Annotated in this window: 57 protein-coding genes, 1 pseudogene and 1 riboswitch (2 of these 59 cut by a window edge); of the genes and pseudogenes, 21 read left to right on the forward strand and 37 right to left on the reverse strand. The window is 71.1% G+C overall.

The features are described from left to right. A protein-coding gene (locus tag ABZ459_RS32240) for an ATP-binding protein (protein WP_357978439.1) crosses the window boundary here: on the reverse strand, positions 1-94 show its start. The gene continues 1649 nt to the left of window position 1, outside the view; the window shows 94 of its 1743 coding nt (coding positions 1-94); it begins with the start codon at positions 92-94; the stop codon falls past the left edge of the window. Positions 95-227: 133 nt separating this feature from the next. On the opposite strand from ABZ459_RS32240, the gene ABZ459_RS32245 reads away from it, so the two are divergent. Further along, positions 228-1604 carry a serine hydrolase gene (locus ABZ459_RS32245; protein ID WP_357978442.1) on the forward strand — a complete coding sequence of 459 codons (1377 nt, stop codon included), beginning with the start codon at positions 228-230 and terminating at the stop codon, positions 1602-1604. Here the strand turns inward: ABZ459_RS32245 and ABZ459_RS32250 are convergent. The 9 genes from ABZ459_RS32250 to ABZ459_RS32290 are packed head-to-tail and all read right to left on the reverse strand — an operon-like array spanning position 1599 to position 13013. Next, the gene (locus tag ABZ459_RS32250; protein ID WP_357978445.1) at positions 1599-3137 is read right to left on the reverse strand and encodes a glycogen debranching protein; all 1539 of its coding nucleotides are present in this window, start codon (positions 3135-3137) and stop codon (positions 1599-1601) included. The genes ABZ459_RS32245 and ABZ459_RS32250 overlap by 6 nt on opposite strands. Beyond that, on the reverse strand, positions 3138-3959 hold the full coding sequence (locus ABZ459_RS32255) for a carbohydrate ABC transporter permease (protein ID WP_357978448.1): 822 nt from the start codon (positions 3957-3959) through the stop codon (positions 3138-3140). It abuts the gene before it with no gap. Positions 3960-3969: 10 nt separating this feature from the next. After that, positions 3970-4899 carry a sugar ABC transporter permease gene (locus ABZ459_RS32260; protein ID WP_357978451.1) on the reverse strand — a complete coding sequence of 310 codons (930 nt, stop codon included), beginning with the start codon at positions 4897-4899 and terminating at the stop codon, positions 3970-3972. A gap of 3 nt (positions 4900-4902) precedes the next feature. Beyond that, complete coding sequence (locus ABZ459_RS32265) at positions 4903-6192, reverse strand: sugar ABC transporter substrate-binding protein (protein ID WP_357978454.1); 1290 nt, start codon at positions 6190-6192, stop codon at positions 4903-4905. Positions 6193-6227: 35 nt separating this feature from the next. Further along, a complete protein-coding gene (locus tag ABZ459_RS32270) occupies positions 6228-6983 on the reverse strand; it encodes an SDR family NAD(P)-dependent oxidoreductase (protein WP_357978457.1) in 756 nt (251 codons plus the stop codon). After that, entirely contained in the window at positions 6980-8161 is a 1182-nt protein-coding gene (locus tag ABZ459_RS32275; RefSeq protein WP_357978460.1) for an NAD(+)/NADH kinase, read from the reverse strand. Before ABZ459_RS32275 ends, ABZ459_RS32270 begins: the two co-directional genes overlap by 4 nt. A 24-nt stretch (positions 8162-8185) precedes the next feature. After that, the gene (gcvPB, locus tag ABZ459_RS32280) at positions 8186-9742 is read right to left on the reverse strand and encodes an aminomethyl-transferring glycine dehydrogenase subunit GcvPB (protein ID WP_357978463.1); all 1557 of its coding nucleotides are present in this window, start codon (positions 9740-9742) and stop codon (positions 8186-8188) included. After that, on the reverse strand, positions 9739-11070 hold the full coding sequence (gene gcvPA / locus ABZ459_RS32285; RefSeq protein ID WP_357978466.1) for an aminomethyl-transferring glycine dehydrogenase subunit GcvPA: 1332 nt from the start codon (positions 11068-11070) through the stop codon (positions 9739-9741). Before gcvPA ends, gcvPB begins: the two co-directional genes overlap by 4 nt. Next, positions 11067-13013 carry a beta-galactosidase gene (locus tag ABZ459_RS32290; protein ID WP_357978469.1) on the reverse strand — a complete coding sequence of 649 codons (1947 nt, stop codon included), beginning with the start codon at positions 13011-13013 and terminating at the stop codon, positions 11067-11069. The genes gcvPA and ABZ459_RS32290 overlap by 4 nt, the downstream gene beginning before the upstream one ends. A 112-nt stretch (positions 13014-13125) precedes the next feature. Here ABZ459_RS32290 and ABZ459_RS32295 point away from each other — a divergent pair, with 112 nt between their 5' ends. From ABZ459_RS32295 to ABZ459_RS32310, 4 genes are all read left to right on the forward strand, one after another. Then, on the forward strand, positions 13126-13764 hold the full coding sequence (locus ABZ459_RS32295; protein ID WP_357978472.1) for a GntR family transcriptional regulator: 639 nt from the start codon (positions 13126-13128) through the stop codon (positions 13762-13764). 65 nt (positions 13765-13829) lie between these two features. Continuing rightward, positions 13830-14801 carry a pirin family protein gene (locus ABZ459_RS32300; RefSeq protein WP_357978475.1) on the forward strand — a complete coding sequence of 324 codons (972 nt, stop codon included), beginning with the start codon at positions 13830-13832 and terminating at the stop codon, positions 14799-14801. Positions 14802-14866: 65 nt separating this feature from the next. Further along, complete coding sequence (locus ABZ459_RS32305; RefSeq protein WP_357978478.1) at positions 14867-15415, forward strand: MarR family transcriptional regulator; 549 nt, start codon at positions 14867-14869, stop codon at positions 15413-15415. After that, a complete protein-coding gene (locus tag ABZ459_RS32310) occupies positions 15412-15777 on the forward strand; it encodes a hypothetical protein (protein ID WP_357978481.1) in 366 nt (121 codons plus the stop codon). The genes ABZ459_RS32305 and ABZ459_RS32310 overlap by 4 nt, the downstream gene beginning before the upstream one ends. Here the strand turns inward: ABZ459_RS32310 and ABZ459_RS32315 are convergent. From ABZ459_RS32315 to ngcE, 6 genes are all read right to left on the reverse strand, one after another. After that, on the reverse strand, positions 15770-16096 hold the full coding sequence (locus ABZ459_RS32315; RefSeq protein ID WP_357978484.1) for a nuclear transport factor 2 family protein: 327 nt from the start codon (positions 16094-16096) through the stop codon (positions 15770-15772). The genes ABZ459_RS32310 and ABZ459_RS32315 overlap by 8 nt on opposite strands. Next, positions 16093-17199: a low temperature requirement protein A gene (locus ABZ459_RS32320; protein ID WP_357978487.1), complete on the reverse strand. Its 1107-nt coding sequence runs from the start codon at positions 17197-17199 to the stop codon at positions 16093-16095. The genes ABZ459_RS32315 and ABZ459_RS32320 overlap by 4 nt, the downstream gene beginning before the upstream one ends. Positions 17200-17247: 48 nt before the next feature. Beyond that, complete coding sequence (locus ABZ459_RS32325; RefSeq protein ID WP_357978490.1) at positions 17248-17793, reverse strand: superoxide dismutase family protein; 546 nt, start codon at positions 17791-17793, stop codon at positions 17248-17250. An 81-nt stretch (positions 17794-17874) separates the two neighbouring features. Further along, the gene (locus tag ABZ459_RS32330; RefSeq protein WP_357978492.1) at positions 17875-18729 is read right to left on the reverse strand and encodes a carbohydrate ABC transporter permease; all 855 of its coding nucleotides are present in this window, start codon (positions 18727-18729) and stop codon (positions 17875-17877) included. Beyond that, complete coding sequence (locus ABZ459_RS32335) at positions 18729-19646, reverse strand: sugar ABC transporter permease (RefSeq protein WP_352326100.1); 918 nt, start codon at positions 19644-19646, stop codon at positions 18729-18731. The genes ABZ459_RS32330 and ABZ459_RS32335 overlap by 1 nt, the downstream gene beginning before the upstream one ends. Before the next feature lie 4 nt (positions 19647-19650). Next, positions 19651-21096 carry an N-acetylglucosamine/diacetylchitobiose ABC transporter substrate-binding protein gene (ngcE, locus tag ABZ459_RS32340; protein WP_357978495.1) on the reverse strand — a complete coding sequence of 482 codons (1446 nt, stop codon included), beginning with the start codon at positions 21094-21096 and terminating at the stop codon, positions 19651-19653. A 155-nt stretch (positions 21097-21251) separates the two neighbouring features. Here ngcE and ABZ459_RS32345 point away from each other — a divergent pair, with 155 nt between their 5' ends. After that, positions 21252-22517 (forward strand): alkyl sulfatase dimerization domain-containing protein, encoded by a 1266-nt coding sequence (locus ABZ459_RS32345; protein WP_357978498.1) that lies wholly within the window; start codon positions 21252-21254, stop codon positions 22515-22517. 236 nt (positions 22518-22753) lie between these two features. Here ABZ459_RS32345 and ABZ459_RS32350 read toward each other — a convergent pair whose 3' ends face one another. The 3 genes from ABZ459_RS32350 to ABZ459_RS32360 form a co-directional block, all read right to left on the reverse strand. Next, positions 22754-23212: a hypothetical protein gene (locus ABZ459_RS32350; protein ID WP_357978501.1), complete on the reverse strand. Its 459-nt coding sequence runs from the start codon at positions 23210-23212 to the stop codon at positions 22754-22756. A gap of 198 nt (positions 23213-23410) precedes the next feature. After that, complete coding sequence (locus ABZ459_RS32355) at positions 23411-24316, reverse strand: hypothetical protein (RefSeq protein WP_357978504.1); 906 nt, start codon at positions 24314-24316, stop codon at positions 23411-23413. 86 nt (positions 24317-24402) lie between these two features. Next, the gene (locus ABZ459_RS32360; protein ID WP_357978507.1) at positions 24403-24945 is read right to left on the reverse strand and encodes an RNA polymerase sigma factor; all 543 of its coding nucleotides are present in this window, start codon (positions 24943-24945) and stop codon (positions 24403-24405) included. Between the two features lie 92 nt (positions 24946-25037). Here ABZ459_RS32360 and ABZ459_RS32365 point away from each other — a divergent pair, with 92 nt between their 5' ends. Beyond that, entirely contained in the window at positions 25038-25481 is a 444-nt protein-coding gene (locus ABZ459_RS32365) for an NUDIX domain-containing protein (RefSeq protein ID WP_357978510.1), read from the forward strand. A gap of 757 nt (positions 25482-26238) precedes the next feature. Here the strand turns inward: ABZ459_RS32365 and ABZ459_RS32370 are convergent. The 4 genes from ABZ459_RS32370 to ABZ459_RS32385 form a co-directional block, all read right to left on the reverse strand. Continuing rightward, positions 26239-26547 carry a hypothetical protein gene (locus tag ABZ459_RS32370; RefSeq protein WP_357978513.1) on the reverse strand — a complete coding sequence of 103 codons (309 nt, stop codon included), beginning with the start codon at positions 26545-26547 and terminating at the stop codon, positions 26239-26241. A gap of 102 nt (positions 26548-26649) precedes the next feature. Continuing rightward, positions 26650-27486, reverse strand: coding sequence for a hypothetical protein (locus ABZ459_RS32375; RefSeq protein ID WP_357978516.1), 837 nt, complete (start codon positions 27484-27486; stop codon positions 26650-26652). Between the two features lie 307 nt (positions 27487-27793). Further along, on the reverse strand, positions 27794-29008 hold the full coding sequence (locus ABZ459_RS32380; protein ID WP_357978519.1) for an aminotransferase class III-fold pyridoxal phosphate-dependent enzyme: 1215 nt from the start codon (positions 29006-29008) through the stop codon (positions 27794-27796). Further along, the gene (locus tag ABZ459_RS32385; RefSeq protein WP_357978522.1) at positions 29005-29922 is read right to left on the reverse strand and encodes a carbohydrate kinase family protein; all 918 of its coding nucleotides are present in this window, start codon (positions 29920-29922) and stop codon (positions 29005-29007) included. The genes ABZ459_RS32380 and ABZ459_RS32385 overlap by 4 nt, the downstream gene beginning before the upstream one ends. 71 nt (positions 29923-29993) lie before the next feature. Between ABZ459_RS32385 and ABZ459_RS32390 the strand changes: the two genes are divergently transcribed. Together ABZ459_RS32390 and ABZ459_RS32395 are read left to right on the forward strand one after the other, a co-directional pair. Further along, positions 29994-30578 (forward strand): TetR/AcrR family transcriptional regulator, encoded by a 585-nt coding sequence (locus ABZ459_RS32390; protein WP_357978525.1) that lies wholly within the window; start codon positions 29994-29996, stop codon positions 30576-30578. A 49-nt stretch (positions 30579-30627) separates the two neighbouring features. Beyond that, complete coding sequence (locus ABZ459_RS32395) at positions 30628-31266, forward strand: class II aldolase/adducin family protein (protein WP_357978528.1); 639 nt, start codon at positions 30628-30630, stop codon at positions 31264-31266. Between the two features lie 23 nt (positions 31267-31289). Here the strand turns inward: ABZ459_RS32395 and ABZ459_RS32400 are convergent, their stop codons facing one another. Then, positions 31290-32858, reverse strand: a complete 1569-nt coding sequence (locus ABZ459_RS32400) for a DUF885 domain-containing protein (RefSeq protein WP_357978531.1) — start codon at positions 32856-32858, stop codon at positions 31290-31292. Positions 32859-32881: 23 nt separating this feature from the next. Between ABZ459_RS32400 and ABZ459_RS32405 the strand changes: the two genes are divergently transcribed. After that, complete coding sequence (locus ABZ459_RS32405) at positions 32882-34099, forward strand: DUF4032 domain-containing protein (RefSeq protein ID WP_357978534.1); 1218 nt, start codon at positions 32882-32884, stop codon at positions 34097-34099. Here ABZ459_RS32405 and ABZ459_RS32410 read toward each other — a convergent pair. Then, positions 34093-34695 carry an NAD(P)H-binding protein gene (locus ABZ459_RS32410; protein WP_357978537.1) on the reverse strand — a complete coding sequence of 201 codons (603 nt, stop codon included), beginning with the start codon at positions 34693-34695 and terminating at the stop codon, positions 34093-34095. The two genes, ABZ459_RS32405 and ABZ459_RS32410, sit on opposite strands and share 7 nt — an antisense overlap. A 54-nt stretch (positions 34696-34749) precedes the next feature. Between ABZ459_RS32410 and ABZ459_RS32415 the strand changes: the two genes are divergently transcribed. The 5 genes from ABZ459_RS32415 (at position 34750) to ABZ459_RS32435 (ending at position 37245) form a co-directional block, all read left to right on the forward strand. Further along, positions 34750-35100, forward strand: coding sequence for a helix-turn-helix domain-containing protein (locus ABZ459_RS32415; RefSeq protein ID WP_357978540.1), 351 nt, complete (start codon positions 34750-34752; stop codon positions 35098-35100). Between the two features lie 137 nt (positions 35101-35237). Beyond that, positions 35238-35612 (forward strand): roadblock/LC7 domain-containing protein, encoded by a 375-nt coding sequence (locus ABZ459_RS32420; RefSeq protein WP_352352017.1) that lies wholly within the window; start codon positions 35238-35240, stop codon positions 35610-35612. Positions 35613-35615: 3 nt separating this feature from the next. Next, positions 35616-36443 carry a DUF4388 domain-containing protein gene (locus ABZ459_RS32425; RefSeq protein WP_357978543.1) on the forward strand — a complete coding sequence of 276 codons (828 nt, stop codon included), beginning with the start codon at positions 35616-35618 and terminating at the stop codon, positions 36441-36443. Positions 36444-36475: 32 nt separating this feature from the next. Next, positions 36476-36847 (forward strand): roadblock/LC7 domain-containing protein, encoded by a 372-nt coding sequence (locus ABZ459_RS32430; protein WP_352323334.1) that lies wholly within the window; start codon positions 36476-36478, stop codon positions 36845-36847. A gap of 26 nt (positions 36848-36873) precedes the next feature. After that, positions 36874-37245, forward strand: a complete 372-nt coding sequence (locus ABZ459_RS32435) for a hypothetical protein (RefSeq protein WP_352352019.1) — start codon at positions 36874-36876, stop codon at positions 37243-37245. A gap of 32 nt (positions 37246-37277) precedes the next feature. Here ABZ459_RS32435 and ABZ459_RS32440 read toward each other — a convergent pair whose 3' ends face one another. The 4 genes and pseudogenes from ABZ459_RS32440 to ABZ459_RS32455 form a co-directional block, all read right to left on the reverse strand. Then, positions 37278-38153, reverse strand: a complete 876-nt coding sequence (locus ABZ459_RS32440) for an alpha/beta hydrolase (protein WP_357978547.1) — start codon at positions 38151-38153, stop codon at positions 37278-37280. Positions 38154-38438: 285 nt separating this feature from the next. Beyond that, positions 38439-38807 (reverse strand): annotated as a pseudogene (locus ABZ459_RS32445) (hypothetical protein); the annotation flags it as partial. A gap of 283 nt (positions 38808-39090) precedes the next feature. Next, a riboswitch (cyclic di-AMP (ydaO/yuaA leader) is annotated at positions 39091-39225 on the reverse strand. Positions 39226-39390: 165 nt separating this feature from the next. Continuing rightward, the gene (locus ABZ459_RS32450) at positions 39391-39591 is read right to left on the reverse strand and encodes a DUF5302 domain-containing protein (protein WP_352323331.1); all 201 of its coding nucleotides are present in this window, start codon (positions 39589-39591) and stop codon (positions 39391-39393) included. Between the two features lie 47 nt (positions 39592-39638). Then, positions 39639-41093, reverse strand: coding sequence for an MDR family MFS transporter (locus ABZ459_RS32455; protein ID WP_357978550.1), 1455 nt, complete (start codon positions 41091-41093; stop codon positions 39639-39641). Between the two features lie 56 nt (positions 41094-41149). Here ABZ459_RS32455 and ABZ459_RS32460 point away from each other — a divergent pair, with 56 nt between their 5' ends. The 4 genes from ABZ459_RS32460 (at position 41150) to ABZ459_RS32475 (ending at position 43839) form a co-directional block, all read left to right on the forward strand. Further along, positions 41150-41647: a PadR family transcriptional regulator gene (locus ABZ459_RS32460; RefSeq protein ID WP_357978553.1), complete on the forward strand. Its 498-nt coding sequence runs from the start codon at positions 41150-41152 to the stop codon at positions 41645-41647. Positions 41648-41731: 84 nt separating this feature from the next. Continuing rightward, positions 41732-42718 carry a rod shape-determining protein gene (locus ABZ459_RS32465; protein ID WP_357978556.1) on the forward strand — a complete coding sequence of 329 codons (987 nt, stop codon included), beginning with the start codon at positions 41732-41734 and terminating at the stop codon, positions 42716-42718. After that, entirely contained in the window at positions 42715-43284 is a 570-nt protein-coding gene (locus ABZ459_RS32470) for a YetF domain-containing protein (RefSeq protein ID WP_357978559.1), read from the forward strand. The genes ABZ459_RS32465 and ABZ459_RS32470 overlap by 4 nt, the downstream gene beginning before the upstream one ends. Before the next feature lie 90 nt (positions 43285-43374). Further along, a complete protein-coding gene (locus tag ABZ459_RS32475) occupies positions 43375-43839 on the forward strand; it encodes a hypothetical protein (protein ID WP_357978562.1) in 465 nt (154 codons plus the stop codon). Positions 43840-43945: 106 nt separating this feature from the next. Here ABZ459_RS32475 and ABZ459_RS32480 read toward each other — a convergent pair whose 3' ends face one another. The 4 genes from ABZ459_RS32480 to ABZ459_RS32495 form a co-directional block, all read right to left on the reverse strand. Next, complete coding sequence (locus tag ABZ459_RS32480) at positions 43946-45160, reverse strand: ABC transporter permease (RefSeq protein ID WP_357978565.1); 1215 nt, start codon at positions 45158-45160, stop codon at positions 43946-43948. Further along, positions 45160-46062, reverse strand: coding sequence for an ABC transporter ATP-binding protein (locus ABZ459_RS32485; protein WP_357978568.1), 903 nt, complete (start codon positions 46060-46062; stop codon positions 45160-45162). Before ABZ459_RS32485 ends, ABZ459_RS32480 begins: the two co-directional genes overlap by 1 nt. A gap of 254 nt (positions 46063-46316) precedes the next feature. Next, the gene (locus tag ABZ459_RS32490) at positions 46317-47447 is read right to left on the reverse strand and encodes a peptidoglycan-binding protein (protein ID WP_357978570.1); all 1131 of its coding nucleotides are present in this window, start codon (positions 47445-47447) and stop codon (positions 46317-46319) included. Then, positions 47447-47962 carry a hypothetical protein gene (locus tag ABZ459_RS32495; RefSeq protein WP_357978573.1) on the reverse strand — a complete coding sequence of 172 codons (516 nt, stop codon included), beginning with the start codon at positions 47960-47962 and terminating at the stop codon, positions 47447-47449. The genes ABZ459_RS32490 and ABZ459_RS32495 overlap by 1 nt, the downstream gene beginning before the upstream one ends. Positions 47963-48097: 135 nt before the next feature. Here ABZ459_RS32495 and ABZ459_RS32500 point away from each other — a divergent pair, with 135 nt between their 5' ends. Beyond that, the gene (locus ABZ459_RS32500; protein WP_357978575.1) at positions 48098-48754 is read left to right on the forward strand and encodes a response regulator transcription factor; all 657 of its coding nucleotides are present in this window, start codon (positions 48098-48100) and stop codon (positions 48752-48754) included. Then, positions 48751-49941 (forward strand): HAMP domain-containing sensor histidine kinase, encoded by a 1191-nt coding sequence (locus tag ABZ459_RS32505; protein WP_357978578.1) that lies wholly within the window; start codon positions 48751-48753, stop codon positions 49939-49941. Before ABZ459_RS32500 ends, ABZ459_RS32505 begins: the two co-directional genes overlap by 4 nt. Before the next feature lie 5 nt (positions 49942-49946). On the opposite strand, the gene ABZ459_RS32510 is transcribed toward ABZ459_RS32505, so the two are convergent. The 4 genes in view from ABZ459_RS32510 to ABZ459_RS32525 are tightly spaced (at most 10 nt apart) and all read right to left on the reverse strand, a layout consistent with a single transcriptional unit that may run on beyond the window. Continuing rightward, positions 49947-50903, reverse strand: coding sequence for a hypothetical protein (locus tag ABZ459_RS32510; RefSeq protein WP_357978581.1), 957 nt, complete (start codon positions 50901-50903; stop codon positions 49947-49949). Beyond that, positions 50900-53320, reverse strand: a complete 2421-nt coding sequence (locus ABZ459_RS32515; protein WP_357978584.1) for an SMC family ATPase — start codon at positions 53318-53320, stop codon at positions 50900-50902. The genes ABZ459_RS32510 and ABZ459_RS32515 overlap by 4 nt, the downstream gene beginning before the upstream one ends. Further along, positions 53320-54459, reverse strand: a complete 1140-nt coding sequence (locus ABZ459_RS32520) for an exonuclease SbcCD subunit D (RefSeq protein ID WP_357978587.1) — start codon at positions 54457-54459, stop codon at positions 53320-53322. Before ABZ459_RS32520 ends, ABZ459_RS32515 begins: the two co-directional genes overlap by 1 nt. Positions 54460-54469: 10 nt before the next feature. After that, a protein-coding gene (locus ABZ459_RS32525; protein ID WP_357978590.1) for an ATP-binding protein crosses the window boundary here: on the reverse strand, positions 54470-55199 show its 3' portion. It continues 980 nt past the right edge of the window; 730 of the gene's 1710 nt are visible here — the last part of the coding sequence; its start codon lies off the right edge, out of view; it ends in the stop codon at positions 54470-54472.

The following is a 55199-nucleotide window of genomic DNA, read 5'->3' on the forward strand; positions in this document are numbered from 1 at the left end:
GCGGCGCGGGCAGGCCGGACCCCAGCATCGCGCCCGCGAGGGCGCCCCCGGCGCCGATGGTCGCCAGCGACCCGGCGAGCAGCCTGGAACTCATGAACCACCATCGTCAGGGGGAACCGAAAGGGCGTCTATGAGGTTAACCGCACATTCGGTACGGACAGCCCCACCTGCGAGAACGGCGGCCCATATGGTGGGCGCGGGCCCGGCCGCGGCTGTTGGCTGGGCACATGTCTCACTACAGGTTCCCCGCGCTGGCCACGGCCCTCATGGCCGTGGCGGTGACGGCCTGCGCGACGCAGCCCGTGCCCGCCCTGGCCACCATCACCGGGTCCGCCACCGGGTCCGCCACCGGGTCCGCCACCGCCACGCCGACGGCGAGCGCCGCGGTCGAGATCCCCGACACCCCCGTCGGCGGGCAGCTCCGCTGGTTGCTGGAGGCGGTCACCCGGCTGCCCGTCGGCGACGCCGAGCTGGCCGGGCACTTCGCGCCGAGCTTCCTCGAACACATCCCGCCGGCGCAGCTCAACCAGGCGCTGGCCGGGTTCGAGGACATGCGGCTGGACCGGCTGGACCAGGCCCAGGAACGGTCGTTGTCGGCGACCGTCACGGCGGCCGGCAAGGCGTTCACCCTCGCGCTCGGGGTGGACGGCACCGGGAAGGTCGACTACATCCAGTTCACGGGCGTCGCCCCGGCCAGTTGGTCGGAGCTGGACCAGCGGCTGCGCCAGGTGGCGCCGCGGGCCGGCTTCCTGGCCGCCGAGCTGACCGGCGACGGCCGCTGCCGCCCGGTCCACGCGGTGGCCGGCGAGAAGACGTTCCCGCTCGGCTCGATGTTCAAGCTGTACGTGCTGGGCGCGGTGGCCGAGCGGATCAGGAGCGGCGCGTTCGGCTGGGACACCGAGCTCACGATCAGGCCCGAGCTGAAGAGCCTGCCGAGCGGCGAGCTCCAGGACCGCCCGGACAACAGCAAGGTGACGGTGCTGGAGGCGGCCCGGCTGATGATCTCCATCAGCGACAACACCGCCACCGACCTGCTGATCCACAAGGCCGGGCGCAAGGCGGTCGAGCGGGTCGTGCGCTCGTGGGGCGGCGACCGGCGCAACGTGCCGTTCCTGACGACCCGGGAGCTGTTCGTGCTCAAGGCCGCCGACTATCCCCGGCACGCCGAGCGGTACCTGTCGCTCAACACGTCCGCGCGCCGGGCCTACCTCGCCGGGGTCGTGGACAAGGTGCCGCTGTCGAAGGTGCGGCCGTGGGCCGAGCCGCGCGAGCTGGACCGGCTGGAGTGGTTCGCCACGCCCGCCCAGGTCTGCCGCGCCTACGGCGGGCTGGCCCGGCTGAAGGACGCCCGCGTCGGCGAGGTGTTGTCGATCACCGATGCGGGGCTGCGGCTGGACAAGGCGCAGTGGCCCGTGGTGTGGCACAAGGGCGGCTCGGAGCCGGGCCTGCTGGCCATGAGCTTCCTCGCCCGTACGGCCGCCGGCCGGACGTACGTGGTGTCCACCACGGCCGTGAACCCGGACGCCCCCTTCCAGCAGGGCCCGGTGGGCCAGGAACTGCTGGTGCTGACGCGGGGGGCGTTCGCGCTCGTCAAGTCCTCATAGGGCGGCGTGGGCGAGGTCGACGAACAGGGCCGAGGACCAGCCGAAGCCGGTCGTGGCGCGGCCCGCCCGCCGTCCCGTGAGGGGGTTCCAGTACTCGTAGAGGCCGCCGCCGTCGCGCACCATGGCCAGGGTGCGGGCGGCGAGCTCGGCGGCGACGTCCGGGTGGCCCGAGCGGCGCAGGCCGTCGATCAGCAGGTAGTTGACGTTCAGCCAGACCGGGCCGCGCCACATGGCGTCGGGGTCGAAGCGGGGGTCGTCGAAGGCCACCGTGGGGACCGGCCGCTCGGCCCAGAAGGCGGGCGAGGTCAGGTCCTGGACCAGCCGGTCGGCGATCTCGTCCGGGAGGCGGCCGGTGAGCAGCGGCATGAGGTCGAGCGGCGTCCGCACGTCGGCGTCGGCCGCGCCGGCGACCTTGGTGACGAAGCGGCGGCCGTTCCAGCGGCGTTCGACCATGCGGTCCACGAGCGCCTGGGCCCTGGACCGCCACTCGCCGGCGTCCTTGCCGAGCGCCGCGGCGATGTCGCCCAGGCGGTCGTACTGGAGGGCCAGGTAGGAGTTGAGGTCCGGGGGCTCGGCGCGCGGGCCGCCGTCCCAGATGGGGCTGTCGTCCAGGCCCGACGAGTACGGGTGCAGGTACTCGGCCAGGCCGTCGCCGTCCGGGTCGGAGTGGGCGAACCACCACTGCTGCGACCGGACCAGCGGCTCGTAGACCTCGGCCAGGAAGCCCGGGTCGGGGTCCACCTCGTGGATCTTCCACACCGCCCAGGCGGTGAGCGGCGGCTTGGTGACGGGCACGACGTGCCGGATCGGCTCGCCGCCGACGTGCTGGGCCAACCGGGCCAGGTCGGAGCGGGGCAGGTCGGTGGTCTCGGCGAGCACGCCGTGGTCGTGCACCACATCGGGGATCAGGCCGTCGGGACGCTGGTTGTCCAGCAGGATGCGGATCTGCTCCCTGGCCAGGGCGGGGTCGGCGTGCCGCAGGGCGATGGCGTGGAAGTAGGAGTCCCAGTTCCACAGGCCGACGTAGCCGTACTTGGAGGGGATGAGGGATTCCCTGCCCTGGATGCGTACCAGGTTGACGGCCAGCGTCCACCAGGCCTGCTCGGCGCGTTCGCGCAGCTCGGCGGGGACGGCGGGCATCCGGGCGAACCAGGCGGCCCAGCGTTCGGCGGCCTCGGCCAGCACCTTCGCGCCGTCGGTGACGGTCCGCTCGCCGGCGAGGGTGACGCAGCCGTCGATGGCGGCCTCGCCGCCGTCCCAGACGGCCCTGGCGCCCTCGCCGACCGCGACGAGGGTGTCGGGGTCGGCGAAGGCCAGGGTCACGTCACCGTCGAACTCCACCCGGTGGGGCAGGGCCCGGCGCACGCGCAGTTCCCGGGAACCGGCGTAGAACCGCAGACCGGCGCGGACGATCGTGTCGTCGAGCCGGGTCTCGTAGAGCGCCTCGGCGACGCGCAGCGAGCCGTCGTCGGCCGCCATGACGAGCAGCCGCGAGCCGCGCTCGGTGAAGGGGCGTTCGCGCAGGTCCAGCACTTACTTTCCTCCCAGGCCGGAGGCGGCCATCGAGTTGATGATCTTCCGCTGGCCGATCAGGAACGCGATCAGCGTCGGCACCACGGCGATCGCCGAGGCCGCCAGGATCTGCCCGTAGTCGGTCGCGCCGTGCTGCTGGGCGAACTGGCTGAGCAGCAGCGGGACGGTGAACAGCTCCGGCGTGTTCAGGAAGATCAGCGGGAACAGGAACGAGTTCCAGGACGCCAGGAACACGATGATGCCGAGCGCGCCGAGACCGGGCCGGATGTTGGGCAGGACGATGCTCCAGAAGCACCGCCACCGGCCCGCGCCGTCGATCCTGGCCGCCTCCTCCAGCTCGATCGGCACCGCCCTGATGAACTGGCGCAGCAGGAACACCGCGAACGGGTTCGCGATCGTCGGGACGATCAGCGACAGGTGCGAGTCGATCCAGCCGAACTGGGCCAGCATCAGGTAGAGCGGCACGATCGTCACCTGTGACGGCACCATCTGCGTGGCCAGGAACAGCACGAACAGCACGCCCGAGCCCCTGAACCTGATCCGGGCGAAGGCGTAGGCGGCCATGGCCGAGGTGAGCAGGGTGAGCACCACGTTGAGCGCGGCGATGTAGAAGCTGTTCCAGTACGCCAGCCCGAACGGCATGGTCGACAGCGCGTCCGGATAGTTCTGCCAGGTCCAGGGGGCGGGCAGCCAGGCCGTCGGATCGTTGATCATCTGCCGCACGCCCTTGGCGGAGGTGAGCAACATCCACACGAACGGGAACAGCATCAGCAGCCCGCCGATCGTGAGCGCGGCGTGCAGACCGATCTGCCGTGATCTCATGCGTACCGCCTCACGAGTCGTAGTGGACGAAGCGCTTCTGCGCGGCGAACTGGACCAGCGTCACGAGCAGCGTCAGCACCAGCAGGATCAGGGCGGCCGCGCTGCTCGGCCCGAACTCGAACTTCTTGAAGCCGAGATCGAAGATGTGGTACACGATCGTGCGCGCGCCCTCGTTGTCCTTCGGGTCCACCAGCACGTAGATCTGGTCGAACGCCTGGAACGAGCTGATCACCGCGACCACGGTCGAGAAGAAGATCGTGGGCGACAGCAGCGGCAGCGTCACCGACCGGAAGATCCGGAAGGAGCTCGCGCCGTCGATCCTGGCGGCCTCGACGACCTGCGGCGGGATGGTCTGCAGCCCGGCCAGGAAGATCACCACGTTGAGGCCGAGCGAGGACCAGATCGTCACCACGGCGATCGCCACGATGACCCAGCCGGGGTCGAGCAGCCAGTCGGGGCCGCCGACGCCGAACCAGCGCTGGAGCGAGGTGTTCAGCACGCCGTTCTCGTCGCCGGCCAGGATGACCTGCCACATCAGGGCGACCGCCACCGAGCTGGTGACGACCGGCATGAAGTACACGACCCGGTAGATGTTGCTGCCCTTGATGCTGTTCAGTGCCACCGCGATCAGCACCGCGAGGGCGAGCCCGAACGGCACGGTCAGCAGCGCCAGCTTGATCGTGTTCCACACCGCGCGGCCGAACAGCGGGTCGGTGAGCTGGGCGGCGAAGTTGGACAGCCCGGCCCACGACTTCTCGCCGAGCCCGTCCCAGTTCATGAAGGCCAGCACCACGGCGAACCCGAGCGGGATCACCAGGAACACCACCAGCGCGCCGACCTGCGGCGCGAGGAAGATCGCGGCCCACCAGCCGTCGCGGTCGCGCAGCTTCTTGGCGGGCCGCGCGGCGGTCTTGCCGCGCGGCCCGGCGAGCACGGCCATCCGCTAGCCCAGCTTGCCGTCGACGAGGGTCTGCAGCTCGGTCATGCCCTGCTCGAAGCCGAGCTTGCCCTGCCAGACCTTCATCAGGTGCTCGTTGATCGAGGCGGTCAGGCCGGGCACCGAGACCTCTTCGGCGTAGTTCGCGAAGCCGGTGTCACGCACGTCGAGGAACGTCTGGGCGTGCGCGGGGTAGTTGCCGGCCAGCACGACCTGCTCGGCGCCCTTGATCGAGGGCACCGCGCCGCCGTCCTTGAGCCGCAGGAGCTGGCCCTCCTTGCTGACGAACTCCGTCAGGAAGGTGAATGCCTCCTTGGGCTGCTTGGTGCCCTTGTTGAGCGACAGGTACGAGGCCGCCACGGCGCCGGGCATCGGCTCGCCGGTCTCGGACGGGAACGGGACGATGTCGTAGGACTCCAGGTCGCCGCCCTTCTTGATGGTGTCGATCACCCACCGGCCGCCGGCGTAGAAGCCGACCTTGTGCTTCATGAACTGGGTGCCCGCGGTGTTGCTGGCGGGCAGCAGGTCGGCGCTCAGGAACGTCTTGTCCTGGTAGCCCTTGGCCAGGGTCTCCAGCGCCTTGCGGGACTTGGGGTCGGTGGTGGCGACGAACTTGCCACCGTCCCACACCTTGCCGCCGAAGCCGCTGACGACCGAGTACGTCGAGCCGTACCAGTTCCAGAAGATGGACCCGCCCATGCCCGCGGCCTTGAGCTTGGCGTTCATGTCCAGGTACTTGGCCATGGTCCACTGCTTGGACGCGTTGAGTGCGGCCGGGTCCTCGGTGATGCCGGCGGCCTTCAGTGCCTTCTTGTCGTACCAGAGCACCTCGGGGTTGGTGTCGTTCGGGACGCCGTAGATCTGGCCGTCCTTCTTGGCGCCGCCGTACACGCCCTCGAAGAAGTCCTCGGGCTTGCTCTTGGAGTCCGGGCCCGCGAGGTGGTCGTTGAGCGGCGAGACGACACCGGCGGAGACGAACTTGCCGATGTTGTCGTCACCCACGAAGAACACGTCGGGAGCCGTGCCGCTGGTGAGCTGGGCGAGCAGTTTGGGGTGGTAGTCCTCGTACTTGGCGACGGACTCCAGCTTGAGCTTGATGTTGGGGTGACGCTGCTCGAAGTCCTTGGTGAAGGACTCGTAGAGCTTGACGTCCTCCGCCGATCCCCACGTGGACCAGCGGATGGTGACCTGCCCTGCGGCGGCGTTCCCGCTCACGCCTGGAACATTCCCGCCTCCGCCGCTGCAGGCGGTGGCGGCGGTGGCGAGCAGACCCAGTACGGCCAGCGCACGCTTCATGATGGGCTCCTTCGGGGGGGTGGTGCTGTTGTGGGCTACGCGAGCCCGCCGCCGTCGACGACGAGAGCGGAACCGGTGATGTAACTGGCGGCGTCGCTCGCCAGGAAGAGGACGGCCTGGGCGATCTCCTCGGGGCTGCCCGAGCGGCCCATCGGCCGGTCGGCGGCGTCGGCCTCGAAGGCGGCCCAGTCCTCGTTGAGCTGACGGGCCTCGTCCCGCAGCATCGGGGTGTTCGTGTCGCCGGGGTTGACGGAGTTCACCCGGATCCCGGCCTTGGCGTGGTCGATCGCCAGCGCCCTGGTCATGTTGACGACGGCCGCCTTGGAGGCGCAGTAGGAGATCGCGTTCCCACCGCCCTTGAGGCCCCAGCCGGAGCCCGTGTTGACGATCGAGCCGCCCTCGGTCATGAGCGGGATGGCGTGCTTGCACATCAGGAACACCGAGCGCACGTTGACCGCCATCACGCGGTCCCACTCGTCGGCTTCGAGGTCGAGCGCGGTGGTGCGGCGGATGATGCCCGCGTTGTTGAACAGGACGTGCAGGCCGCCGTAGGTGTCCACGGCCGTGCGGGTGATGCGCCGGCAGTCCTCCTCCGCGGACACGTCCCCCTGGACGGCGACCGCGGCCGCCCCCGCCCGCGTGATCTCCTTGGCCGTCTCCTCGGCCCCGGCGCCGTCGATGTCGGCGACGACGACCTGGGCGCCCGCCTCGGCGAAGAGCAACGCCGTCGCCCGGCCGATGCCGGAGGCACCGCCGGTGACGATCGCGACCTTGCCATCGAGCCTGTTCATCCGTAGAACTCCTCACTTGCCGCACAAATGCGATAAATCGTGCTTTCGCGGTATCCGGTGATCACCCGTACGTGCCCGGCCAGCTTCCGGTCCAGTTCCTGGTCCCCGCTGTCGGACAGCAGCGGCCGTCCCCCGAGCCCGGCCAGTTTCTGCTGGGTGGCCAGCACGACCAGGCGGTCGCCGGACCCGTCACCGAGCACCTCGTCGAGCACCCGGGGCGAGACCTGCTGGTTGCCGCGGCCGAGCACGAAGCCCTGGCCGCCGATCACCGACAGCACGATGACCGCCTCCCGGCCGCGTACCAGCTCGAACAGCTCCCCCTCGGTCACGTCGGCGGCCACCAGGTCGGCGCCACCGCCCGCGCGGGCCTCGACCACGTCCACGCCGAGCAGCGCGGTGGCGAGCCCGAGCTCCCTGCCCACGGCCGCCGTGGTGGCGCCGGGACCGAGCACGTAGCGCGCCCCCGGCCGCAGCCGGGCCGCGACCTCCCGGGCGATGCCCTCGACCGTGGCCGGAGCCGCGTCCGAGGAGCCCGCCTTGCGTCCCGACAGGGCCGCGCGACCTGCCGGGACGCGCAGGCTACCGTAGAGCCGGGGGCTGACGAGCCCGCGGCGGTAGCGCTCCTCGTCCAGGTCCACCACCTCGGCCTCGGCGCTCTCCGGCCGGGCCAGGAAGTCGGCGGCCACGAACCCGGCGGTGGCCGGGCTGAGCGCGAAGCACCCCGAGTACACCTTGACCCCCGCCGGGATCCCCAGCACGGGCGGCGCCTGGCCGCCCAGCTCCCGCACGGCGTCGAGCACGTCGCGCGCCGTGCCGTCGCCGCCGGCGAACAGCAGCAGGTCCACATCGGCGAGCGCGGCGACGGCCGCCCGGGTGTCCGCGGCGGTGCTCACGTCGGTGCTCACGTCGGTGCTCATCTCCTGGACGCCGGAGGGCGCCAGCTCGTACGGGACCGCGGCGGCGCGGGCGCTGTCCTCGCCCATCGCCCCCGCCACGGTCACCAGCCGGGCCCCGGGACGGCGGGCGAGCAGCGTGGCGACGGCCTGCGCGGCCCGCCGCCCGGCCTTGGGCTCGGCGCCCTTGGCCAGGGCCGCGCGCTGCACGTCGGCGCCGTCGCTGCCCTTGAGCCCCACGGACCCGCCCAGCCCGGCGACCGGGTTGACGATCAGCCCGATCACGCCGTTCCCTCCGGACGCCATGGCTCAGCCGCCCGCGGCCAGGTGCTTGCGCACGTACGCCCGCCAGGTCGGCGCCCACTGCTTGGGGTCCTCGAGCGGCGTCGGGTCGATCTTGTGGATCGTCTGGTTGTACGGCGCGCCCTTGACGAACTCCGGATCCCGCCGCGCCTCCGAGGCGACGTGCTCCAGGATCGCCGCGTACTCGTCCAGGTCCTCCCGCGAGTACGACTCCGTCGGCTCCAGCGTGAACGGCTCCGGCACCAGGTACGGGTGGTGGCTGGTCCAGTAGTGGACGCCGAAGTCGGCGGCGCGCACGCCGATCTCCTCCGAGTGCACCCCCGTCTCCTCCGACAGCTCCTGCCAGGAGTAGCGGACCTGCTCGATCCGGCGCTGGTTCCACGGCGCCGAGGCCCCGGGGATCTGCAGCACCTTGTGCATCAGGTAGTTGTTGTTCAGCGCCGCCGTCTCGGCCACCTCGCGCAGCCCCTGCGCGCCCAGGGCCATGATCCAGGCGTAGGCGCGCACGATGTTCGGGGTGACGCCGAGGAACGGCCGGATCTTGCCGACGCTCTGCGCGGGCGTCTCCAGCCCGTAGGAGTCGCCGTCGAAGGAGACCACCGGGCCGGGCAGGAACGGCTCCAGCTCCGGCGAGACGCCGCAGGCGCCGGCCGCCGGACCGCCGCAGGCGTGCGGCGTGGAGAACGTCTTGTGCAGGTTGAAGTGGCACAGGTCGAACCCGGCGTCGCGGGCCCTGGTGATGCCGAGGATGCCGTTGGCGTTGGCCTGGTCGTAGCAGGCCAGGCCGCCGACCTCGTGCACCAGGTCCACGAACTCCTTGATCCGGGAGTTGTAGATGCCGGTGTCCTCGGGGTTGGTGATCATCAGGGCGGCCGTGCGCGGGCCGACGGCGGCGCGCAGCGCCTCGATGTCGGGCAGGCCGTTGGCGTCCGGCATGAGGGTGATGACCTCGTACCCGGCGACCTTGGCGCAGGCCGCGTTCGAGGGGTGCGAGAACATCGTGGTGATGACCTGGTCCCGGTGGCCCTCGCCGCGGGCGGCGTGGTAGGCCCTGATCATGGCGATGTTGGCGTAGATCGCCGCCGAGCCCGAGCCGGGCTGGAGCGACACGCGCGACATGCCGGAGATCTCGGCCAGCATCCGCTCCAGCCGCCAGTAGATCTCCAGCACGCCCTGCACGGTGTCCTCGTGCTGCAGCGGGTGCAGCTCGGCGATCGCGTTGGCGAACTGGTCGTTGACCTTCGGGCTGTACTTCATCGTGCAGGTGCCCTGGCCGACGTCGATGTTGAGGTCGACGCCCAGGTTCTCCTGCGACAGCCGCAGGTAGTGCCGCACCACGTGCGGCTGCGACATCTCGGGCAGCTTCGGCGGGGTGGCCCGCCCGACGCCCTCGGGCAGCTCGACCTTCGGCGCGCCCGGCTCGGGCACGGCCAGGCCGCGGCGGCCGGGGCGCGACAGCTCGAAGATGATCGGCTCGTCCCAGCGTGCCTGGTGGAAGCGGCGCAGCGGCGGCTTGGGCGCCACCGGCAACTGCGCGAAGGACTCGGCTCCGTGCCCGCTCATGCCTGCACAACCTCCTGTACGGCTGCCGCGAGCCGGTCGATGTCGTCGATGGTGTGGCGTTCGGTCACGCAGACCAGCACCGTGCGCTCGTCCAGCGGGACGCCGCCGTAGATCCCGCGCTCGCGCAGCCCGGCGAGCAGCGACGCGGAGTCGGCCACCTCGATCGCGAACTCGCGGAAGTGCACCGAGCCCGCGTGCCGGACGGTGACCGACCGGCCCAGGGCGTCCATCGCGTACCGGGTGCGGGCCAGGACGGTCTCGCCGAGCTCCTTCATGCCCTGCGGGCCCATGAGCGCGAGGTAGACCCCGGCCGTGATGCCCCACAGGGCGGCGGCCGTGCCCACCCATTCCTTGCCCTCTTCGCGCAGGGCGAAGGAGGTGCGGTCGTAGAAGACGTCGCCGAAGCCGTACTCGCCGGGGACCTTCGTCGGCGCGATGCCGAACAGGCGCGAGGGGAACTCGGCGACCAGCGGCTCGTGGTCCTGGGTGGCGATGTAGCCGGCCTGGCCGCCGCCGTAGTTCTGGTGGATGCCGAGCGACTGGATGTCGCCGCAGACGATGTCGGCGCCGTAGGAAGCCGGCGGGGCCAGCACGCCCAGGGAGATGGGGTCGGCGCTGACGACCAGCAGCGCGCCGGCGGCGTGCGCGTGGTCGGCCAGCTCCCGGCCACGGGTCTCGACGACGCCGTAGACGTTCGGGGTCTCCAGGTACAGGGCGGCGTAGGAGTCGTCGAGCGCGACCTCGCCGATCTGCCCGTCCTCGGCCACCGGGGCGAGCTCGACGGTGATGTCGGGGGCCAGGAAGTCACGCAGCTTGCTCAGCTTGTCGGCGCTCACCGCCCCGGTGACCAGCACCTTCGACCGCTTGGTGTAGCGGCAGGCCATGCGCAGCGCGGTGCCCGAGGCTTGGAAGCCGTCGTAGGTGGGGACGTTGACGACGTCCATCTCCAGCAGCTCGCCCATCATGCTGACGTACTCGAACAGGGCCTGGAAGCGGCCGTGGTCCTCGTACGGCTCGCCCGCGTACGCGGTCAGGAACTCGCTCCTGGAGTTGACCTCGTCGCAGACGGCGGGCACGTGGTGCGGGTAGCAGCCGTGGCCGAGGAAGCTGAGCGCCTCCTCGGTGTCGGTGTTCCGGGCGAACAGCCCCTTCATGTGGCGCACCAGGTCGCGCTCGGCGGTGAACGGCGCCGGCAGGTCGAGGGGCCGGTCGAGCCGCAGCTCCGCGGGGATGTCGGCGTAGAACTCCTCGACGCTCGACGCGCCGACCGCCGCGAGCATCTCGGCTCGTACGCCCGGCTCGGCGTTGGGTATGTACGGGTGCGTCACTTCTCTCCTTCGATCCTGAGCACGACGGCGTCGCGCGGGGCCAGCTCGATGCCGCCCCGCAGTTCGGCCCCGGTGAGCAGGTCCGTCCCCGGGTACGGGAGCGTGACCGGCTGCGGGGCGGTGGTGTGGTTGAGGAGGAACAGGTGGCCGCCCCTCCTGACGGCCTCCACGCCCTCCGGCACGTCGATGCGGTCGATGCCGTCCAGCAGCGGCTCCAGCACCGGCGTCACGTCGTCGAGCAGGCAGCCGACGTAGGTGACCGTGCCCTTGCGGGTGACGGCCGGCAGGCCGTCCAGGTCGCCGCCCTCGAACAGGGCGACGGGCTCGGCGCCTTCCAGCCTGATCCACTCGGCCCAGGTGCGGGCGTCGCCCAGGCCGGTCCGCTGGACGTCCCCGTCGGCGAGCGGCCAGAACTCCTCCACGGCGATGCCGAGCAGGTCGGCCAGCGGGCCGGGCGCGCCGCCCTCGTGCACCTGGTCGCTCTCGTCCACGACGCCGCTGAACGGGCCCACGACGAGCCTGCCCGCGTACGCCTCCAGCGCCTTGGCCTGCTCGGCGGTGCACATGTACAGGTTCGGGGCGATGACCAGCTCGTACGGCGACAGGTCCCGGCCCGGCGGCACGAGGTCGACCGCGACGCCCCTGGCGTGCAGCGGGGCGTACCAGGCGAGCAGCAGCTCCTTGAGCCTGAGCCGGTTGGACGGCATGGACTCGGGGGCCTCCAGGGCCCACCAGCTCGGCCAGTCGAGCACCAGCGCGACCTGGGCGCGGGTCTCACTGCCCGCGACCTCCGACAACCGCCGCAGGTCGGCGCCGAGCGCCAGGGTGTCCCGCCAGCCGCGGGTGCGCGTCCCGCCGTGCGGCAACATCGCCGAGTGGAACTTCTCGGGGCCGTACTTGGCCTGCCGCCACTGGAAGAACATCACGCCGTCGGAGCCGTGGGCGAGCGCCTGAAGGCTGTGCAGGCGCATCATGCCGGGCGGCTTGGGGACGTTCACCTCGCGCCAGGACACCGCGGACGGCGCGGACTCCAGCAGCAGCCAGGGCGCCTGCCGCAGCGAGCGCATGAGGTCGTAGCTGAGCGCCACCTGCACGTGCGAGGTCGGGTCGGCCGGGTCGGGGTAGGCGTCGTCGCTCACCACATCCTCGGCCGCGGCCCACTTCCAGTAGTCGAGGCCGTGCAGGATGCTCATGAAGTTCGTGGTGACCGGGACGCCCGGCGTGATCGCGCGCAGCGCCGCCTTCTCGGCCAGGAACAGCTCCAGGAGGGCGTCGCTGCAGAAGCGCCGCCAGTCGAGGAGCTGGGCGGGGTTGACCGGGCCCGGCGCCGTCCTGGGCGGCTCGACCTGGCCGAAGGACGTGTAGTGCTGGCCCCAGCAGGAGGTGCCCCAGGCGGCGTTGAGGCCGCCGACGGTCGCGTACCGCTCTTCCAGCCAGCGGCGGAAGTGGGCGGCGGACTCGGGGCAGAAGCACTCCAGCGTGTGGTCGGCGTACTCGTTGCCGATGTGCCACATGGCCAGCGCCGGGTGGTCGCCGTAGCGCTCGGCCATCGCGGTGGCCAGCCGTACGGCGTGCTCGCGGTAGACCGGCGAGCTCGGGCAGTAGCCCTGCCGGGAGCCGAACTCCAGCCGCACGCCGTCGGCGTTGACCGGCATCATCTCGGGGTGCTCGCGCACCAGCCACGGCGGCGGCGTCGCGGTCGCGGTGGCCAGGTCGGCGGCGATGCCGTGCTCGTGCAGCAGGTCGATGACCCGGTCGAGCCACCCGAAGTCGTAGACCCCGCGCTCGGGCTCCAGGCGCGACCAGGAGAACACCGCGACGGTCGCCATGTTGACCCCGGCCTCGGCCATGAGCCGCGCGTCCTCGGCCCACACCTCCTCCGGCCACTGCTCGGGGTTGTAGTCCCCGCCGAACAGCAGCCCCGGCATCCGGGTCAGCCCCACTCGAACTCCTCGATCATGCAATGTAATATTTTGTATGCCGAATTCATAGTGCAGTATTTTGCATCACGTCAAGGGTTAAGATTCGGTTGTCCTGAACGAGAGGGAGTCCCCCATGCCGATCGAGCGGCGACCGTTGCGTGAGCAGATCAGGGAAGAGCTGCTGAGCCGGCTCGACCGAGGCGACTTCGCCGCCGGCACCGACATCAACGAGGCCTCCCTCGCCGCCGACCTGGGCGTCAGCCGCACTCCCCTGCGCGAGGCGCTGATCACGCTGGCGGGCGAGGGCGTGCTGGAGAGCACCCAGGGGCGCGGCTTCCGGTTCGCCCCGGTGAGCCGGCGCGAGTTCCGCGAGCTGTGCGAGATCGTGGCCGCCCTGGAGTCGCTGGCCCTCGACTGCTCCGACCCGGCCCACCTGCACTCGATCGCCCCCGACCTGCTCAAGCTGGCCCAGGACTTCCCCGACAACGTGGCCGAGCAGCAGGTCATCGAGCGCCACGACGACGAGTGGCATGACCTGCTGCTGAGCGGCTGCCGCAACGAGCGCCTGCTCGACCTCATCACCAGCGTCAAGGCCGGCATGCGCCGCTACGCGCACCTGATCGCCGGTGACGACGCCCCCTTGGAGCGCGAGGCCGCCGAGCACCGCCGCATCGCCGAGTTCCTGCTGGCCGACGAGCCGGCCAAGGCCGTCCAGGCGCTGCGCGACAACTGGATCAACGGCATGGAACGGATGATGTCCCGCATCCCGTGACCCGATGGAATAGTTGAAATCTCAACTTGGTTGCATGGGGCAGATCCCGCTGGAAGGAGCGCGACATGCCCGCCGTTACCGTTGAGAACCCGCTCACCCTCCCCCGCGTGCCCGCGCCCGTGGCGGGGGTCCCCGAGCGGAAGGTGCTCGCCGTCGAGACCGCGCCCAGCGGGTTCGAGGGCGAGGGCTTCCCCGTTCGCCGCGCCCTGGCGGCGATCAAGCTCGAATACCTCGACCCGTTCGTGATGATGGACCAGATGGGCGAGATCGACTACGCCGCCGGCGAGCCCAAGGGCACGCCCTGGCACCCGCACCGCGGCTTCGAGACCGTCACGTACATGATCGACGGCGTCATGGAGCACCTCGACTCCAACGGCGGCGGCGGCACGATCACCAACGGCGACACCCAGTGGATGACGGCCGCCTCCGGCATCCTGCACAAGGAGGCGCCGCCGGAGTGGCTCGTACAGAAGGGCGGGCTGTTCCACGGCATCCAGCTCTGGGTCAACCTGCCGGGCGCCAAGAAGATGATCGCGCCGAAGTACCAGGACATCGGGCGTTCCAGCGTCGCGCTGCTGAGCAGCCACGACGGCGGCGCGCTGGTCCGGCTGATCGCCGGCGAGCTGGCCGGGAACACCGGTCCGGGCAGCACGCAGACGCCGATCACGCTGCTGCACGCCACCATCACCCCGGGCGCGCGGCTGACCCTGCCCTGGCGCAAGGACTACAACGCCCTGGTGTACGCCCTCTCCGGCCGCGGCACGGTCGGCGCCGAGCGGCGTCCGCTGCACGGCGGCCAGCTCGCGGTCTTCGACGGCTTCGGCAACCGGCCGGGCCTGACCACCGTGGGCGAGACCGTCACGATCGAGGCCAAGGACACGCTCGACGTGATCGTGCTGGGCGGCGAGCCGATCGGTGAGCCGGTGGCCCACCACGGCCCGTTCGTCATGAACACCCGCGCCGAGCTGGTCCAGGCGTTCGAGGACTTCCAGGCGGGCCGCCTCGGCACGATCCCGGCCGAGCACGCCCATTCCTGACCGTCCCACTCATGAAGGCCCGTGCGTTCCGCACGGGCCTTCACGTTTTCTGGTAGACATTCATTGTGAAGGACGTACATAAATTTGGCCAGGAGCCGGACGGCTCCCTCTTCGACCCGCGGGCCAGGGCGGCCATGAGCGAGTTCGTCGGCGGCGGCGACACCGCGCCCTTCGAGGCGGCCGCCGCCGTGCGGACGGCGTACCAGGCGGTCGAGCGCATGCGCGCGCACGGCAGCGAGGGCCGCGGGCTCAGCTCGGGCGCGATGGACGTCCTGCTACGCCTCGGCGCGGCGGGCGCCGGCGACGGCATCAGCATCGGCGACCTGGCCCAGGCCGCCGGGGTCAGCTCGCGCAACGTCACCGGCCTGGTGGACACCCTGGAGCGCGACGGCCTGGCGCGACGGGTCCAGGACAGCCGCGACCGGCGCTCGGTGCTGGCCGTGATCACCGACGAGGGCCGGGCGTGGATCGAGGCGTTCCGCACGCCGTCCCGGATGGCGATGCGTGCCATGTTCCAGGGCTTCTCGGCCGCGGACCTGACCGCGCTGCGGCACCTGTGCCTGCGGCTGGCCGACAACCAGCAGCGGCTCTCGGCGCACCTGGAGGGGCGATGACGGGCACCCGCGAGGTGGTCAGGGCCTACCACGAGGCCAGGCTCCGCGGCGACGTGCCGGCCGCGGCGGCGTTGATCGGCGAGGGCTTCTCCTTCAGGAGCCCGTTCGTCTCCTCCGCCGACGCCGCCGGTCACCTGGCCGGCATCGAGGCCCTGGTGAGCGTGGTGACCGGCGTCGACCTGATCAGCGAGCTGTACGGCGAGTCGGAGGCGACCCTCGTCTACGACCTGCACACCGCCACACCGGCCGGCACGCAGCGCACGGCCGAGCACTTCAGGCTCGGCCCGGACGGGAGGATCCGGACCATCATGTTGATCTTCGACGCCGCGCCCTGGCAGCCGATGGCGGCGGCGATCAGGTGAGCGGCAGGGCGGCGGCGGTCTGGCGCCAGATCCTGCCGTCCCTGACGACCAGCGTCCCGAACGTGGTGACCCGGTTCCCGCCCACGGCCATGACCGCGTTGTAGAAGATCACGTCGTCCTCGATGCGCAGCGACGTGATCTCCTCCACCCGCGGCCCGGCCGCCAGGTAGGCGGTGAACAGCTCGCGGATCTCGGCGGCGCCCCTGGCCACCCGGTCGAACCGGACGACCACCGCCTCGTCGTGGTACTGGGCGAGCAGCGCCGCCAGGTCCCCGTCGGCGATGGCGGCGAGCTGGCGGTCGAACACTTCCTGGGTCACGATGTGCCTTCCGGGGAGGGGCGCAGCAGGTCGTGGCCCACCTGCGCGGCGCCGTACAACAGCAGGAGCGGGAGCGCCGCCGCGACGGGCAGCGCGGAGGTCGCGAGGGCGAGCACGGCGGCGGCCAGCCGGACGGTCCCCGCCCGGCGGTCGGCCGAGCACAGGTGCTGAAGGCCGAGCACGGCGAAGACCAGGGCGGCCGGCACCCCGACGGCCCAGCTCGCCCCCGACGGGTGCATGATCGCGTGCTCGATCCCGATGCCGAACGCCACCAGGCCCATCGACAGCGGCAGGTGCGAGTACACCCACACCTGCCCGGCCAGCTTGGTGCGCAGCACGACGGACTCGTCGACGTGGTCGAAGTACAACCACCAGAAGGCCATCGCGATGGCCACCCCGGCCAGCGCGACCAGCAGCACGGACGGGGTGACCTCGTGCCCCTTGAGCCCGGTGACCACGGCGGCGACCACCTCGCCGAGCACGATCACGACGAACAGCCCGAACCGCTCCGGCAGGTGCTCGCTCTGCGGCGGGAGCCGGCTCTGGTGGCCGCGGCTGAGCAGCGGGGTGGCCAGGTCGATCACCAGCGCCACGGCCCACAACGCGTACCGCTGCGGCGGATCGACGGCGAGGGAGGCCAGCCAGATGACCGCGGCGACGGTGAACCCGGCCGCGTACCGCACGGTGAGCGGCCTGGCCTCCGGGACGTGCCGGCCGGCTCTGAGGTAGGCGACGACCAGCAGGACCCGGGCCGCGACGTAGGAGATCGCGAACAGGGCCGAGCGTTCCTGGATGTCGCTGACGCTGGCCGCCATCGTGGCCACCGCGAGGATCTGCGGCAGCGCGAGCAGGCGGTGGCTGACGTCGTCGGTGTCGAACCGGTTGGCGTAGAAGACGTAACCCGCCCAGGACCACCAGACCGGCACGAACAGGCCGACATAGGTGAGGACGCGACCGGCGTCGGCCCCGCCGGCCAGCACGTCGGCCAGCTCGGCGACCGCGACGACGAAGACGAGGTCGTAGAGTAGCTCCAGCCAGGTGGCCCGGCGGTGCACCTGCTCGAACAACCGTAAACGGGGCGGCTGCCACTGGCGGCTAGTCAACGCGGGACCTCCACAATATGTAATTGTGTAATTATGCACGCCTTTCGGCTAGTGCAGCGTCAGGCAGGCCACCCGAGGGCCCGCCTCGCCCGCGTGGGGGCCGCTCTTCTTCGTGGCCTTGGCATGGATGACCAGCGACTTCGGCAGGGCGGCGGGGTCGAGGCTCCAGGGATGGCGGGCCGTCGAACGACCCGCGCCCGACCCGTCGGTGGTGACGTCGAGCCAGATCTCGCTGGCCGGGTCGGCGTGGCCGGGGTTGTGCTGGTAGTGGCCGCCCGCGTCGTCAGGGTCGGCGCCGCAGGGCGCGGTGTGCAGGTGGGCGCCGTAGTGATGGCGGGGCAGGAAGCCCTCCACGACCAGCGAGGTGCGGGTCGCGCCGCCGGTGGACTCGGCCGTGAGGCTGGCCTGCGCGCCCTCGGGGGCCAGGCGGCGGTCGTAGGCGATCGCCGCGGTGTCGCCGGAGGTGAACTCACCGCCGCCGCTCAGCTCCGGCACGCCCGGCGGGCTCGGCTTGGTGACCTCCTGCAGCGGCGCCGGCGGCCCGGCGCAGGCGGCGGCCGTGAACAGGACGAGCAGGAGTGCGGGCACGCGCATGAGGGACCCTCCGGGTCTGCTGACGAAAGGTCCCTCACTCTAATGAGTAGCCGTACGGCTACACGCCGTGTTCGGCGAAACTCACTTCAGCGCCCCCGAGCTGAGCCCGGACTGGATCTGCCGCTGGAAGATGATGTAGACGACCATCACCGGCAGGATCGTCATGCTCAGGGCGGCGAACAGGCCCGGCCAGTCCGCCTCGTAGCCGGCCCTGGTGGAGATCTTGGCGATGCCGAGCGTGAGCGGCCACTTGTCCGGGGCGCCGCCCATGAGCGCCAGGGGCAGCAGGTACTGGTTCCACTGCCCCAGGACGTTGAAGATCGTGATGCTGACCAGGCCGGGCTTGGCCATCGGCACCATGATCTGGAAGAACGTCCTGGTGTGCGAGGCGCCGTCGATCAGCGCCGCCTCGGCGACCGCCTCGGGCAGGGTGCGGAAGAACGCGGCCAGGAAGAAGATCGTGAACGGCAGCGAGTACGCGATGTAGACGATGATCAGGCCGATGTGCGAGTCGAGCAGCCCGAACTGCTTGACGACGAAGAACAGCGGCCCGAGCGCCAGGAAGATGGGGAAGGCGAGCCCGGCGACGAAGTAGTAGTAGATCAGCTTGCCGCCGAGGAACTTGTAGCGAGCCAGCACGTACGCCGCCATCGAGCCGAACAACATCGTGCCCGCCGTGCCGAAGAACACGACGATGACCGTGTTGAGCATGTACTGCCCGACGTGCGCCTTGTCCCAGGCCCGGCCCCAGGCGTCCAGCCGCAGCGCCCCGGGGAGCTGGAGCGGGTCGCCGAAGATCTCGGTGTTGCTCTTGAACGAGGCCAGGAACGTCCACAACAGCGGCAGGACGATCAGCAGGGCCCAGACGGCCAGGGCGACATGGGAGAGCCCGCTCAGCACGCCGGGCCGCGGCCTGCCCGCTCCACGCGAAGCCATCAGAGCTCAACCCTTTCACGCCTGGTCGTGCGGAGCGTCAGCACGGCGAACGTCACGGTCAGGAAGAACAGCACCACGCCCATCGCCGAGGCGTAGCCGACCTTGTGGTAGTCGAAGGCGGTCTTGTAGATGGTGATGGGCAGGATGGTGGTGGCGCCGTCGGGCTCGCCCCGGTCGCCCGCCAGCACCTGGATCAGCGCGAAGCCGTCGAAGGCGGCGATCCCCAGGTAGATCCAGCCGACCTGGAGGGTGTCGCGCAGCAGCGGCAGCGTGATGGAGAAGAACAGCCGCACGCGGCCGGCCCCGTCGATCGAGGCGGCCTCGAAGTAGTCCTTGGGGATGGCGGCCATGCCCGCGGAGAAGAGCACCACGTAGAAGCCGACCGCCTGCCAGACCATCACCGCGATGATCGACCAGAGCGCGAGGCCCGGCTCGGTGAGCCAGCCGATCGGCTCGGACAGCCCGAGCCTGGCCAGCGTGCCGTTGATCACACCGTCCTCGTCGGGACGGTAGATGGCCTGGAACAGCACGCCGACCACGGCCACGGCGAGAACCTGGGGGAAGAAGAACACCACCCGGTAGAAATTCGACCCCCACACCCCGCGCATTCCCGCGCCGCGGGTGCCGCCGCCGAGATTCAGCAGGAACGACAGGAACAACGCGATGACGATCGTCAGGAGCGGCAGCACCAGCAGGAGAATTCCGTGATTGCGCAGGGCCTGCCAGAAATTGTCGTCCTCGAACAACCGGCCGAAATTGTCCAGCCCCACGTATCGGACGACCGAGCTGACGCCGTTCCAGCTCGTCAGCGAGAGCTGGAAAGCCTGCACATATGGGCTGATCACGAAGACCGTGTAAAGCGCGACCGGGACGGCCAGGAACCCGATGACGAATCCGTACTTGCGCAACCGCTCCATGTGCTCAGGCGCTCCGCGTCTGCTTGGTGACGGAGTCGTCCTTCTTGACGTCGTCGGCCTTCTTCTGCATGCGCTCGCAGAACTCGTCGGGGGTGATGCGCCCGGCCATCAGGACGTTGGTCTGCTCCCAGCCGTAGTCGAACAGCTCCTTGTACCAGCCCTCGAACCGGGCGTCGGTGATGATGCTCTCGCCGGCCGCCTCCTGCGCCTTGGCGGCGCTGACCAGGCCGGGCGGGAACTCGGAGCTGTCGGCGGCGCCGGTCACCACCGTGAGGTTGTTGGTCTTCTTGGTGAAGCCCGCCGCGCCCTCCTTCGACAACATGATCCGCAGGTACTCCAGGCCGCCCCGCGGGTTCTTGCCCTTCGCCGCGACGACGAAGTTCTCGCCCACGCCGACCTGGATCGCGCCGTACGGCATCTTGTCGGAGGCGGTGACGTCGGGGATGGGGGCCAGGGCGTACTCGAAGTCGAGCGGGATGTCCTTGGTCATCTCGTTCTCGAGCCAGGAGCCGCACGGGTAGAACAGCACCTTGTTCTGGAGCTGCTTGACCTGGGTCTGGGTGTGGTCGAGGCCCAGGTACGCCTTGTCGCCGTACTTCTGCTGGATGTCCAGCCAGGCGGTGACCGCCTGCTTGACCGCCTCGCTCTTCCAGGCGTTGTCGACGAGGTTGTCGATGTCGATGATGACCTGGTTGCCGCCGATCTTGGCGGCCGTGTAGAGGACGTTCCAGAGCTGGTAGTACGGGCCCTTCTTGCCGGGATAGGCGAAGAGCGCGATGCCTTCCTTCTTGGCCGCCTCGCCGAGCGCGGTGAACTCGGCCCACGTCTTCGGCACGCTCCAGCCCTTGGAGGCGAACAGCTTGGCGTTGTACCACAGCGCCCGGTGGGAGACGGTGTAGTTGAGCACCAGGTCCTTGCCGTCGAGCTTGCCGTTCTGCAGCACGAGGGGCGTGATCGTGTCGCGGACCTTCTTGGACGGGTCGTCGAAGGAGGGCGCGTCGTAGAGCGGGGTCAGGTCGGCCAGGTGGCCCTCGGTGGCCAGCGCGGCCAGGTCGAGCGCCTCGGGGCCGGAGTTGTTGATCACGTCGGGCATGTCGTTGCCGACGATGCGCGGCCGGAGCTGGGTGCCGATCTGCTGGGTGGCGGTGTGCTTGACCGTGACGCCGGCGTGGGCCTTCTTGTACAGCTCTTCGTGCAGGTCCTTGGCGTAGGAGTCGCCGTAGCCGCCGCTGAAGATGACCACTTCGAGCGGCTTCTTGACGTCGACGCCGAAGGGATTCTTGGGGTCCGCCGACGCCGCGATCGTCGTGGCGGGCGCCGCCGAGGGCTGGTCGCCGCCACCGCTGGTCGCGCAGGCGCTCAGCAGGCTCGCGCCGGGCCCGGCCACGAGCGCGGTCAGGCCGATGCGGCGGAGCAGCTGACGCCGAGTGATCTCGCCCGGGTGGGTCATGGGGGGCTCCCGAAGAGGATTCAGTTAGGAAAGTTTCCTAAACGTTTGCCCGAACGTACGAACGCCCGCCGACACGCGTCAAGGGGGCGCAATCGAGACGTGACCTTGCCGTGATCCCTTGCCTAGAATGCCGTTCTAGAAGCAGGGTGGGTCACATGATTATCGAGTACGCGGACCGGGTGTGGCGCGGCGAGTCTGACGACAGCATCGTGGACACCGGCATGGAGGGCAAGGGCGTCCAGACCGTGACGGAAGGTGTGGGCTGGTGGGCGGGGTTCGGCAACGCGATCGCCTTCGAGACCGAGGGCGAGCTGCTGCTCTTCGACACCGGCGGGCCGTGGGCCGCCGGCCGCCTGCACGAGGACGTCCGCCGCTGGTCCAGGGCGCCGCTGACCACCGCGTTCTACTCCCACGGGCACATCGACCACGTCTTCGGCACGGGACCGTTCGAGGAGTCGGGCCCTCGGGCCACGGTTTACGCCCATCAGGCGGTGGTCGATCGGTTCGACCGCTACCTGCTGACAAATGGTTACAACACGGTGATCAACCAGCGGCAGTTCCAGAACACCCGCCTGCGCTGGCCCGCCGACTACCGGCGGCCCGACGTCACCTACACCGACGCGCTGACCGTACGGCGCGGCGGGCTGACCTTCGACCTGCTGCACGCCAAGGGCGAGACCGACGACGCCACCATCGGCTACGTGCGCGAGCACCGGCTGCTGCTGCCCGGCGACCTGTTCATCTGGGTGACCCCCAACTGCGGCAACCCCCAGAAGGTGCAGCGCTACCCGCGCGAATGGGTGCACGCGCTGCGCCGGATGGCGGCCCTCGACGCCGAGATCATGCTGCCCAGCCATGGCGCGCCCGTCTTCGGCGCCGAGCGCGTGCGGCAGGCGCTGCTGGAGACGGCCGAATGGCTGGAGTCGATCATCACGCAGACCCTCGACCTGCTCAACGCGGGCGCCAGGCTCGACGAGATCGTGCATGCGGTGAAACCTGCCGAGCGCCATTCCGACCGGCCCTATCTGCGGGCCCGTTATGACGAGCCGGAATTCGTCGTACGCAATCTCTGGCGCCTTTACGGCGGCTGGTACGACGGCAATCCGGCCAATCTCAAACCGGCCCCGGAAGCGGTGCTGGCCAAATCCGTGGCGGAACTCGCGGGCGGGCCGCACGCGCTCGCCGACGCGGCGCTCAAAGCCCTTTCCGAGGGCGACGAGCGGCTCGCCGGACATCTCGCGGAAATGGCCGCGCTGGCCGCTCCTGACGATGCGGGTGTGCATCGGGTCAGAGCCCAGGTTTTCGCCGCGCGGGCGGCCGGTGAACAGTCATTGATGGCGAAGGGGATTTTCACCTGGGCCGCCGCGGAATCCTCGGCCCGGACGGACCGGGAGACCCCGGCACCCCTCGAAGGCGCCTAGCACTCCAGTGACACATCGCGCCGGGCAGGCGCGGGGCAGCGGTAGAAGGCCGGCCCGTTGAGGATGACCATCCAGCCGTCAGGGTCTGTGCCGTGGCTCGCGGCCACCGCGTGATCTTCGGCTGTCTTCACCAACTCCGAATGATCATGCGATGGCCGTCTCCATGCGACCCCGACGCCTCAAGATCTCCAAGCGTCACTGGAGTGCTGGATGGTCACCCCACAAGGTGGCGGGCGTCACGGGCACTTCGCGCGCATCGTGGGGCTCCAGCCGTTGTGGACGACGTACTTGCTTCCCGCGTAGTAGCTGACCTGGCCCTGCAGGCGGTAGGTGAAGGTGTCCCCTCGCTTGCAGCCCTTGTACAAGGTCTTCTTGCCGGCGCCGTACCAGGAGGCGCTGGAGATGTTCTGCCAGCCCCACCAGCGCTTGCGCTGAAGCATGATCTTGACGCGCTGGTTGCTGGAGCAGCCTATCGCCCAGCCCGTCGCGGCCACGTGTCCCTTGCGCATCTCCGGACGGTACACACGCACCTCACGGCAGGACATCGTCGTCGAGCCGGCCCTCGCGGCGGCCGTGGTGACGGTGGCGAGGGAGGTCTGGGCGCCGGTCTGGACGGAGGCCTGCGCGGGGGCGCCCGCGGTCAGAGCCGCGGCGGCGACCGCCGCACCGAGGACCATCGTGTTGAGCGTTCGCATCGGGTTCTCCTTGGTGCTCGTCGTACTGGACACCGCGAAGGTAGCCAGGCCGATGTTGAGACCCTGTGGAGCTCCTGTTGAGCGGACGATCGGCCAGGTGCACTCCGGAGACGCATCGCGATCATGATGGGGACCTGCGCCGGTACCGGCGGTGTCGGGCGCTGGACGCCACCCGGGCCGGTGCCGGGGTTCGCGGGCTCAGGGACGGGTCCAGCTTTCCTGTGGCCGGTCGGCCCGCGGCAGGGAGTCCTTGGGGACGTCGGCGGGAGCCACGGCGTCCACCCTGACCGTGTCCGAGGCGACCTTGATCGCGCTGTCGACGATCCAGTCGTCCTTGACGTGCTCCGCGGCCACGTCGTAACCGCTGCCGCTGCCGTCGGGGTTCGACCACATCACCACGTACTCGATCTTCAGGCCGCGTCGCGACAGCTCGGCCCTGGCGTGCGAGACGGGCTTGCCCACGACCTTGACGCCGGCCACACCGTCGGCGGCCAGACCCACCGTGCTCGGCGCCATCGCGGCATACCGCTCGCCGGGCTCGGCAGGGCGGCCGATCCCGACGATGACCTTGCCCTTGTACCCGGTCGGCATGGAGATCGTGCCGCACCAGACCGACGCGCAGTTCTCGACGCTGCGAACCGTCACGCCGGTCCCCGGCGGGAAGTTCCCGGGGGTGGCGGGGCCGAACAGCATGCCCGCGTACTCGGGCGCGACCGGGATCTTCTTGACCGTGGCGTCCAGGCCGACGGCCCTGAACGCCTCGGTGTAGGCCGCCGCCTCCGCCTCAGGGTCGGTGATGACGACGTCGATGAAGTCGTCGCCGGTCTTGACGGTGACGGCGGCGTTGGCGTACTCGGTGACCGGGCCGAAGATCGGCAGCGTGACGGCGAGCACGGCGGCCAGCCCGGCCGCCACCGCCCCCAGCAGGAACACCTTGCGCGGCGCCCTGCGGCGCGGGCGCGCGACAGGCCCGCGCTCCTCGGCGGTGATCGGCTCGGACGTGATCGACTCCATGAGCGCCCGCGCCCCCGCGCCGGACGCCTGCCCGGCGGGCACCCCCGCCAGTTCCTCGTCACGCACCCGGGCGAGATCGGCGATGTTCACAACGAGCTCCTTCCGGCGCCTGCGCGCGGGATCGGCGGCGTTCACAACGGGCTCCCTGTCGCGTTCTCTCGCGGGATCGGGGATGTTCACAACGGGCTCCCTTCGAGGGCGACGGCCTGTGTGTGCTCGACCCCGGCCTCGGCCAGGCGGCGGGCGAAGCGCCGGCGCGCCCGGTACAGGCGGACCCGTACGGCGTTGCGGGTGATGCCGAGGGTGGTGGCGATCTGGCCGGTGTCCAGCTTCTCCCAGGCGACCAGGGTGAGCAGCTCGCGGTCGTCGCCGGAGAGCATCCCGAACGCCCGGGCCAGCGGCGACAGGTCCTCGACGGACGGCCCGGCGACCATGGGTGCGGCGGCCAGTTCCGCGCGTAGCGCCTCGGTGCGCCGCTCGTGGCGGCGCTCACCGCGCCGGTGGTTGGCCAGCACCTTCCTGGCCACGCCGTACAGCCAGAGCCGGGCCTCCTCCCCGCTCGGCACCTCCTCGATGCGCCGCCACGCGATCATGAACGTCTCGGCCACGACGTCGGCCGCGTCGTCGGGGTCGGGGCAGCGGCGCAGCGCGTAGCCGAGCAGGGGTCTGTAGGAGAGTGCATAGATCTCCTCGAACCGGCTCTCGGGATCGGCTCCCATCCGGTCTCCTCACGTGAGCGTCAACAACACTCACCCCATGTCCGGATTTTTGGCAGCATTACAGCTCTTGGCGGGAGGAGTCGGTTTTGACGGTGAATCGCATCGTAGGCGTCGGTGTGCTGCTCACGGATCCGGACGGGCGCGTGCTGCTCGGCGAGCGGGTGAAGGCGGGCGAGCCCTTGTCGTGGTGCCTGCCCGGCGGGGCGGTGGAGCCCGGCGAGACCTTCGAGGCGGCGGCCGTCCGCGAGCTGGCCGAGGAGACCGGCATCCGCGACGCCGGGCCGCCGGTCGTCACCGGCGTGGCCCTGGACCACCCGGAGGGAGCGGTGCGGGTGACGGCGGCGGTCACCATGCTCCTGGGCGCCGACGCTCCGGCGGTGACCGAGCCGCACGTCTTCCGCTCATGGCGGTGGTTCCCGTACGACGGGCTGCCGTCCCCGCTGTTCCCGGCGACCGCCCTCGTCCTGGCTGCCCCAGCCTCCGGTTCCCGCAACGGGCTCTACAGGATCACGCCGCCGCCCGTCGCCCAGCCGTGATCCCGGTCCGTCAGGACAAGACCTGCTGGAGAGATGGTCCGGCGTTCGCGCGGACGGTCCAGGCCACGAGGTGGTCGACCTCGGTGCAGACATCGATCCGCGCACGGACGTCCTCAGGCCCCTCGATCCCACGCTCGGCCACCCGCTTCATGCCGGCCAGCAGTCAGAGACCTGCTGTTGAACCAGCAGATGCATCGATCAGAACCTGAGGCACCCGGCGCTAAGACGTCCTAACAAAAGGATCTAGGAATAGGGGTGATCGCCTTCAGGTTGATCACCGCGTGAGGAAGGGCGAACATCCACCGTGGATCGTGGCCGACGAGTTGTGCGCCGCGATCATGCTGGCGACGCCTTGCCCGCTGACCTTCCTGTCAGGGAACTCTAGAGGCCGGACCTCACCGCCCGGCGCCGTGCTCGGTAGTTCGTCCAGGACAGGATCGCGCCTGCGGTGATGAGAAGCGCTGCAACGCTCCCTGATAGCAGCCGACGAGTGGGGCAATCGGGGTTACTCGGTTGATAGCCATCTCCGAGGAAGGCGCTTCCACACGTCAGCGAACTGTGACCGTCCCAGCCCCATGGGTTTGGGAAGAAGAAGCCGAGGGCGACGCCGCTCATCACCATGATGACGCCGAGTACCCACCAGGCCCTGACCACAGTCAGCCACGTTAGATCAGTGGACGGTGTGCCGCCACTCGGTGGCCCTTCCCACGAGATGGTGCAGGAGCCGACAACAGACCAGATCATTTTGATAGGACTTCTAAGAGCGCTGCCCATCCGAGTCGTCGAACACGTCACGTGCGGACTGGACGCTGCTCGCACGCAGAGCCCAGCGCTTGAGCAGGTCGACGTCGGTGCAGGTGTTGATCCGCGCGCGAACATCCTCGGGAACCTCGACCCCACGCGCTTCCAGCGCATACAGCACGAATTCCCGCCCGGTTTCGGCTGCGGCTTCCGCACGGCCCTCTTCGAGCCCTTGCGCACGGCCCTCTTCGAGCCCTTCCGCACGACCTCGGCCGAAGTGCTGACGGGCGAAGGGGCTGTAGACCGGCCAATCGGTAGACATCATGATCTCTTCCGTGAACGCCCGAACCGCAAGAACCGCTGACCAGCAGCGTGGTCGCCGAATCCTCGACGACCACGCCCACCGGAGACCTCGCCGCCAACCGCGTTACCCGTCCGAGTCCTCGAACACGTCACGTGCGGACTGGACGCTGCTCGCACGCAGAGCCCAGCGCTTGAGCAGGTCGACGTCAGTACAGGTGTTGATCCGCGCGCGAACATCCTCGGGAACCTCGACCCCACGCGCTTCCAGCGCATACAGCACGAATTCCCGCCCGGTTTCGGGAGCGGCTTCTGCACGGCCTCGGCCGTAGTGCTCGTGGGCGAAGGGGCTGTAGATCGGCCAATCGTTGGACCTCATGATTTCCTCCAAGATGCGCCCGATCTCAGGCACGGACATGCCGTGTGCGTATTCATAATACTTCGGAGCGTGATCGAGGGTGGTCACCGTCAGAGCCGCCGCAAACGCCTCCAGCACCTTGCGCTCGCGTCCGTGGATCATGACGGACATCACCGCGAGTTCCAGGTGGGCGGCGGCCTCCCGTGGGTCGGTGATGGCCGGCACGTCACCCGGGCCGAGCACGTGCGCCTGCAGGCGGTAGCCGGTCAGCCCGGAGTCGATCGGCTGGGAGTAGTAGGCGGCGGCGGCTCGATCGGGGCACACCACCAGGACCGTCACGTCGCAGCGGAGCATCAGCCATTGCGCGGCGGCGTACCGAGCCAGTTGCCGGGGATCTTTGGACTTGTCCTGTTGGATCTCCACGATGACGGCGTGTGCCGGGCTCTGTGGCGGACCGAGCACGATGCCGAGATCCGGTTCGATGTCGTCGGAGGGCCGGGTGTTGAACAACCGGTCCTCCTGCCGCACCAGCGGAGTAGAAGGCAGTTGTACGCCCATGAGGTCGCGAAGGATCTCCACCGCCAGTTGGGGGCGGTCGGCGAACATCTGCCTGAGGGCGTCATGTCGGGGGGACGGCATGACACTTATTGTCACACGGCGAGCGCGTAGCGTGACCATGGACTCTGGAGGGGATTGCGGCCTCGTTCGTCCAGGTCGGTCAGCGGACAAGCGAACGGGCCCGCTGGAGATGCGATGACGCCGTTCCGGGCCGGGGAGCAATGCACGCACCCGGCAACCGACCAACGGGCGGGCCAACCACACGTTCCAAGGAGCCGGCCGGATGGGATCCCGCGGGCCCACCCGGTGGCCAGGGAACGGGTGGGGCAACCGCGGGCGTCGGTCGGGTGAGGGGTCAGGCGAAGTGGGTGCGGGTTTCGGTGAAGGCCTGGTCGGTGGCCTCCAGGGCGCGGGCCACGTCCGCCTCCGTCAGTGCCGCCGACATGAACCAGTTGTGCCACGGGTGCAGGTACACCCCGTGCCGCAGGCAGGCGTCGCTCCAGTACAGCGCCGTGGACAGGTCGGCGTCGCCGTCGAAGCTGAGCCACGGGATGGTCACCGGGCCGGTCTGGTTCACGACGAAGCCGTGGGACTTGGCCTGGGCGTACAGGCCCTCCCTGAGCTGGGTGCCGGCGCGTTCCATGGCGCCGATGCCGTCCGTGTCGCGCAGGGTCTCGATGGTGGCCTTGGCGGCGGCCATCGCCACGGCCGAGAACCAGAAGGAGCCGGTCGTGTAGAGGGTCTGGGCGGCGCCGCGCAGGGCGTCGGTGCCGGTGACGGCGGCGATCGGGTAGCCGTTGGCCATGGCCTTGGACCAGGCGGTCAGGTCGGGACGCACCCCGTACGGCTCCCACGACCCCCGCAGGTCGATCCGGAACCCGGCCCGCACGTCGTCGATCACCAGGGCCGCCCCGAGGCGGTCGGCCAGGGCGCGGGCGCCGCGCGCGAAGGCGGGCTCGACCAGCTCCTGGTCCTCGAAGGAGTCGTGCTTGAAGGGGGTACAGATGATCGCCGCGACGTCGCCCTCGACGGTGGCGGCGGCGGCCTCCAGGGACTCCAGCGAGTTGTAGGTGAACTCGACCAGGTCGGCGCGCTCGTTCGGGGTGGTGCCGGCGGTGGAGGGCGTGCACCAGGGGTCGGCGCCGTGGTACGCGCCGTGCGCCATCAGCACCTTCGTGCGCCCGGTGGCGGCGCGGGCAACCATGAGCGCCTGGGTGGTGGCGTCGGTGCCGTTCTTGGAGAACATCGCCCAGTCGGCACTCGGCACGGTGTCGACCAGCAACTCGGCCAGCTCCACCATGACCGGTCCCGGGCCGTTGAGGCAGTCGCCGAGCGCGAGCTGCCGGGCGGCGGCCTCCTCCACGCGCGGGTGCCGGTGCCCGAGCACGACCGGTCCCCAGCTGCACATAAGGTCGATGTACTCGCGGCCGTCCACGTCCCATTGGCGGCAGCCCTCGCCGCGCTGGAAGAACTGGGGGTAGCCGGGAGCGAAGATGGCCGCGTTGAGGTGCCCGTACATGCCGCCGGGGACGACCTTCAGCGCGCGCTCGCGGAGTTCGGCGTCAGTCATGCGAGAGTCCTTAGGGTGGATTCGAGGTCGGTGAGGCCGGCGTCGGAGCCGAGCCCGGTGGCCACGCGGGCCGCCGCGGCGGTGCCCCAGCGCGCGGCCTCGACGACGTCGCGGCCGTGCAGCAGGCCGGTCAGGAAACCGGCGCAGTACGCGTCGCCGCACCCGGTCGTGTCGGCGACGTCCGTCTCCAGCGCCGGCACCCGCTCGGGCCCGCCGGAGGTCAGCACGAGGCTGCCGGCCGCGCCGAGGGTGACGAGCACGCCCTTGGGGCCGTCGGCGAGCAGGGTCGCGGCGGCGGTGGCCACGTCGGGGTCGCCGGTCATGAGCAGGGCCTGCGACTCGTTGGGCAGCACGTAGTCCACGTGGGGCAGGAACGCGCGGGCCATCGCCAGCAGGTCGGGCAGCTCCGACAGCAGGTCCATCGTGACGATCGTGCCGGCCGCGCGCACCTCGTCGAGGAGGGCGAAGAAGGCGGGGTCGCCCAGGCCGAAGGTGACGTCCATACCGCCCAGGTGGATGGCCCGGGCGCGGCGCAGCACGTCGGGGTCCAGGTCGGCGAGGGTGACGCCGAGGTTGGCGCCGGGCACGTGGAAGCTGGGCCGGCCGCCGTCGGGGCGGATGGGCAGGATCGAGGCGGCGGTCTGCTCGCCGGCCCGGCGGACCAGGCGGGAGGCGTCCACGCCGCGCTTGGCGAGGACGGCCACCAGGAAGTCGCCGAGCTCGTCGTCCCCGATCGCGCCCATGGTGATCACGTCGTTGCCGAGTTTGACCAGGTCCACGGCCGTTCCGGCGGCGGCGCCGGCGGCGGTGAGGCGGATCTGCTCGACGAGTACGGTGTCCTGGCCCTCGGGGATCTGCTCGACGGGCCTGGCGAGGATGTCGACGATGTGCACGCCGACCGTGGCGACGGTCATGGACTAAATAGACAGACGTCCGAATAAAAAGTCAATATGGTGGGAGTCGCCGCGAGAAGAGGGGGATCCCGATGCCGAAGATCGTCGATCACGATGAGCGCAGGGCCGAGGTCCTGTCGGCGGCCCGCAGGGTGATCGTCAGGGACGGCATCGACGCCGCCACCACCAGGGCCATCGCCAAGGAGGCCGGCTACTCCAACGGCGTGCTCGCGCACTACTTCGCCGACAAGGACGAGATCCTGCTGTCGGCGCTGAGCCAGTCGCACCAGCGCATCAGGGAGCGGCTGATGCGCAAGGTCGAGGGCGTCACGGGCCTGGCCGCCCTGCGCGAGCTGCTGCTGGACAACCTGCCGCTGGACGCCGAGCGCACCCAGGAGAGCCGGCTGGAGGTCAGCTTCTGGAGCCGCAGCCTGGCCTCGGACCGGCTGGCGGAGGTCCAGCGCGCCGAGGCCGACGAGCTGCGCGCCGCCGTACGGGAGCTGCTGGGGCAGGCCCGCGCGGCCGGCGAGGTGCGCGCGGACGGCAGCCTCGACGACCTCGCCGAACACCTGCTCGCCCTGGTCGACGGCCTCAGCCTGCACCTGCTCCTCTACCCGGGCCGGCTCACCCGCGTCGACCTCGAACGGCTCATGCTCCAGGCGCTCGACCGCCTGTGACCAAGGGAGCGCTGGAAGTATTTCGGACGACCGACTACTGTGCCGACCCATGAGCCTCCGCGAGCAGTTGTGCGAGTACGGCAGGCGCGCCGCCGAGCTGGGCCTGGTCATCGGCACCTCGGGCAATCTGAGCGTGCGCCGGGGTGACCAGGTGGCGGTCACCCCGTCCGGCGTGGCGCTCGACCGGCTGACCCCGGAGGCGTGCCCGATCGTCGACCTGGCGGGTCACCTGGTCGAGGGCGAGCTGCAGCCGTCGTCGGAGACCCCCATGCACCTGGCCGTCTACCAGGCGACGGGCACTCAGGCGATCGTGCACACGCATTCGGTGTTCGGGACGGTCGTGGCCACGACGATGACCGAGCTGCCGCCGGTCCACTACAACGCGCTGCTGCTGGGCGGCGTGGTCAAGGTGGCCGAGTACGCCACCTACGGCACGCCGGAGCTGGCCGCCAACGTGCGGGCGGCGCTGGCGGGCAAGCAGGCCGCCCTGATGGCCAACCACGGCGGGGTGACCATCGGGGCGACGCTGGAGCAGGCGTTCGAGGCCACCCGCCTGCTGGAGTGGCTGTGCGAGGTCTACGTGCGCGGGCTGGCCGTGGGCAGGCCGACGGTCCTGACCGACGACCAGCTCGCCGCCGTCGTGGACCGCGCGGCCAACCCTCCGGCGTTCCCGCGCCGCCCGAGCTGACCCGGGGAGCGCGATCGGGCCGGTCAGGCCAGCGCGGCCTGTTCTGCCAGGCCCAGCGGCAGGCCGCCCGAGCCGGCGATCCGGTCGTGGAACTCACGCAGCGACCCGGTGAACGACTCCCGGATGCGGTCGATCTCGATGGCCCCCGTCAGGTACGACGGCGCCTGCGTCGGCCAGGCGCAGTAGCGGTTCACCTCGCCCCGGGCGGTGCCGGGCGACAGCGACGCCTTGGTGGCCATGAACGTCTCGGCCTCCTCGATCGACATGTCCTCGCAGTGCAACGCCGTGTCCACGATGATCCGGGCGGCGCGGAAGAGGCGGAAGTCCAGGTGGGCCAGCTCGGTGGCGGGGGTGTCGAAGTAGCCCTGCTCGTGCAGCACCTTCTCGACGTACAGGGCCCAGCCCTCGGTGAAGTACGGCGTCCTGAAGACCTTGCGGACCGTACGCGGGTTGTCCGCCATGTACGACAGGTGCCAGTGGTGCCCGGGATATGCCTCGTGCACGGCGATCGAGGGCATCTGGGCGCGCGCGTTGGTCCGCAGGCGCTGGCGTACCTGCTCCTCGGTGAAGTCGTCCGGGGTGTAAGGGACGAAGAAGATGCCCGTGCGCGAGCTGCTGAGCGGCGGCGGCGCCAGGTAGTGGGCGACGTACAGCACCGGGCGGGCGTACTCGGCCGACGGCAGGACCTCGCACTGCTCCCCCTCGGGGAAGGTGACCAGCCCGCGCTCGCGGACGAACTCGCGGGCCCGCCGCGTCTCGGCCTCGTACTCGGCCCGCATGTCCGCCAGGGTCGGCGGGTGGTCGTCCATGAGGGACTCCATCGCGGTCCGCCAGTCCTCGGTGCCGTTCATGCCGAGGGCGACCCGGCGCATCCGGGCGTCCAGGTCGGCCCAGGCGGCCCTGCCCTTCTGGTGCAGCTCGGCGGCGCCGTACGTGAGCATCTCGCGCTCGCGCAGCAGGGTGGAGTAGAGCTTCTCCCCCATCCGCCAGGTGCCGCCGCACTGGAAGCCTTCGAGGAAGGACACCAGCGCGTCGAACGCGTCGGCGGCGGGTCCGGCGGCCTCGGCCAGCCGGGTGCGCAGCGCCTCGTCGCCGACCATCGCGGGGAGCGTGCGGGTGAGGAAGTTGCGGCCCGTACGGGCCTGGTTGAGCCCGCGCGTGACCAGCAGCGGCGCGGCGAGGTCGGGGTCCAGGTTGGCCTGGCAGGCGGCCAGCACGCCGGGCACCTCGGCCAGGCGGGAGACGGCGGCGGCGACCAGTTCGGCCTCCGGCTTGAGCCGCTGCTGGAAGGCGTTGAACAGCGACCCGAAGACGGCCGAGAGGTAGAGGCCGGGGTTGCGCCGCCACTCGGGCCAGGACTCGAGCGCGACCGAGCCCCTCAGCTGGGACAGGACCAGGTCTCTGTCGATGGCGTCGTCGAGCGAGTCGGCCGGGGCGTCGGAGAGGCGTTCGATCCAGCGGACCTCTTCCCGGGCTCTGTTCTCCCAGGCGGAGGCGGTGAAATCGCCGAGGGTGTGGTCGTAGCCGTCGGCTCCCAATTGGCTGGCGACGACGGGACGGTCGGAAAAGTACCAGTTGAGAAACTCGTCCACCTACGCACCATATCCTGACGTTCATGCCCCTGCAGATCACTGGCGCGCTAGGCGACCCCGACCTCATCCGGCTCCCCTGGGACGTCCCGCTGGCCGACTGGCCCAAGCATCATCTGGTCGATCTGCCGCGCGGCATCTCCCGCCACGTGGTGCGGTTCGCCCGGCTCTCCGGCAAGGTCTACGCGATCAAGGAGATCAGCGAGCGGTACGCCAGGCGCGAGTACCAGCTCCTGTGGGACCTGGCCAGGCTCGACGCCCCGGCCGTCGAGCCGGTGGCGTACGTGACCGGCCGCGACGAGGGCCTGGACGCCGCGCTGATCACCCGGCACCTGCAGTTCTCGCTCCCCTACCGCGCCGTGATGTCCGGCACCCTGCGCCCCGACACGCTCACCCGCCTGCTCGACGCGCTCGCCGTGCTGCTGGTGCGCCTGCACCTGAACGGCTTCTACTGGGGCGACTGCTCGTTGTCCAACACGCTCTTCCGCAGGGACGCCGGCGCCTTCGCGGCCTACCTGGTGGACGCCGAGACCGGCGAGATGCATCCGATGATCAGCGAGGGCCAGCGGCTGACCGACATCGACGTCGCCCACACCAACATCTTCGGCGAGATGCTCGACCTGGAGGCCGGCGGGCTGCTGCACCCGTCGATCGACCCCATGGAGACCGCCGAGGACATCGTCACCCGCTACCACCGCCTGTGGGCCGAGATCACCGACAGCGAGATCATCGACGAGGTCGACTGGCACCGCGTGGAGCAGCGCATCCGCCGCCTGAACCTGCTCGGCTTCGACGTCGCCGAGATGATGGTGCGGCGCAAGGTCGGCACCGGCCGCCTGATCGTCCGGCCGAAGGTGGTGGACGCGGGCCACCACCAGCGCCGGCTGATCAGGCTGACCGGGCTCGACGTGGAGGAGAACCAGGCGCGGCGGCTGCTCAACGACCTGGACGGCTACCGGGTCGCCAAGGGCCTGCGGCACGAGGACGAGGCCATCGTCGCCCACCGCTGGCTCGCCGAGGTGTTCCACCCGACGGTCGACGACATCCCCGCGGAGCTGCGCGGCAAGCTGGAGCCCGCGCAGCTCTTCCACGAGCTGCTCGACCACCGCTGGTACCTGTCGGAGGCGGCGGGCGGCGACGTCGGGCTGGCCACGGCGGTGAAGTCGTACGTGGACAACGTGCTGGTGCACAAGCCCGACGAGAAGGCGCTGCTGCCCGACGACCCGGACGAGGACGATCAGTAGGCGACCGTGATGCGGGTGCGCGGGTGGGCGTGCTCCTCCAGCTCGTCGACGATCGCCACCGCGTAGTCCTCGGCGGTGATGAAGCTGCGGCCGTCGGCGTCGCTGAGCAGGTCGTCGCGGCCGATCCGGTAGACGCCGGTACGCTCGCCGGGCGCGATCTCGGCGGCCGGCGAGACGTAGGTCCAGTCCAGGTCGGTCACCTCCCGGTAGAGGCCGAGCGCGGCCCGCGCGGCCTTGGCCTCCTTCTTGTAGATCTCCGGGAAGCCGGGCGTGTCGACCAGGTCGACGTCCGGGCCGGCCTTGAGGCTGCCCGCGCCGCCCACGACCAGCACCCGGCTCACCCCGGCGGTGCGCAGGCCGTCGATGAGGGCGCGGTTGGCGGCCAGGAACGGCGGCTCGGGCTCGGTGCCGTCACGCGGCGGGGCGATGGCGCAGACGACGGCGTCGTAGCCCTCGGCGAGCGTGGCGGCGTCGTGGACGTCGCCCTTGACGGGACCGCGGCGGCTGACACCGGTGACGTCGTGGCCGCGGCCGGTGAGTTCGGTGACGATGCGCTGACCGATCATTCCGGTCGCGCCGAACACGAGGATCTTCATGAGAAGCACAGTATCCAATGGATACTGGTTACTTCATCGTGCTATAAGTACCTTATGGATACCGGCGATGCCTTCGACCCGAACTGCCCGACCAGGCTGGTTCTCGACCGGATCGGCGACAAGTGGTCGGTGCTGGTGCTGCTCAGCCTCAGCGACGGGCCGATGCGCTTCACCGTGCTCCGGGGGCGGATCGGCGGGGTGACGCCGAAGGTGCTCACGCAGACGCTGCGGGCCATGGAGCTGGACGGGCTGATCACCCGCGAGGTCTTCGCCGAGGTGCCGCCGCGGGTGGAGTACGCGCTGACCGACCTCGGCCGCTCGCTGCACGCGCCGATCTCGGTGGTCGCCCGGTGGGCCGAGGAGAACGTGCACGAAATTCTCCGCCATCGTGAAAAAATCTCGTGAATTGATCATATTTCCGCACGAGTGATGCTTTTCTTCGTCCTAGCCGTATAAAAACGTATCCCTCGGTAAATCGCCTCCCTTCTGATCTCTTGTGGCCCCCTACGCTTTCCCCGTCCCACGACGGAGGGAGGCTCGCGGTGCTGGGAGTGGACACCTGCCTGGCGGAGGTCATGTCGATACCGGGCGCGCTCGACGCCATGCTGGTCGACGGCACGAGCGGCATGGCGGTCGCCTTCAGCAGCGCGTCCGGCGTGGACGCCGACAGGTCCGCCGCGGCGCTGACCGAGGCGTTGCGCGCCACCACCGACGGGCTGACCCGGACGTGTCCCGGCGAGATCGTGCGCATCGACGACATGCTCGTCACCACCGACCGGGGGCACCACCTGCTCCGGCTGCTGGAGACGGTCTTCGAGGGCCCGCTGGTCATATACGTCCGCCTCGACCCGGAACGGTCGAACCTGGCCCTGGCCCGTTACCGCCTGCGGGCCATCTCCGACCTGCTGACCACCTGAGCCATGGCCGCGCTCGACTCACTCCTCGCCGGACTCGCCCGCGAACGCGCGACGGGGGCGCTCCGCCTGGGCAGGAACGGCACGATCTACCTGTCCGAAGGGCGCGTGACGTACATGGAGTGCGCCCAGACGCCGGGCGTCGAGCGGCTGTTCGCGGCCAGGGGGCGGGTGCCCGAGTCGGCCCTGCGCGCACTCCAGGCCGACGGCGGCCGCGCCCGGCTGCTCCAGGAGGGCCCGGTCACCCTGGCCGAGCTCCAGTACGCCGTGCTCGGCGTGGTCCAGGACGCCGCCTTCTTCCTGCTGCCGGTGACCGGCGTGCGGCCGAAGTTCCGGCCCGGGGAGGAGCACTGGCTGGGCGGGCAGTGGTTCTTCGACGTCCAGGAGCTGGTGCGCGAGTGCGCCCGCCGCCGGGAGCAGCTGGCCGGCATCTGGCCCTCGTCCGAGGTGGACACCCAGCCCGTGCGGCCGGTCCCGCGCCTTCCGGGGCACGGGGTGGCGCTCAGCCAGGTGCAGTGGGAGGTCGTCGTACGGGCCGACCACAAGGCGACCCCGCTGGAGCTGGCCCGGCACCTGGGCCGGTCGGGCTACGCGGTGCTGCTGGCCGTCAGAAGGCTGGCCGCCGCCGGTCTCCTGGTCCCGCCGGACCCGGTACGGCCCGCGCAACGCCGTCCTGAGGACGGGGAGGCGCTGCCCAGGCGGGTGCCGGGATCGGTGGCCGTGCCCGCCGGCACCGGGCGGGCGGGGCCGGCCGCCGGGCCGGTGCCGACGGGGGACCCGACCGATCTGACGCTGCTGCTGCGGCTGAAGAAGGCCCTGGAGGAGATGCCGTGAGGTTCCCCTCACGACGCAGGAGGAGGCCACCCGTGGAGCTACGGCAAGAGGTCCTGGCGGAGATGGAGCTCCTGCGCGGCCGCACGCCGGACGTCACCGGCAGCGTCGCCTGCACCGTCGACGGCCTGCGGATCGCCTGCGACCTGCAAGGAGACACCGGCGAGCAGGTGGCGGCACTGTCGGCGGCGCTGCTCGCGATGAGCGGCCGGATGCTGACCATGGCGGGCCGCGGGACGTTCGAGGAGACCCTCGTGTCCGGCACCGCAGGGTTCGTGGCCTTCTACGCCGCGGGCCCCACGATCGTCCTCACGGTCCTGGCGGGACCCGGCGCCAACGTCGGGCTCCTCCGGCTGGAGGGCAGGAAGACGGCGGCCTCCGTGGCCGCCGTGGCACGCAAACACTGACCATCCCCACCGAAGCGGAGGAAAGCATGGCAGGCATGGACGTCTCCCTCAAGGAGATGATGAGTATCGACGGCACGATCGGGGCGGCGATCGTCGACCACGGCAGCGGCATGGCGCTCGGCACGCTCGGCGGCTCGAAGGAGCTGGACCTGCAGGTCGCGGCGGCGGGCAACACCGAGGTCATCAAGGCCAAGCTGCGCACGATGGACTCGCTGGGCCTCAAGGACGGCATCGAGGACATCCTGATCACGCTGACCGCCCAGTACCACATCATCCGCCCGCTGACCGGCCGCAGCGGCAAGGGCCTGTTCCTCTACCTCGCCCTCGACCGCAACCGGGCCAACCTGGCCCTGGCCCGGCACATGCTCAAGGTCATCGAGGAGAAGCTGGAGCTCTGACCGGCCACGGCTCCGCGGGGCTCCGCGGGCGGCTACGCGGCGGGCTCCGGCCGTGCGGGCGCCGCGGAGCCGGTGTGGGCGGCGATCTCGGCGACGATCGCGGGCCAGAGGGGGCGGGGCAGGTCGTGGCCCATGCCGGGGTAGGTGACCAGGCGGGCGTCCGGGATGGCGGCGGCCGTGGCCCGTCCGCCGGCGAGCGGCACGAGCTGGTCGTCCTCGCCGTGGATGACCAGCGCGGGCACCTTCAGCCCGCCCAGCGCGGACGTGCGGTCGCCGGAGGCCATGATGGCGGCGAGCTGGCGGGCCGTGCCGGCCGGGTCGTGGCAGCGGTCGAAGGCCAGCCCGGCCAGTCTGGTGACGCGTTCGCGGTCCAGCTCCCAGCCGGGGGACCCGAGCACGGCCCAGGTCGTCAGCGCGCCGGCGACGACCGTCTCGCGGTCGGTCGCGGGCTTGGCGAAGAGCACCGCGGCGGCCGCCTCGGTCGGCGGGGCCGCCTGCGGACCGGGCGTGGACATGATCGAGGTCAGGCTCAGCACGCGGGCGGGGTGCCGGATGGCCAGCGCCTGGGCGATCATCCCGCCCATCGAGGCGCCGACGACGTGCGCGGCGGGCAGGCCCAGGACGTCCATGAGCCCGGCGCTGTCGTCGGCCAGGTCGTCCAGCACGTACGGCGAGGGCGCACCCCATGCGGGGACGCCCTCGTCGTGGAGATGGGTGGACAGGCCCGCGTCGCGGTTGTCGAACCTGACGACGTGGTGGCCCTGCTCGGCCAGGAGTTCACAGAACTCGTCGTCCCAGTGGATGAGCTGGGCGCCGAGTCCCATGATGAGCAGCAGGGGCCGGCCCGCGGGTGAGCCGAAGCTCTCGTAGGCGATCTCGATGCCGTTGGCGGCTGCGCGCTGGATCACAGCGACCAGAATGTCATTCTGGTCGCGAGGCGTAAAGAGCGGTTTGTTCGGAGATCAGTCGTTGAGCAGCTTGCGCAGGCGCTCGCCGCCGAGCACCACGCCGCCGCCGGCCAGCACCAGCACGCCGGCCATGACGGTGCCGCCCATCGCGACGGTCTTGCCGACCTGGCCGCCGGCGGAACCGGCCGCGTCGTCGGCGGGCTTTTCGGCCAGCACCTTGGGGGGCTCGGCCGGGTTGGCGTCGTACCTGCCCCACGCGCCGCTGGAGAAGGCCACGGGGTAGTTCTTCTTGCCCTTGCCCTCGCCCCACTTGGTGATGACGTAGTCGATCTTGATGTGGCCGCGGCCGCCGTTGCCGTCCACGCCGAGCGTGTCGGGGTTGAACGTGCCGCCGGTCAGCTCGGCGAAGGTCTTGGCGTCGAGGTCGAGCATGACGCCACGGTTGGAGGGCTCGCCGGGGCCGCGGTCGCCCACGAAGAACGGCATCTTCTTGCCGTTGAAGGTCACGTAACCCTCGGTCATGAGGGGCCAGCTCGGGCTGGCGGCCAGGCCCTTCTGCATGGGCTTGCCGCTGGCCGGGAGACCGGTGTCGCCGGCGCGGCCGGAGGAGTCGTCCCAGAAGTAGGAGGCCTTGGTGGAACCCTTGAGCAGGATCTTCTGGTCGTCGCCGGTGTCGGCGTGGGCGCCGGTGGCGGAGATCGTCAGCGCGCCCAGGGCGGACACGGACAGCAGAGCGAGAGAGCGCAGGCCAAATCGAGACATGAAGCAGTGAAGTCCTTCGCGAGGGGACAGGGGGAACGCGCGTGACTACGGTGCGTAACCGGGCAGAGCGCCGAAAAGGTGGTTACGCGGCGCGTGGGGGAAGTCAGGGAAGAGACCGCTCAGCAGGCGGTCGTCACTACACTGTCCGGGGGTACGACGAGGTGGTACATGCGTGAAGTCCTCTCCATCTCGCCTACCGGGTTAGCTGACGGGTTCGGGCGTGGAGATGCCCTACCGGCACATGGCCGGATTCACCCCAATGAGATGGGTCCCCGGTTCCCGACATGTCGGGATTCGGCGCCAGCTGTCGTCCCTCTCCTGGTAGGGACTACGCCACCAGCTGGTAATTGGTTAAGACGGTACCCAGAGATTCGGACAAATACAAACGAATCGTCATGAACCGGGTAAAGATCTACCTATCGAGGTAAAGAGAAAGGGGGCACGGCATGCCGTACCCCCTGCGAAATCGGGCCTTTCAGCCGCCGCTCTTGCGCCTGAAGGATCTTTTACTCGCTGCCGGACCGTGCGCCCCGTGGATCTTCGACGGGTCCACGCCCCTGCCACCCGCGGCCGAGTCGGCCTGCTGCCCGCGCTTGCGTTCCAACGCCTCGCGGAACTTGCGCTTCATCTCGTCCTCGGGAGTCTCGCTGACTTCCGGCTCCGGTGTTTCCGCCATGAGGACCTCCTGGTTCTGGGGACATCCACAGCTTCGCACGACGTCGCTTACGACGCGAAACCGGCCTCCACTCTGCTTTCCGCGGCGGGCGCCCGCTCCAGCCGCCTGCCGGGCATCATCACCAGCGCGACCAGGGCGATCACCGCGCCCACCACGCCCAGCGACGGGATGACCACGGCCGCCGCCGAGGCGTGCGCGGCCGCGAGCCCGTGCACGGGCGCGTCCGTGGTGATGACCGACGTGTACGCGGTGCCGGCCAGCGCCAGCGCCACCGAGCCGCCGATCTGCCGGAAGAAGGTGAGGTTGGCCGAGGCCGTGCCGATGTACCGCGGCTCGACGGCCTGCTGCACGGCCACGGTCAGCCCCGACAACATCGGCCCCATGCCGAGCCCGAGCAGCGCCATCCACCCGGCCAGCAGCAGGCCGTCGGTGCGCACGGTGAGGTTCAGGCAGAGCAGGCTGCCGGCCACCAGCAGGAACGGCGCCCCGACCAGCCACGGCTTGTACGTGCGCGTCCTGGACATCAGCGTGCCCATGAGAGCGCTGCCCGCCACCATGGCCAGCGTCATCGGGTAGATCCTCAGCCCGGACTCGGTGGCGCTGACGCCCAGCGCCTGCTGGAAGTAGCGCGGCAGGAACACCACCCCGGCGTACATGCAGAAGGCGGTGAAGAACGAGGTCGCGTTGACCAGCGTGTACGTACGGTCCCGGAACAGGTGCATCGGCATGATCGGGTTCGCCGCCCGCAGCTCGACCAGCACGAACACGACCAGCAGGACCAGCGCCAGCAGGACCGGCCCGGCCACGGGCGGGGACGTCCAGGAGTTGCCGTCCAGGCCCTTCTCGGTCAGGCCGAGCAGCAGGGCGCTGATGGCCACGCTGAACACCGCGATGCCCGCGTAGTCCGGCCGGCCCCCGCCGCCGGTGCCCGGACGGAACGGCAGCCGCAGCACCACGATCGCGATCAGCACGATCCCGAGCGGCACGTTCACGTAGAAGGCCCACCGCCAGCTCGCGTGGTCGGTGAACAACCCGCCCAGGAAGGGCCCGGCCAGGTACGTCAACGCCATCACGCCGCCGAGTGCGCCCTGCACGCGGGCGCCGTTGCGTCCGGGCGGGAACATCTCCATCACCAGGGCCAGCGACAGCGGCAACAACGCGCCCGCGCCCAGCCCCTGCACGGCGCGGAAGGCGATGAGCTGGGTCATGTCCTGGGCGAGCCCGCACAACGCCGATCCGACGACGAACACCGACATCCCGACGAGCAGCAGCGGCTTCCTGCCGTGCTGGTCGGAGAGCCGGCCGTACAGCGGCACGGTCACGGTGGAGGTGAGCAGGTAGGCCGTGACCACCCAGGTGTAGAGCCGGGTGCCGCCCAGCTCGCCGGTGATGCGGGGCAACGCGGTGCCGACGATCGTCTGGTCGAGCATCGCCAGGAACATCCCGCCGAGCACCGCCAGCAACACCAGTCCGTTGCCCTTGGTCTTCATGTCATTAGTCACAGGTGAAGATTGATATGTAAGAGCTGACATGTCAAGTCTTCGCTATGCTGGCGGACATGTCCCTGCGGATCGCGCTCCTCGGCCTGCTCGCCACCAAAGGCCCGGCCAGCGGCTACGACCTGGCCAAGAAGTTCGAGCACTCGCTCAACCACGTCTGGCAGGCGGGGCACACGCAGATCTATCCGGAGCTGGTCAAAATGGCCGCCGACGGCCTGGTGACGGTCGAGCACGAGGGCGCCCGGGGCCGCAAGATCTACGCCGTCACCGCCGAGGGCCGCGCGCTGGTCACCGAGTGGCTGGTCGGCCACGATCCGTCGGCGACCGTGCGCAGCGAGACCGCCCTCCAGGCGTTCCTGCTGGCCCTGCTCGACACCGGGCAGGCCGTCGCCGTGGTCGAGCGCATCAAGGCCCACTTCCAGGCCCGGCTCGCGGTGCTCGACTGCCGGCCTGGGGGCCTGTTCGGTCAGTACGCGCTGTCCCTCGGCCTGCACCAGGCGCGCTCCGGCATCGAGTGGGCCGACGAGACCCTGGCCGCCCTGCGGCGCGAAGGGTAAAACGGAACTCTTCGGTTCCTGGTGTTGCGTTGGAGAAGCGCCGGATATACACCCAGGCATGATGCTCAACCTCCCAGTACGGCGATGAGCCTCCTGGGTCGTGACCTGGCGATCGACCTCGGCGCGGCCGGCACGAGGATCTACGCCAAGGGCAGGGGCATCGTGCTGGACGAGCCGTCGGCCGTCCTGCGCGACAGGGAGACGGGCAAGGTCGTCGGCTACGGCACCGAGGCCGTGAACGATGTGGACGGCGCGGACGGCGAGACGTACTGGCCGATCAGCGACGGCCTGCCCCAGGACGGCGAGCTCGCCCGGCGCATGATCAGGCACTTCCTGCGCAAGGTGCACCGGCACCCCTTCCCCCGGCCGCGCCTGGTGATGGCCGTGCCCGACGAGTTCACGCCGATCGAGCGAGTGGCACTGCGCGACGCCGGCTTCGAGGCGGAGGCCCGCGGGATCCTGCTGGTCAAACACGCGATCGCCGCCGCGCTCGGCGCGGGCCTGCCGGTGCGCGACGGCGCCGGGCACATGGTCGTCGACATCGGCCGGGACGCCGCCAGGGTCGCCGTGCTCTCCTGCGGGTCCGTGGTCGCCGCCGCAACCGTGCGCGGCGGCGGGAACGCCGTTACCCGCGCCGTCGCCCGCCTGGCCGAGGACGAGCACGGCCTGCTGGCCGACGAGCGGGAGGCCGAGTCGGCCAAGCTGCGCGCGACGCGGGAGCCGACCGGGAACGTGCTGATCCGCGGCAGGGACGCCGGCACCGGCGAGCAGCGCGCGGTGGCGCTGCCCGCGGCGCGCGTCCGCGAGGCGGCCGTCCAGCCGGTCGAGCACATCGTGCGGGCGGCCGAGTACACCATGGAACGCTGCCCTCCCGAGCTGACCGCCGACCTGGGCGAGCGGGGAATGGTGCTGGTCGGGGGCGGCGCGCTGCTGCCCGGTCTGCGACGGCGGCTGCAGGAGGGGCTGTCCATGCCGGTGCGGCGCGCGGAGCGGCCCAGCGACTCGGTGGCCCTGGGTCTCGGACGCTGTGTGGAGGACCTCGGGCTGATCGCCAAGCTGAGGCGCCGGTGAGCGACCTGTTCGACCTGGGGGTCTCGGTCGCCGACAAGACCGTCAGGACGATCGCCGTCTACGTGACGATCGCCGTGCTGCTCCGCATCGCCGGCAAACGCGGCATCGCGCAGCTCAACAACTTCGACTTCGTGGTCATGCTGCTGATGAGCAACGTCGTGCAGAACGCCATCATCGGCCCGGACAACTCGCTGGTCGGCGGCCTGGTGGGCGTGGTGATCCTGGTGGCGGTCAACTCGGTCGTGGTGCGGCTGGCGGCGACCGTGCCCTCGGTCGGCAGGGCGTTCGAGGGCACGCCGGTCGTCCTGGCCCGCGACGGGCACTTCATCCCCTCCGCGCTGCGCCGGATGGGCGTACGACAGGCCGACCTCAACGTGATGCTCCAGCTCCGGGGGGCCGAGAGCGTCACCGACACCGACCTGGTACGCCTGGAGCCCGGCGGCTCGCTCCTGGTCCACCTGCGCCCCGAGGAGGAGGAAGCCGAACGCGGCGACCTGGAGGGCCTGTGCCGGCGCCTCGACCGCATCGAACGCAAACTGGACGAGCTGAAAACCGGCCCCTCCTGAGAATGCGCGGCGGGACGGCCTTTTGATATCGGCCATTAATCTTGCGTTAATCCCCCTGCGCCCGGAATTGATCTCCGATATCGTCCCAACGTGCGCCTGGCTGGTCGCTCGGTCGTGATGTCCGCGATGCTTGTATGCGTCGCGGTCGCGGCAGCCTGTACCTCCGGCCGCCAGTCGTCCTTCGAGGAGGCGGCCAGGCAGCTCGCCGCCGACACCGACACCCTGCTCACCAGCGCCGCGCTGCGCGTGTCGCCGGCCGACCGCTCCGACGAGACCGAAGACCGCTCGTGCGTGCCCGGCCAGGTGCGCCGGCTCGTCCGGGCCGAGGGCGAGTCGGCCGACGCCCCCGACGGCCTGCTGCACACCCTCCAGGACATGGGCTACGACCAGATCGTGGAGGACCTCGACCTGCGTGACGAGACCCCGGTCGTCTCCGTCGTGCGCAACCCCCGGACGAACCTGACGTTCGAGCTCACCGTGCTCGACGGGCCGAACGTCAGGATCGTCGGCAGGACGACCTGCTACTCCCCCGCCCCCGAGGCCCCCCGGTACTGACTCGGGACGCCCGGTCCCGCCTCAGAGCACCTGCCTCAGGGCGCCTGTCTCAGGGCGCCTGTCTCAGGGCGCCTGTCTCAGAGCGACTGCCTCCAGAGCGCCTGTCTCAGGGCGTCGACAGCGCCTCCGTCGGCGACAGCCGCGAGGCGCGCACGGCCGGGTAGAGCCCCGCCACCGCGCCGATGAGCAGCGTGGCCGCCAGGCCCCCGACGGTCGCCCACGCGGGCACCACGGCCGGCCACCCGCGGGAGAAGGCGTAGGCGATGGTGACGCCGGCCCCCAGCAGGATCCCGCCCGCGCCGCCCAGCGCGGACAGCAGCAGCGACTCGGCGAGGAACTGGGTGCGGATCTGGCCGCGCGTCGCGCCTAGCGAACGGCGCAGGCCGATCTCCGCGCGGCGTTCCAGCACCGAGATGACCATCGTGTTGGCCACGCCGACGCCGCCCACGAGCAGCGCCACCGCCCCGACGCCGAGCAGCAGCCCGGCGAAGGCCTGGCCGGTCGCCTGCTTGGCGGCCAGCGCGTCGGACGGGCGGGAGATGTCCACCTCGTTGGACGCCTCGGGGTTGGCCGTGCCGGCCAGGACCGACCGTACGTCCTCCAGCCTCGCCTCCTGCGAGCGGGTGTAGAGCGTGGTCGGATGCCCGTCGAAGTCCAGCCTGGACTCCGCGACCGGCCAGCCGACCAGGGCCGCGCTGTTCAGCTCCTCGGCCAGGGGCACCGGGTCGAGCAGCCCGACCACCGTGAACCGGACGCCGCCGATCACCACCTGCGTGTCGGGGGTGACCGTGCCGATGCCGAGCCGCTGGGCGGCGGCCGAGCCGAGCACGACGGCCGGGTAGCGTTCGGTGGCCGCGTTGAGCCAGGTGCCGCGGCGGACCGTCGCGCCCACGGTCGGCAGCAGGTCGAGGCGGGCGGCGATCGTGACCAGGCCGTTGGTCTGGGGCGTCGGGATCTCCTCGCTCCGGTAGACCTTGGCCTCGGGCACCTTGCCCGTGGACGAGACCGACTCCACCGGGCCGATGCGCTCGATCATCGCCTCGGCGTCCATCGGCATCTGGGCCGCCTCGCCCAGGAGCGTGGTGCCGGAGGAGACGGTGAGCAGGTTCGTGCCCAGCGCGGACAGCGTACGGTCCAGCTCGGCGCTGGAGGAGGACGAGATGCCGACCACGCCGATCATCGCGGCGATGCCGATCGCGATGCCGAGCGCCGACAGGAACGCCCGCAGTGGGCGCGTACGGAGGCCGACCGCGCCCACGCGCATCACGTCGCGCGGGCGCATCCTGGCCGGGGAGAGCCTGGGGCGCTCCAGGGTCGCCATCACGCCACCTCGGATTCGACGGGCTCGCGCACGCACCGGCCGCCGCGCTCTTCGCCGCTCCCAGGCCGCTCCGCACCGCGTCCTGAGCTCTGGCCGGAATCGGCTCCGAGCCCGGAACCGGAGCCCGAGCCCGCGTTCGAGCCTGAGCCTGCGCCCGAGCCTGCGCCCGAGCCGGAGCCCGCGTTCGAGCCCGCGTTCGAGCCTGAGTCCGCCTTCGAGGCTGAGTCCGCGTTCGAGCCTGAGCTCGAGTCGGAGACGATCCGGCCGTCTCGCATGCTCACCTGGCGGGGGAGGCCGGCGGCGATCTCCCGGTCGTGGGTGATGATCACGATGGTGGTGCCGCTCCCGTTCAGCTCGTGCAGCAGGTCCATCACGCCGGCGCCCGAGACCGAGTCCAGCGCGCCGGTGGGCTCGTCGGCCAGCAGCAGCGGCGGGTCGCCGGCCACCGCCCTGGCGATGGCCACGCGCTGCCGCTCGCCGCCGGACAACTCGTGCGGCTCGTGGTGGACGCGGTGCCCGAGGCCGACGCGGCGTAGCGCCGTCCCGGCCCTGCGGCGGCGTTCGGCCTGCGGCAGGCCGGTGTAGATCAGGCCGTCGGCCACGTTGTCCAGGGCGGTGACCTTGGCGGCCAGGTGGAAGTGCTGGAAGACGAAGCCGATCGTGGTCGCGCGCAGGGCCGAGAGCTGGTTGTCCGACAGCTTGGAGACGTCGTAGCCGTCGATCTCGACGCGGCCCGCCGACGGGCGGTCGAGGGTGCCGACGATGTTGAGCATCGTGGACTTGCCCGAACCCGACGGGCCGACGATGGCGACCAGCTCGCCGTGCCGGACCTCCAGCGACACCGCGTCCAGCGCGGCCACCCCACCGGGATAGGTCCTGGACACATCGGTGAGCAGGATCATGGCCCGCCCCACACCCGGATCCGCGACCCGGCCCGTAGCGGGGGTCGGCCCAGGGGTTGGGGGCGGCGCAGTGGCCGTGCCCGGCAACCCTGCAGCAGCCTGGGCGGGCGTGCCCGCGGGGCTCAAGGCGGGCGTGGCCCCAGAGCCCGAGGCGGGCGTGCCCGCGGGGCTCAAGGCCGGGGGGCCCGCGGAGCTCGGGGCGGGGGTGCCCGCGGGGTTCGGGATCGGGGGTTCGGAGGGGAGCGCGGTGGGGGTCATTTGGGGATTCCCACTGTCATGCCGTCGGTGAGCCCGTCGCCGGAGATCTCGACGCGGCCACCGGCGAACAACCCAGTCTTCACAGCGACATATCGCGACCTGCCGCCTTCCACCACCTCCACACCGAACCCGCCCTCCCGCAACGCGACCAGCGCCGACACCGGCACGGTCAGGACGCCCTTCCGCCGGTCGGCGGTGAACGTCACCTTCACCGCCGCCCGGTCCAGCCCCTTGGCGGCCTTGGCGTTCCCCAGCGAGACCTGCACCTCCAGGCGGGTCTCCGGGTCGGCGTTCTGCCCGTCCCCGGGCTCGATGATCGTGGCCACCTCGGTGATCCGGCCGGTCACGTCCTTGCCGTCCGGCATCGTGACCGAGACCTTGGTGCCCTTCCTGGCCATCCGCTGGTCCTCGGCGGCCAGTTCCGCCGTGACGACCTTCTTCGTGCCCGTGTAGGTGAGGATCTTCTGGCCGGGGCCGGTGGGCTGGCCCTGCTCGGCCTCCAGGCTCTCCACCCGGGCCTTGCCGGGGGCGAAGACGACCCGTCCCAGCTCCACCACGCCGGTCTCGTCGAGGCCGCGGTCCTCCTGCCACTCCCGCACCGCCTGGGCGGTGTCGTAGGTGTACTCGTCGTCCACGGTGAAGCCGTCGTAGCCGAGCTTGCGCAGGTTGCGCTCCAGGTTCTCGACGTCCTTGCCCTCGCTGCCGATCCGCAGGTCGCGGTAGGCGGGGGTGGTGCCGTACAGGAGCATGACCGGCTTGTTGTCCAGGCGGTACAGGGACCGGCCGCGGGTGATCTGGTCGCCGCTGTCCGGCAGCCAGGTGATGGTGCCGGACTTCCTGGCCATGGCCGTGGTGACCGGGCCGTAGCCGAGCTCGCCGTCGGCGTCCCTGGTGTCGTTCAGCGTCTGGCGGGCGACCGGGGTGGTGGCCGGGGGCAGCGCACCGGCCGACGCGGACGGGGCGGCGCCGCCGTCCAGCACCCCGCCGGGATTGACCGCCAGGACCACCGCCCCCGCGACGGCGACCGTCCCGACGAGGATGAGGGCCGTCCGCCCGCCGCCGCGGCGGCGGGCGCGCGGGGAAGGGGCGTCCGGCTCGGCCTTTCCGTCGATGGTGGCCGTGCCCATCAAGAGCCCCCCTGTCCCCCGCCGATGTTCATCCGGCACTTCTCCTGCGCGGCCTTGAAGTCGGGGTCCTCGCCGACCTCGGGCGTGATGCGCACCATGCCGCCCTCGGGGTCGGGGAACGCCTCCACACCGTTGTCGCGCATGCACTGCGCCTGCTTGCGCATGTTCTCGGCCTGCTTGGGGTCGCCGCCCTTGCCCAGGTTCATGCCCGTGGGCTGGAGCGCCTTGCAGGCGTCCATGGCCTTCTGGACCTTCTCCGGGCTGCCGGAGCTCTTGTCGAACTTCATCTGGATCCGGCCGTCCGGGCCGGGGTCGGCGATGTCCAGGCCCTGTTCGCGCAGGCAGGTGGTGTACTTCACGGCCTGCGCGTTGCGGTCGGCGGTGGCCGAGGCGCCGGCCGTCGGCTTGGCGCCGGTGCCGGTCACCGACGCCACGTCCGATCCGCCTTCCTGGGCGCCGCACGCCGTCAGGAACAACGCGGCCGCGGCCAGCGCCATGAGGGATCGTCCTCGCATGAATGTTCTCCTCCATCGAAAGCCGGTGGCCTTACGAGGGGAGATGCAATACGCGGACGTGTTTCTCCAGCGTTTCCGTTCCCGGCTTATCCGGATCAAATACCACCCGCGCAAGAATCGAGCCGGAGGTACGGAATGCGGGTGCTGGTGGTGGAGGACGAGCGCATGCTCGCCGGCGCGATCGCCGAATGGCTGCGCGACGAGACCCATGCGGTCGACCTCGCGCACGACGGCGCGGCGGCGCTGGAGCGGATCGCGGTCAACGACTACGACGTGGTCGTCCTGGACCGCGACCTGCCGCGCGTGCACGGCGACGACGTGTGCAGGGAGCTGGTCGCCTCCGAGTCCGACGCGCGGGTGCTGATGCTCACGGCCGCCGCCCAGCTCGACGACCGGGTGAGCGGGCTGTCCATCGGCGCCGACGACTACCTGTCCAAGCCGTTCGCCTTCCCCGAGCTGGCCGCGCGCGTCCTGGCGCTGGGACGGCGCTCGCGGCCGGCCACTCCCCCGGTGCTGCGCCGGGCCGGGATCACACTGGACCCGGCGCGCAGGGAGGTGTTCAGGAACGGGCGGTTCGTGCCGCTGTCGAAGAAGGAGTTCGCCGTCCTGACCGAGCTGATGCGGGCGCAGGGCACGGTCGTCTCGGCCGAGCACCTGCTGGAGAAGGCGTGGGACGAGCACGCCGACCCGTTCAGCGGCGTGGTGCGGCTGACGATACTCAAGCTGCGCCGCAAGCTGGCCGACCCGCCGGTGGTGGAGACGGTGCCGGGAGTGGGGTACCGCATCCCATGAGACCGCCGCACCCCACCCTCAGGCTGCGCCTCACCCTCGTGTACGGCGCCCTGTTCCTGGTGGCGGGGCTGGCCCTGCTGGGCGTCACGTACCTGCTGTTCAACCAGCAGCTCGCGCAGTCGTTCGAGAACCGGTTCATGACCAACGACGGCACCCGCAAGAACGTGATCTTCCTCAAGCAGGACGGCGTCGAGCTGATCGGCCCCGCCGCCGTCAAGTGGATGCGGCAGCAGGAGGAAGGGGTGCGGGAGGCCGCCGTGACCTCGCTGCTCACCCAGGGCGCGATCGCGCTCGTCGTCGTGTGCGGGACCGCCGTCGGGCTCGGCTGGGTGGTGGCCGGACGCGTGCTGGCCCCGCTGCACCTGGTGACCGAGACCGCGCGCAGGATCGCCGCCGCCCCGATGGCCGAGCGCGGCCTGCACGAGCGCATCGCGCTCGGCGGCCCGCCGGACGAGGTCAAGACGCTGGCCGACACGTTCGACACGATGGTGGAGCGGCTCGACCACTCCTTCGACGGCCAGCGCAGGTTCGTCGCGAACGCCTCCCACGAGCTGCGCACGCCCCTGACGCTCAACCGGGCGCTGGTGGAGCTGGCGATGCACCGGCGTACCGCCTCCGAGGACGTCAAGGAGCTGGGCGAGAGCCTGTTGCAGATCAACGCCCGCCACGAGCGGCTCATCTCGGGGCTGCTGCTGCTGGCCCGCTCCGAGCAGGAGATCGCCGACCGTTCGCCGGTGGACCTCGCCGACGTCGTCACCCACGTGGTCGCCCAGACCGCGCGCGACGCGGAGGACGCGAAGGTCGTGGTGAAGGAGGACGCCGGGCCCGCGCCGACCGCGGGCGACGCGCTGCTGCTCGAACGATTGGTACACAACCTGGTCGAGAACGGCATCCGGCACAACCTCGGCGACGGCACCGGCTGGCTACGGGTGTCGAGCCGGACGGTCCCCGCCGGCCTGGTCGAGGTGGAGGTGGTCAACAGCGGGCCGAGCGTGCCCCCGTACGACGTGCCGCTGCTGTTCAAGCCGTTCCACCGGCACGGCGCCGAACGGGTGGTCACGGGGATGAGCGCCGGGCTCGGGCTGTCGATCGTGCGCTCGGTGGCCGTCGCGCACGGAGGCGACGTGACGGCCCGCCCGCGCGAGGGCGGCGGCCTGGTCGTCACCGCCACCCTCCCGGCCGGCTGACCCGGCTACTGGTGGGCGGCCGTGCGCAGTGAGCGGTAGAGCAGGCGGGGGTCGCCCAGGTGGTGGCGGAGCAGCTTCTCCAGGCCGCCGATCGGGACCAGGTTCTGGGGGGCGCGCGGGTCCTTGTAGTCGACGCCGGCCAGCGCCGGCAGGGCCAGCGTGACCGCGTCGGCCAGCTCGACGACCTGCGCGGGGTCGAGCTCGGCGCTGGCCTCGCAGCGGGCGATCCCCGCCCACGGCGCCGTCGACTGGACCGGCAGCCGCAGGTACCAGGCGTGCCGGCGCCAGCTCGTGCCCATGAGGAACACCGGCGTGCGCTGGCCCGGCGTGAGCGCGGCCACCACGGCCGACTGCGGCTGCGGCAGGTACGCCGCGTGGTGCGTCTTGATGTAGCCGACCGTCCGCGGCAGGTGGGTGCGCCCCCGCAGTGGGCCATCCACCAGCAGCAGGTCGTCGCCCAGCGCCCGGTGGCGGACGGCGAGGTCCACCTCCAGCTGGGTGACCTGGCGTTGCAGGGCGAGCGACAGCTCCTCGAAGCTGGAGTCGGCGGCCTTGTTCGGCAGGTAGGAGGCGTGCGCGGTCTTGACCTCCGGCGCGTACGGCGAGGCCGAGATCAGCGACCTGTTGACCTCGATCGCGGCCAGCTCGGCCCCCTCGCGCCCGCAGCGGACGATCCCGGCGGCGTAGGAGGCGGCGATCCCGGGGACGGGCATCGGCAGGTCGGGATCGTGCACCCAAACTCGGGCGTCGATCCGGCGCACCCCGTCGGCGACCAGCAGCGTCTCGGGGACGGCGGCGCCGGGGCCCGGCGTGACGGGCTTCCAGTCGGCGGCCGGCCGCTCGATGTCGAGGACCAGCTCGGCGCTGGTGGCGCCCAGCTCGGACAGGGCCTCGACGGCGATCGCGGCGGCGTAACCCGGGTCCCAGGGGTCGACGGTGAAGCCCGAGTTCCCCGGGTTCACGGCCCCACCTTGCGCACGTGCGAGCCCTTCGCGTCGCGCAGCACCTCGAAGCGCGCGGGCACCCGGTCGGCCAGCGCCGGGACGTGGGTGACGACACCGATCATGCGTTCCTGACCGGCGGCCAGGCGTTCGAGGGTGGTGGCGACGGTGTCGAGGGTGGCCGGGTCGAGGGTGCCGAAGCCCTCGTCGAGGAAGATCGAGTCGAGCCCTCTGGCGACGGCCCCCGACAGCGCCAGGGCCAGGGACAGCGCGGCCTGGAAGGTCTCGCCGCCGGACAGCGTGCGGGCGCTGCGGCGCAGGCCGGCCTCCCCGTGGTCGATGACCTCGATGTCGCCGGTGCGCTCGCCCAACGCCAGCTCGTACTGGCCGTCGGACAGCTCCATCAGCGTCTCGGACGCCGCGGCGACCAGCACGGCCAGGGCCTCGGCGCACAACCACCGCTCGAAGGCGTTGGCCCGCAGGCGCAGCGCCAGCTCGTGGGCGACCTTGGCCTCGTGATCCTTCTCCGCGACGGCGGTCTCCAACTCGGCGGCGCGCCTGCGTTCCTCGCGGACCCGTTCGAGGGCGCCGTCGGCCCGCGCGACCGCTCCGGCGACGGCCGCGCCGAGCTGGTCGGGGGTGGCGTTGCGCGGGACGGTGACGCCGTGCTCGGCCAGGCGTTCGGTCAGCCGGTGGCGTTCGGCGGCGAGCCGGGCGGTGGCCTGGGCGAGCTCCTGCTCGCGCTCGGTCAGGGCGGCGCGGGCGGCCTCGGCGGCCCGGTCGCGCCAACCGAGCAGCTCGGTCCAGGCGCGGTGGAGGTCGTCGCGGGTGAGCGGCGGCGGCGCGTCGCCGGAGGACGCGAGCACGAGCAGCCGGTCGCGGGTGGCCGCGAGGGTCTGCCAGGCGCTCTCGGCCTGCCGTTCGACCTGTTCGGCGGCGGTACGGGCGCGTTCGAGCTTCTTGCGCGCGTTGCGCACGGCCGTACGGGCCTCGGTGGCCAGGGCCTCGGCCTTGGCGATGGCGGCCAGGCGGCCTTCGATCTCGTTGCGGTCGCCAGGAGCGGGCAGCCCGGCCAGCTCGGCGTCGAGCCTGCTCGCCTGCGTGGCCAGCATCGACGCCGACGTCTCGGCCTTGGCCAGGGCCGCCTGGCCACGGGCCGCGTGGTCGCGGGCGGCGGCCAGGGCGCGGTCGGCGGCGCCGAGATCGGCGGGCGCCTCGTGATGGGGCAGCTCGGTGAGCGGGCGCAGGCAGAGCGGGCACGGCTCGCCCACGGCCAGCCGGTGGCTCAGACCGGCCGCGGTGTGGGCGTCGCGCAGCCGTTCGCGCTCGTGCTCGGCGTCGGTCAGCGCGCGTTCGGCGTCGGCGACCGCGGGCGTGAGGCGCTCCAGCGCCGTGGCGGCCTCGGCCGCCGCCTTCCGGGCGTCGGCGGCCTGGGCGGTGAGGCGCTCGCGGGCGTCGAGCGCGGCCAGTGCGGCCACCGGCTCGGCGCGGTCGCCGAGCGCGGCCAGCGCCTCGAACGCCTCGTGTTCGTCGGCCTCCACGGACGCCGCCTCGGCCTCCAGCGCGGCGACCGTGTCGGCGGCCTCGCGGCGGGCCGAGGCCAGTGTCGGCACCGCGGGCGGCATGCGCAGCGCGGCCAGCGCCGACTGCCGCTCGGCCACCGACGCGCGTTCCTGCTCGGCCCGCCCGATGTCGGCCTCGCGGGAGCGCAGCAGGTCGAGGTCGGTGTCGATGGTGGCGGCCAGCCGCCGCAGCGCGGCCAGCCGGTCGGCCAGCTCCCGTTCGGCCTCGTCGGACGCGCCGGCCAGCTTGGCGAGCTGGTCGCGGGCGAAGGCTGCGGCGTTGCGCGCGGCCTCCTCGTCGCGGGCGGCCCGCTGCCTGATCAGCTCGTAGACGTCGGCGTCGAGGAGCTGCACCAGCAGGTCCTGGCGCTCGCGCGGCGCGGCGTGCAGGAACTCGGCGAACCGCCCCTGCGGCAGCACCACGCACTGGGTGAAGAACTTGTACTCCAGGCCGGTCACCCGCTGCACCTCGGGCGTGACGTTCTCGCCCTCGGCGAGCGGCTTCAGCACCATCTCGTACGCCTCGTCGAGCGGCGCCGCCGGGTCGAGCTCGTCGATCCTGGCCTCTTTGGTACGGACGGTCCCCTTGGCGTCGCGGACCAGCGAGCGCACCACGCCGTAGCGCCGCCGGTCGCTCTCGAACACCAGCGCCACCTTGCCCGAGCTCGCCGACGGCGCCAGGGCGTGGGCGATGACGTTCTCCTTGCCCCAGCGCGGGACGGTGCCGTACAGGGCGAAGCAGATGGCGTCGATGATCGTGCTCTTGCCGGCGCCGGTCGGGCCGACCAGGGCGAAGTACTCGGTGTCGGAGAAGTCGACGGTGGCGGGCTCGCGGAAACTGCCGAAGTGGTCGAGGTGCAGCAGCAGGGGACGCATCAGCTGGTCACCTCGTCGTAGAGCCGGTCGAACAGGGCGGCGACCTGGTCGTCGTGGCGGCCGGTCGCGGTCAGGTACTCGCGGAACAGCTCGCGCGGGCTGCGCGCGGCCGACCCCGCCCGGCGCACCGCGGGCACGGGGCGGAACCGCTCGTCGAGGACGACGTCGACCGAGCCGGGCAGCAGGTCGCGCACCTGGTCGGACAGGCCGACGCGGGGCTTCTCCTCCACGATCACCTTGAGCCAGTCGTCGCCCGCCTCCAGGCCCTCCAGCTGCTCCAGCGTGCCGCGCACCGTGCGCAGCCGGCGCGCCGAGGCGAACGTCAGCTCCCGCACCACCGCGGGCCGCCCCGGCGTGACCTCCACCAGCAGCGCGCCCGGCGTGTTGCCCTCCTCGCCGAAGTCGACGGCCAGCGGCGAGCCGCTGTACCAGATCGGGCACGGGCCGGGGATCTGCTGCCTGCGGTGCAGGTGGCCGAGCGCGGCGTACTGGGTGGAGACCGGGAAGGCGTTGGCCTCGAAGTAGTAGGAGAAGATCGACTGGGCCTCGCGCTCGCCGCCGCCGAACGCGCCGCCCGGCAGGGTGCCGTGCGTGGTGATCAGGTTGACGGTGTCGCTCTGGAAGCCCGCGGTCAGCGCGCCGACCAGCTCGGAGATGCGGGTGGCGTAGTCGCGGTTGTGGTCGGCGGTGGTGCCGGTGAGCACCTCCGCGGCGCGTACGACATAGCGGTGGGACAGGAACGGCAGCACGCCCAGCCGCACCGGCTCCCCCGAGCGCGCGGTGAAGGCCAGCGTGCCGCCCGCGTCGGGACGGCGGAAGACGCCCACCACGTGCATGCCGAGCTTGCCCAGCACCGGCCGGTAGACCTCGAAGAGCTGCGGGTTGTCGTGGTTGCCGGCCAGCACCACCACGTCACGGCCGTCGCCGCGCAGCGCCATGAGCGCGTTGAGCACCAGCGACTGCGCCTCGGGCGTCGGCGCCGAGGTGTCGAACAGGTCGCCGGCCACCACGACCGCGTCGACGTCGTGGGTGCGGGCCGCCGCGACCAGCTCGCGCAGCACGGCCCGGTGCTCGTCCATGCGGGAGCGGCCCTTGAGCACCTTGCCCACGTGCCAGTCCGCGGTGTGCAGGAATTTCACCGAGCTCCCTTCAGAACGGCGGAATGTCGTCTTCGACGCCCGGCAAGCCCTGGAACGGGTCGGCCGACGGGCTGACCCGCGAGGCCGCCTCGGCCGGCCGGGTCGCCCAGGCGGGGAACGGGAAGGCGACGGCCAGCGGCACCGGGATCTCCGGCTGGGCGACGAACATGGTGCCCGGTTTGGCGATCGTGGCGCGTTCCCTGACGGCCGGCGGCAGCCAGCCGTACTCGGAGCGGGCGGCCTCGGCCGGGTCGAGACGGCCGGCGACGCGTACGGCGCTGTTGGAGACGATGCGGCGCTCGACCTCGGAGGCGGTCTGCTGGGCGCCGATGAGGATCACGCCGAGCGACCGGCCGCGCTCGGCCACGTCGAGCAGGATTTCCTTGATCGGCGAGTCGCCCTCGCGCGGCGCGTACTTGTTCAGCTCGTCGAGCACCACGAACAGCAGCGGCTTGGCCGTGCCCGAGGTCTCCTTGCGGTGGAACTCGCCGCGCAGCACGACGCCCACCACGAACCGCTGGGCGCGCTCGGGCAGGTTGTGCAGGTCGACGATGGTGACCTGGGCGTCGGACGTGCGCACGGAGTGGGCCCGGAAGAACGGCAGGTCGCCGCGGACGATCGGGGACAACGGCTTGACCGCGCTGCGCAGCCTGCGCAGGAAGGCGTTGACCGTGCCGAGCGGGGTCTGGGCGCCGGTCCACTCGATGCGGGTGGCCTCGTCCTGCAACTCGTCGGACAGC

Origin of the sequence: Nonomuraea sp. NPDC005692 (assembly GCF_040631115.1) — a bacterium.
GTDB lineage: Bacteria > Actinomycetota > Actinomycetes > Streptosporangiales > Streptosporangiaceae > Nonomuraea.

Coding starts and splice junctions, on each gene's coding strand:
- ABZ459_RS32245 (WP_357978442.1), top strand. CDS start 228: ATGTCTCACTACAGGTTCCCCGCGCTGGCCACGGCCCTCATGGCCGTG.
- ABZ459_RS32255 (WP_357978448.1), bottom strand. CDS start 3,959: ATGAGATCACGGCAGATCGGTCTGCACGCCGCGCTCACGATCGGCGGG.
- ABZ459_RS32260 (WP_357978451.1), bottom strand. CDS start 4,899: ATGGCCGTGCTCGCCGGGCCGCGCGGCAAGACCGCCGCGCGGCCCGCC.
- ABZ459_RS32265 (WP_357978454.1), bottom strand. CDS start 6,192: ATGAAGCGTGCGCTGGCCGTACTGGGTCTGCTCGCCACCGCCGCCACC.
- ABZ459_RS32270 (WP_357978457.1), bottom strand. CDS start 6,983: ATGAACAGGCTCGATGGCAAGGTCGCGATCGTCACCGGCGGTGCCTCC.
- gcvPB (WP_357978463.1), bottom strand. CDS start 9,742: ATGAGCGGGCACGGAGCCGAGTCCTTCGCGCAGTTGCCGGTGGCGCCC.
- ABZ459_RS32295 (WP_357978472.1), top strand. CDS start 13,126: ATGCCGATCGAGCGGCGACCGTTGCGTGAGCAGATCAGGGAAGAGCTG.
- ABZ459_RS32300 (WP_357978475.1), top strand. CDS start 13,830: ATGCCCGCCGTTACCGTTGAGAACCCGCTCACCCTCCCCCGCGTGCCC.
- ABZ459_RS32310 (WP_357978481.1), top strand. CDS start 15,412: ATGACGGGCACCCGCGAGGTGGTCAGGGCCTACCACGAGGCCAGGCTC.
- ABZ459_RS32325 (WP_357978490.1), bottom strand. CDS start 17,793: ATGCGCGTGCCCGCACTCCTGCTCGTCCTGTTCACGGCCGCCGCCTGC.
- ABZ459_RS32330 (WP_357978492.1), bottom strand. CDS start 18,729: ATGGCTTCGCGTGGAGCGGGCAGGCCGCGGCCCGGCGTGCTGAGCGGG.
- ABZ459_RS32335 (WP_352326100.1), bottom strand. CDS start 19,646: ATGGAGCGGTTGCGCAAGTACGGATTCGTCATCGGGTTCCTGGCCGTC.
- ngcE (WP_357978495.1), bottom strand. CDS start 21,096: ATGACCCACCCGGGCGAGATCACTCGGCGTCAGCTGCTCCGCCGCATC.
- ABZ459_RS32345 (WP_357978498.1), top strand. CDS start 21,252: ATGATTATCGAGTACGCGGACCGGGTGTGGCGCGGCGAGTCTGACGAC.
- ABZ459_RS32350 (WP_357978501.1), bottom strand. CDS start 23,212: ATGCGAACGCTCAACACGATGGTCCTCGGTGCGGCGGTCGCCGCCGCG.
- ABZ459_RS32360 (WP_357978507.1), bottom strand. CDS start 24,945: ATGGGAGCCGATCCCGAGAGCCGGTTCGAGGAGATCTATGCACTCTCC.
- ABZ459_RS32370 (WP_357978513.1), bottom strand. CDS start 26,547: ATGATGTCTACCGATTGGCCGGTCTACAGCCCCTTCGCCCGTCAGCAC.
- ABZ459_RS32375 (WP_357978516.1), bottom strand. CDS start 27,486: ATGTTCGCCGACCGCCCCCAACTGGCGGTGGAGATCCTTCGCGACCTC.
- ABZ459_RS32380 (WP_357978519.1), bottom strand. CDS start 29,008: ATGACTGACGCCGAACTCCGCGAGCGCGCGCTGAAGGTCGTCCCCGGC.
- ABZ459_RS32385 (WP_357978522.1), bottom strand. CDS start 29,922: ATGACCGTCGCCACGGTCGGCGTGCACATCGTCGACATCCTCGCCAGG.
- ABZ459_RS32390 (WP_357978525.1), top strand. CDS start 29,994: ATGCCGAAGATCGTCGATCACGATGAGCGCAGGGCCGAGGTCCTGTCG.
- ABZ459_RS32395 (WP_357978528.1), top strand. CDS start 30,628: ATGAGCCTCCGCGAGCAGTTGTGCGAGTACGGCAGGCGCGCCGCCGAG.
- ABZ459_RS32405 (WP_357978534.1), top strand. CDS start 32,882: ATGCCCCTGCAGATCACTGGCGCGCTAGGCGACCCCGACCTCATCCGG.
- ABZ459_RS32410 (WP_357978537.1), bottom strand. CDS start 34,695: ATGAAGATCCTCGTGTTCGGCGCGACCGGAATGATCGGTCAGCGCATC.
- ABZ459_RS32415 (WP_357978540.1), top strand. CDS start 34,750: ATGGATACCGGCGATGCCTTCGACCCGAACTGCCCGACCAGGCTGGTT.
- ABZ459_RS32425 (WP_357978543.1), top strand. CDS start 35,616: ATGGCCGCGCTCGACTCACTCCTCGCCGGACTCGCCCGCGAACGCGCG.
- ABZ459_RS32435 (WP_352352019.1), top strand. CDS start 36,874: ATGGCAGGCATGGACGTCTCCCTCAAGGAGATGATGAGTATCGACGGC.
- ABZ459_RS32450 (WP_352323331.1), bottom strand. CDS start 39,591: ATGGCGGAAACACCGGAGCCGGAAGTCAGCGAGACTCCCGAGGACGAG.
- ABZ459_RS32460 (WP_357978553.1), top strand. CDS start 41,150: ATGTCCCTGCGGATCGCGCTCCTCGGCCTGCTCGCCACCAAAGGCCCG.
- ABZ459_RS32465 (WP_357978556.1), top strand. CDS start 41,732: ATGAGCCTCCTGGGTCGTGACCTGGCGATCGACCTCGGCGCGGCCGGC.
- ABZ459_RS32480 (WP_357978565.1), bottom strand. CDS start 45,160: ATGGCGACCCTGGAGCGCCCCAGGCTCTCCCCGGCCAGGATGCGCCCG.
- ABZ459_RS32485 (WP_357978568.1), bottom strand. CDS start 46,062: ATGATCCTGCTCACCGATGTGTCCAGGACCTATCCCGGTGGGGTGGCC.
- ABZ459_RS32490 (WP_357978570.1), bottom strand. CDS start 47,447: ATGGGCACGGCCACCATCGACGGAAAGGCCGAGCCGGACGCCCCTTCC.
- ABZ459_RS32495 (WP_357978573.1), bottom strand. CDS start 47,962: ATGCGAGGACGATCCCTCATGGCGCTGGCCGCGGCCGCGTTGTTCCTG.
- ABZ459_RS32500 (WP_357978575.1), top strand. CDS start 48,098: ATGCGGGTGCTGGTGGTGGAGGACGAGCGCATGCTCGCCGGCGCGATC.
- ABZ459_RS32505 (WP_357978578.1), top strand. CDS start 48,751: ATGAGACCGCCGCACCCCACCCTCAGGCTGCGCCTCACCCTCGTGTAC.
- ABZ459_RS32515 (WP_357978584.1), bottom strand. CDS start 53,320: ATGCGTCCCCTGCTGCTGCACCTCGACCACTTCGGCAGTTTCCGCGAG.